This is a genomic window from Acetobacter orleanensis, assembly GCF_001581005.1.
GTDB lineage: Bacteria > Pseudomonadota > Alphaproteobacteria > Acetobacterales > Acetobacteraceae > Acetobacter > Acetobacter orleanensis.
Genome location: NZ_LHZV01000054.1, coordinates 1 through 57,671 on the forward strand (window position 1 = coordinate 1; position 57,671 = coordinate 57,671).

Genomic DNA, 57,671 nt, shown 5'->3' on the forward strand with positions numbered 1-57,671 from the left:
GAAACGCTCATCCGTGACTTTTCAAACAGGCTCTAACGCTTTTGCTAGGCTAGCGAATATTTCTCCTCAAGCAGCCAGAGCAATTGCTCGTAAAGCGTTATCTGGTGCAGCATGGCGTGGAAAAACTTTGTCTGTTGCCGTGACTACTGGAAAAGGAGGAAGTTCCGGGAAAAGATATTTGATCGATAGGACGTCGTTACCTGAAGAGATTAATTCTACCTTAATCGTTGATAATAACTCATTAAAATCACCCTCAATAGACACAAACCATCGCCTTACCCTCGTATTGCGAATTATGGCTTCTGGAAAACGAGGCTCCGCAGAACGAGCCCAATGCATAAGAGAGATTGCAAGAAAATTCCCAAAATCCCACGATAGACAATCTAGCGGAGTATCAGAACGAACGCTTAGAGGGTGGGTCAGCTCTTACGAAAAAGAGGGTCTTTGTGGCTTGCATAGAGGGCATCGCGCTGATCGTGGATCTTCGCGCGTTGTTGCATGGCGTGCATGGGACAGAGCTATGACGGAAGCTGGCGTCTGTCAGGAAGACCAGCAGAAAATCGCCAAGGAATTGGACCGTTTTGTCCGCAGCTATTGGGCTCATGGTGCGTCCAGTGTCTACAAAATTCAGATGCTTATGCAGCCACGTTGTCAGGATATTGCCACTAGGACTGGCATTGCCTCGGATAGCTCCATCCTCAAGCAAATCTGCTGGGTTCCCAAGAACTTTGTGGACAAGAAAGAACGTAAACGCGCGCGCCTGATCCATACAAAAAAGCATGATGCTGGTGGTTATGCCTCTAACGCAGAACCCCGTATCACACGGACGCGTGATGGCCTATTACCTATGGATATGGTGGCAGCAGATGTCCGGCATTGTGACTTCCTGATTTCCCGTCAGGATGGCTCCCATACTACCGCTAAAATGATTGCCTTCCTTGATCTTGCGACCAACCGGATATTTGTTCGCAGCTTCATTTGTCCCAAAGGGGAAGCTATTCGACGGGAGCATGTTCTTGAAACTCTCAGAGACATGTTTGCCGACCCCAACTGGGGCGTTCCCAAAAACCTATATTTTGACAATGGCGGTGAATTCCAGTTGGGAGAAGCAGCAAATGATCTGGCTCGCCTAGCCAGCCTTGTCCGGTCGGCTGGCAAAGATATGGCGATAAAAGTTACCAGTTCTCTCTCAGCAGGAATCGTTCGAAGCCGGGCCTACAACCCACAATCCAAAGTTATTGAAGGCGTCTTCTCGAACTTTACCCGTACCATTGAACCTATGCTTAAAGGCTTCATTGGTGGGCAGAGAATGAACAAAAAGGTGGAAAATCAGGGCAAAGCGCCTGTGCCCATGCCGGGAGACGCTGCCAGCATCCACCGGAATATCCAGCTTGCTGTCGCTTTCTATAACGCAACCCCGCAGCAAAAAGGGGAAATTGCTGGGTATTCACCTGATGGCAGGATGCAGCATTTTGTGGCTGAGGACTGGCGTTCCATCATCCTTGACCCTGGCGAAGTCGAGCTGGCCTTCGGCCCGGAAGAAACGCGTGTCATCAAAACCGGTGGCATCGTCTCTATCAACGGTCGTCGTTATCATCACGATGCCATGGCGCAAATGGTTGGGGAAAAGCAGCGGTTCCGCGTGCCTTTCATGGGTAATGGCACACGCATTATCGGTCTGGATGATAAGGATAATCCTCTTCTCGTTGCTGTGGAAGAAACAGCTTACGCCATGACCGATCGGGCTGGTGCGATAGAGCAATCACGCCGCTCTCGTGCCCTCAAGAAAGATATACACGCTATATCTTCCGATCTCGAACCGATTGATCTTATGGGGGAAATGGCGCGTTTTGTAGACGCTAATCCCGCCCCGAGACCGGTAACACCGGAAGCAGAAATCACAATTTCACCTGTTCTGAAAGAAGCCGCGCGGCAGCCTAAATTGGCAGCCCCAGCCAAACTTTCGGATAATGAAGAATTCCGTCGCACTCAGGCTGAGGCATACAAAAAGCTGAATGCCTCACCGATGCGACGGAGAGCCTAGTCGTCGGGTGTTGCGAGCACCCGACGACCGCCAGCCGGGAGGCTTTTCCCGGCAATTTGACCACAAGGGACACACCTAATGACCAAGGTTATAAGACTACCAAGAGCGAACGAGAACAGCAACAATACCGGCACATTGTGGCCTACCAGTGTGTTGGAAGACATGGAAGGTGTGATGCTCGCCAGCTATCGCACCGGCATGATCGGCTTGCTGACAGCTCCGTCTGGCACAGGAAAAACCACGGCAGCCCGCATGGTGGCGGCGAAACTGAATACTGCGCCTGATGAAGACGAGTGCTCTTATGGGCAGGAAGTCATTTACATCATGATGACACGCGCCACAGACAAGACCCGGCCCGGCCTTGCTCATATTGCAGACGCTTTAGGAATCTACACGTCACGCGGTGACTGTCCGCAGGACATCATGCGGAGCATTGAATTCAAGCTGGAAGGCCAGACCAGTCTGCTCATTCTGGATGAAGCCCAGTTCATGTCTGCCGATCTCCTATCCGCCATTCGGAATATCTGGGATCGGCTAGAAACACGCGGCTGTAATCCGGGCATCGTTCTTGTCGGGACGGAAAGCCTGCATGAGCGTATCTGTGGCAGGCGGCGTTCTGAAGACATGGATGCTCTTTCGGGTCGCCTCGGGCAGAAGATGGTCAATCTTGCGATCAGTGAGGAAGATGTCCGGGCCGTCTGCAAACATCTCAATATCATGGGCGAGAAAGAGTTTGCCTTGCTCTATCGCGTTGGCCGTGAACGAGGCGGCTTACATAATATAAAGCGGGTAGTGGAAATGGCAGAGCAGATTGCAGATGGAAAGCACATCACACTGTCTACCCTGAAAACCTCCATAGCCGTGACGGGAGGTCTGGTCTGATGAGCAAGCCTGATCTTGTGGATATCGAGGGTGAAGCCTGCCGTCTTGAAGCCCTTTTAAGAGGCGTTTTAGAACTGTTTGACGCCAGTTTAGACAGTGTTGACTGGGCAGAAAATTGGCCAAATGCTAGTGAGAGTCTTCGGGAATTTGTTTATACAGCCCATTCCAGAAGCCGTGATCTGACAGCACTCTGTCGCAGGGCTTATGATAATGCGGCGTAAACCCCTTGATCCTGCCAAGGTGCGCCTTGTCCAGGTGGCTCGGAAACGCCTCGGACTGACTGATGATGACTACCGGAATATCCTCATGCGCGTGGGTGGTGTTTCATCATCCCGCGACCTGACAGCGGAAGCATTCCGAGAATTGATGGAGCTTTTTGCAAAACTCGGCTTTCAGAGTGACGCCAATCGTACGAACCTCGGCAGAAGGCCGGGGTTTGCTACCGCCGGACAGGTTGCTGCCATCCGGCGCTTGTGGGCAGAGTATACGGAAGGCACGGGAACAGAAACACAGCTTGGCCACTGGCTGGAACGCACATGGAGGGTTTCCGCCTTACGGTTCCTGCCCGAAAAGGATGCCCGAAGTGCGGTCATTATCCTGAAAAATATGGTGACACGGAAAACGCGCCCCTGAGGCGCGTTTCTACCATCTGAGCCACTCTGGTACCCAAAGCATCTTAAAACGCACACAGCCCCCTTTTAGTGCCTTTTATAATCCTTTTAGGAACACGACATGACCCCGCTACCTGATATTCTTGTCGCCTTGCTTAATTCAGCCGATGAAAATGTCGTTTTGTCTTTTATGGATGCAAACGGTGGCCAGCAAATATCCGTGCCACGCGTTGCTGAGGGTTCAAGTCTAGAAAGCTGTTTTGGAAGAGATTTAGCCTTGGCTCTTGTGAATTTTGCAGGTGGCAGCTCAATTTCCATCCCCCAGTGTCGTCGATGGCGTATCTGGAAACTGGCAGAACTGGGGTATAGCAGAAATGAGATAGCCTTGAGAGTTGGGACGACTTCGCGCTGGGTGAATGCAATCCTTAAAATGGAAAAATCTTCAAAACCTTTGTCTGGGAGTGCGCAGCATAATTCCAGACAAATGGATATCATGGATTTTCTGGGTTCAGAGTTATCCTAAAAATAGATAGAGCACTGATATTTTGCAGTCCTTCAATGATAATTTATGTCAGATTAAAATAAGAAAATAGAAGATTATTCCGCAATTATTTTGCGGAAGGAATTTCTTCCGAATGGGATGTTACTGCAAACTCATACACTTTTCAGTCTTGAAAAACATTGGGCTGAGGCATGAGGATGCAGAGACAAAACGCTACCGATAAACTTAATCCAAGTGCTTTAATTTTTCTGCGGGAAAAATTTGGCGACGAGGTTGCGGTTCGGTTTATTGAACGGTTTTCAGGTCAGGAGTTCTGTATCCATACGTCCTCATCAAGAACGCATTCCCGCAAGGGAGAGGAAATTATAGATGCATTCGGACCAGACATGCTGGATACTATTTTTAAGGAATACAAAAGGGTTCCTTTTATTGTCCCTGTAGCCAGAAAATTCAGATATGAATTTTATGCAAAGCAAGGCTTGGGATCAGCTGCCATTGCGCCCTTAATTGGTGTCAGCGTTCGTCAGTCATATTGTATTGGCAGACAATATAAAAAGCGTCGTGCTGCCAAATTCCAGCAGTGGAAACGGGAGGCGGAACGATGAGGGAAATCTTTTTCGAACTGAACGCAGCCCAAGACAGCGCGCCCGAATGGATACATCTTCTGCCCTCCGGCACCTTCTCGGCCAAGGACGGGCGTGGTCCCTGGACTGTCTCTGACCCCGGCAAACTGATTGAGGCTTCCCTTCCCAAGGGAGGCAGGCCGTTACCGGTCGATTACGATCACGGGTCAGTCGTGCCAAAGGGCAACGGTTCCGCCGCTGGATGGATTACCGAGCTTCAGGCACGCGACAACGGGATATGGGGCAAGGTCGAATGGACGGAGGCAGGGCGTAAGGCTGTCGCCAGTAGGGAATACCGTTTCATCTCCCCTGTTATCGGTTTCGACGGGAATAACAAGCAAGACATCTCGATCATTGATTCAGCCGCGCTAACCAATAATCCGGCCCTGACCCAATTGATCTCATTGACCGACGCGGAACGCAGCGGGGCGGTCGGGACGATCCTGACCCGCATACAGGCCGATATGGACGCCATTGCCGCCCTGACATGCCGCCCACCCGGTGCAGATGGCAATGCCCAGTCCGCCGAGGAAGCCGCTCTGGACGCACGCCTCAAGGAAGCTCTCGGTCTTTCGCCTTCCAACACCTCAAAACAGGGATAACTGGCCATGCAAATCTCGCAAGGCAATTTGCAAATCATCTTCACAAACTTCCAGTCCGCTTTCAACAAGGAACTGGAAAACGCTCAGTCCCATTATAAGGACGTGGCGATGATCGTGCCCAGCAGCACAGCAGTGGAAACCTATGGCTTTCTGAATAACCTGCCGTCTGTGCGGGAGTGGGTCGGCTCGCGTGTCATCCACTCCTTGGGCACCTCGCGGTTCAGTATCGTCAACCGCAACTGGGAACAGACCATCGACATAGACCGGAACGATATTGAGGATGATCGCTATGGTCTGTTCGGACCGGTCATCCGCGATATGGCGCTTTCCGCCTCCTCGCACCCCGACGAACTGATCTTCGGTCTGCTGGGCGATGGCTTTACCCAGAAATGCTATGATGGACAGCCTTTCTTCAGTGCCAATCATGTCGTGGGAACCGGAAAGGCACAGCGCACCGTCAGCAATGTGTTTGGGTCTGGCACCTACGCACCGTGGTTCCTGCTGGATTGCTCCCGTCCGATCCGCCCGCTGATTTTCCAGAGCCGTCGTCCTGTCACCTTCACACAGAAAACCGATCCGCGCTCCGGTGGCGCGTTCTTTGACAACAAGTACTATTACGGCGCGGATGCCCGCTACAACGCTGGTTATGGTATGTGGCAACTGGCTTTTGCCTGCACCGACCCGCTTACGCCCTACAATTACGCGGCGGTGCGAGCGGCCATGATGAGCCAGCGCTCCGAGAATGGCAGGCCGCTGGGTATCCGGCCCACCCATCTTGTGACCTTGCCGGGCAACGAGAACGCAGCCCTGCGTATCCTGCGCTCCCAGACCATTGAGGCTACGTCCAACGAATGGGCTGGCACGGCCATACCGATCATTACCCAATTCCTGCTGTGCGCTAACGGTTCGACGGCAGCCTGGGAAAAAGTAGCGGATTTTGTCAATCCGTCTGAAACCTATGCGGCGGGTAGCGGCACTACGGCTGATGGCAAGCCACCTGCTGCAAGCGGCAAGTAAACGGACGGGAGGATACAAACATGAACGCTATTGCCATAAGGCAACGTCTGGGACTGCCTGAGGACGCACCCGACACCGATCTGACCGGGGCCTTACAGGAGGTGCTGAGCTATCTCACCTCCCTGGACAGACCGGATTGCGGGGTGATGCTCAGTGGCGCGTCTTCTCCCGCCGATGTGCTGGATGCTGTGCTACTTTCCTCTGATGCGCGGCTTGTTGGCTATCGCCAGAATATGATGACAATGCAGCGTGAGACCGAGGCAATGCGTGCCCAGATCGCACGGGCGCATTCACGGGATATCGTGAACATGCAAGCCGAGAAAGGATATGCCATTTCCCGTCCGATCATTGAGACACTGGTCGAACTGCACATGCAAAAGCCTGATGAGGCGCTTGCGATCATGCAGTGCTTGCCCAACCTCAAAATGCGCCTTTCCTTCAAAGGTCAGGTGATGCAGGTACCTGTGCCGGAAGTCACGGACAAATAAATAAGGAATGACGCGCCGGGGGGCCAGCCAGAACCCCCAAACGAACCCGCCCCGAAGGGCGATCCTATGGTCGGCTGAATAACACCGTGTCGCAGCGCGTCTTGAAATCTCTACCACAGATATAGCGAATAATACCATGAATAATGAACAGATTGAAACCAATCTTAGAATAGCATCTTTTCTGGATGCTTTGCCGACCGGCTTATCCTTGCAGCATATCAGCAATAGGGTGCGTTGTGTTTTTGGTGAAAATGCATGGAAGCTTTCACGTATTCAGACTTATCTTGGCAGAAGTGATGAACAACCCACTGCGGGCCGACCTAATGCATTGAGGGCTGATCCAGAGCTTCAGACATATTTCCTGGAGAAACAGCAAACCCACTTTATTGATGAGTTGCTGACCGACGCACAGAAGACGTTTCCTGAAAAAAAACTACCATCACGTTCCGCACTGCATCGCTTCTTGCAGAATTCAAGAACCCTTTAACGGCCTTTTAGCGGCTATTGAAACACCATGTTTTAAAAGCACCTATCCCACGTGGGCTCGGATAATCCCACGAAATGCCACTAAACCACGGTAGAATAATTGTTGCATGGCAGGTTAATTATAGAGATAGCATCGGGGGTATATATGTGCTCCGTAAGGGGCCAGTTCAGCGTCAGATGATGAATTTCTAAACGGGCTCTTAAAGTCATGATAGAGGTCTGACCTAAATAAAATACATCGTAGTCAAAAATATTGTAAAAAATACCATCTCCAAAAATTTGTTGTTGTAAATAAAGAATAGCATTCCTGCGATGGTTCAATCTATGCAGGGTTGAGAGGCTGTCGCGCGTAAGTGATACGGCCCAGAGTGCCCAGTTTCTTGTCTTTTGTCGCATGTTTGCCAATCCAAACGCCAGAATGGGAAACAAAAAAGAGCTTTGCGGTCGCACGAGGTATGCGTCCGCATCGCTCTTTTTCTTGCAGGGGGAAATTTTATCCCTGATAGACTGGTCCTGCGGGAAGGAGTTTGCCCGGATTGAGAATATGGTGTGGGTCCATGGTGTTTTTCAGGGCTCGCATAACGCTGAGGGCCCCGGAACCATGTTCCGTTTCAAGAAAATCCAGCTTGCCCATACCCACGCCGTGCTCGCCGCTGCATGATCCACCAAGGGCAAGAGCTCGGGCGACAATTTTCTTGTCCAACTCCCACGCTTGTGCGTGCCCCTTCGGCGTGTCTTCCGTAATAATCAGGGTATGGAAGTTTCCATCGCCAACATGGCCTAAGAGCGGGGCGCGGAGGCCTGAGGCTTTGATATCCTCATAGACCCCATCAATCAGAGTGCCGAGCCGGGAAATGGGGACAATGCAGTCAGTAGAAATAACACGCGCCTGTGGGGCCAGTGCTTTGGCGGCCCAGAATGCATCATGTCGTGCTTTCCACAGCAGAGACCGTTCTTCCGGACTATTGGCCCATGCAAAACCCAGACCATTATTGGCTTCGACAAGTGCTTCCGTAGCACTTACCTGTTCCTGTACAGCGGCAGGCGCACCGGAGAATTCAAAAAATAACGTGGTTAGCGGGCGATAACCTTCCAGCTTGGAAAATTGGATGGAGGCTTGCATCTGCACAGCGTCCATCAGCTCCACGCGCGTGATGGGAATACCGCACTGAATGATTTCCATGGCGGTCTGCACGGCATCATGCAGATTTTCAAACTGGCAGACTGCAGCAGATAATGTTTCAGGGCGTCCATGTAGTTTTAACTGAACTTCCGTGATGACGCCCAATGTGCCTTCTGACCCGATAAATAGGGATGTCAGATCATACCCGGTGGAAGACTTCCGCACACGGCCGCCTGTGTGAATAATTTCACCAGTTGCCAGAACAACAGTGAGTCCAAGAACGTTTTCTTTCATGGTGCCGTACCGTACTGCGGCAGTACCGGAGGCTCGGGTGGCACACATGCCGCCGAGCGTGGCTTCACCTCCCGGATCCACCGGGAAGAAGAGCCCCGTATCGCGGATCTGGGTATTCAGGCTCTGGCGCGTCAGTCCTGCCTGTATGCGGCAGTCGAGATCCTCTGCATTCACCGCAAGAATGGCGGTCATACGGGAGAGATCAAGACTAATGGCGTGTTCCGGTGGTACCACATGCCCTTCTACTGAAGTGCCTGCACCAAAGGCGACGACCGGCACCCGTTCCGCATGGCAGGCCCGCAGAACGGTCGAGACATCTTGTGTGCTTTCTGCAAAAACTACGGCGTCTGGCAAGCGGGCCGTACTCATCGCCTCGCCATGGCTATGTTCTTCCCGCACGGAAGGCGAGGTGCTGATCTGCGCATCCATTGTGGTGCGTAGTGTGGTCAGAACAGCGTGCAGACGGTCTGCGGCAGAGGCGGAGTTTTCAGGCATCACGAAATATCCAGAAAGGAAAATAGGCTATCACAGTCTGCTTTCATAAAGCAGAATGGCCATTTGGTAAAATTTTCGGCTTTTCTGGACTGATTTGTGTCGCTTGGAAAACTACGTCTTCTGTAACGTTTTCCGGGCTAACCCCTGTTTCAGAAGGGTTTCTGTGGCCTCCACCAGCGCGCGCCCACTGGCTTCATCCCGCGCAGGTGCTGGGAAGCGCGGGGCAAGACGGATCTGGTAGCACATAGGTAATGGGGGGCGGCGCAGGAATGGCCAGCCCTGAGACAGATAGGGTGAATCCGTCTCAATCAATAGAGGCTGCACGGCGGACCGGGTGCGTTGTGCAATGGCGGCAAAGCCGGGCTGAAACGCCCCCTGTTCCGCACCGACGCGGGAGCGCGTGCCTTCGGGGAAAAGGAGAAGCTGGCAGCCTTCTTTCAGGCTTTCCGTTGCGGGAGAAATTAGTTTTAGTAAACTATCATGCCGAACATAGCCTGCGGTGCGCAACGTGCTGCCTAGTGTTGGACGGTCCCAGATGGAGGCCTTGGTAACGCAGATCAACCGGGGCAGAGCTGCCGCCAGAATTAGGCTGTCGAGACGCGAGGGATGATTAGCAACCAGCACAAGCCCTGTCTCATTTCGTAACGGGACAAGCTCTGTCAGGTCGCATTTTAGAATATCCATATGGTCGAGAAAGCGGACAGCACGTCGTGCCACAGTATAAAGCCAGCGTCGTGCTATGCGTCTTCTTCGTGGGCCTTCTGGCAAAAAGCACCGCAGCACGCAGGTTCCCGCGTCCAATGTGAGAAAAATAGCGGCAATTCCCAGCAGGGCAGCGTAAAAGCGCACACAGGCACTTAAAGCAGAGAAGCGGAACATGCAGGTTCGGGCTTTATCCGTCAGAGTGGTCGCCCTCCGGCTGAGGGCTTTTCTGCATACTGGCCCGCTCAGCCTTCTGCCAGCGGAAAATGACAGGCCACGGAATGGCCCGGCTCTATTACGTGCAGGGCTGGTTCTTCCACCCGGCAACGGTCCTGCACAAAAGGGCAGCGTGTGTGAAAGCGGCAGCCAGCCGGACGCGCCACAGGGCTCGGAATATCGCCGCCCAGTGGGGCCGCGCGGGCCGCACCGACCACAGGGCGTGGGACTGCGGCGGTCAGGGCGGCGGAGTAAGGGTGGGCCGGGCTGTGCAGCACCGCGTCTGTTTCCCCCAGTTCCACTACAGCGCCGAGATACATCACGGCCACGCTGGTGGAAATCTGCCGCACGACGGCCAGATCATGCGCAATAAAGACATAGGTCAACCCCAGCCGGGCCTGAAGGTCGGCAAACAGATTGACAATCTGCGCCTGCACGGAAACATCCAGCGCGGAAACAGGTTCATCCGCCACAACCAACCGGGGGGAAAGTGCGAGTGCACGAGCAATGTTGATGCGCTGCCTCTGTCCGCCGGAAAATTCATGCGCGTAACGCTCCAGCGCGCTAACGGGCAGGCTGACCAGATCCATCAATTCATGCAGGCGCGCCGTAATGGTTGCGCGGGAGCGTTTGCGTCCGTCCGGGTCGGGATGCACGCGGAGTGGCTCTGCCAGTAGGTCTCCAATGCGTCGGCGAGGATTGAGGGAGGCGTAGGAATCCTGAAACACCATCTGCATCTGCTGACGGAGCGGACGGAGGGCACGTTCCTTCAGAGCCGTAATGTCCTGCCCTTCAAATAGGATCTCGCCGGAGGACACATCGGTCAGCCGCAGCAGGCACCGGCCGAGTGTGGATTTGCCGCACCCGGACTCTCCCACCAGCCCCAGCACTTCTCCGGGCATGACGGAGAGTGAGATGCCATCAACCGCTTTCAGGGTCTGTCCACGCGGCAGATGATAGGTCTTGCGCACATCCCGCACGTCCAGCAGCGGTCTGGCACTGGCACTGGCACTGGCACTGGCACTGGCACTGGCATCTGGCGTGATGGCCGTGTCTGAGCGGCGGGTCATAGGGGCGGCTCCCCGGCGGAAGATAACATAGGCTGGATGCCCTGATCTGATAGACCGAGGATAATCCCGCCGGGACTGCTCATGGCGGTGTCTGCTTCCAGCAGCCGAGGCAGCAGGAGCGTGCCTTCCGCAGGCAGAACACAGGCTGCGAACTGGGCTGATTGCTGCTGGATATTGGCCGCTGACTGTGCGCCAGTATTCTGTCCCGCCTGTCCCGCCTGTCCCGCCTGTCCTGCTGGCACGAGTGGCACCAGTGGTGGCGGTGCGTCACGGCACGTTTCATGCGCATAGGAACAGCGTGGCGCAAAGGCGCAGCCTGCGGGGCGTTCCAGTGGGGCAGGGGGCGCGCCCGCAATGGCAGGCAGGCGGTGCGGACGTGGGCCGTCCAGTGGTGGGATGGAAGCCAGCAGAGCCGCTGTGTACGGGTGGCCGGGGTGTGCAAACAGGGCATCTGTCGGGCCGGTTTCCGCCACCCGGCCTGAATAGAGCACCAATGTTGTGTCACAGGTTTCCGCCACAACGCCCATGTCATGCGTAATCAGCAGCACGGAGGAGCCGTAGGTGCTGCGCAGGGAGCGGATCAGGTCCAGAATCTGCGCCTGTACGGTGACATCCAGCGCTGTCGTCGGTTCATCGGCAATCAGCAGGGACGGATTGCAGGACAGCGCCATGGCGATCATGGCGCGTTGCCGCAGGCCGCCGGAAAGCTGGTGCGGGTAGCGGTCCGCCGTGCGGGCCGGGTCGGGAACGCCCATGTCCGCCAGTAACTCCACAGTGCGGGCGCGGGCCTGTTTGCGGGACAGGCGTTCATGCGCGCGGATCTGCTCATCAATCTGCCAGCCGATAGTGTAAACCGGCGTAAAAGCCGTCATCGGGTCCTGAAAGATCATGGCGATCTCGCTGCCACGCAGGCGGAGGAGCTGTTTTTGCGCAAGCCCCACCAGTTCCTGCCCCCGGAACAGGGCAGAGCCGGTTATCTGCACGCCGGGGCTGTCAATCAGCCCCATCAGCGCCATGGCGGTTACGGATTTACCGGAGCCGGATTCCCCCACCAGCCCCAGAATATCCCGCTCACCCAACGTGAAGGACACATGCTCCACAATCGGGATCATCCGCCCGCGGGAGGGAAAGCTGACGCACAGATCCCGCACCTCCAGCAGGGGGGCAGGGAGCATAGGGATCGTTTCAGCGGGCATCACGCACCCTCGGGTCCAGAAACAGATAGAGGACATCCACCACCGCGTTGGCCAGCACAACAAACACGGCGGAATACATCACGGTGGCCATAATCAGCGGCAGGTCCAAATTGGTCAGCGCCTGATAGGTCAGCCGCCCCACGCCGGGCAGACCAAACACCACTTCCGTCAGCAGGGCGCCGCCCCCTACAAGCTGCGCGAAATCCAGCCCGAAGAGGGAGACAAAGGTAATCATGGAGGTGCGCAGCCCATGCCGCAGTAGGATACGGGTGGGGGAAAGTCCCTTGGCCCGCGCGGTGCGCATGAAGTCCTCGCCGGACAGGGCAACCAGATCGGCCCGCAGTACCCGGCTGTAAATGCCGATAAACATGACGGCCAGCACGATCCACGGAATGACCAGCGCCTTGAACCAGCCCCACGGGTTTTCTGTCAGCGGCACGTAGCCCAGCCCCGGCACCCATGAGAACAGCCATGTGTCATGATACCGGCTCTGTGTGATGAGGTTGGCAACCTGTCCCAACCAGAATACCGGCATGGAAATCCCAACCAGCCCCAGCATCATCAGGCTTCGGTCTGTCCATGTGCCTTTCAGGGCGGCGGCAAGGGTGCCCATGGCGATGGACAATACAACCCAGATCACCGCCGCGCCGCAGACCAGAGAAACCGTAACCGGAGCCGCACGGGCAATTTCCGGCACGACCAGTTCGCCTCGGTCCACGTAGGATGCAAGGTCCTGCGTGATGAACAGCTTTTTCATCATGGTGGCGTACTGCACGGGCAGCGGGCGGTCGAACCCGTATTCCTGCCGGACTTTTTCCATGGTCTGGGGGGAGGCGTTGCGTCCAGCAATGCGCGCCGTCGGGTCAGCTCCGGGTGTGGCGAAAAAGACCAGAAACACCAGGGCGGAAATGCCGAATAGGACAAACACGGTCTGCCCAAGCCGACGGAGCAGGGCTATCATCATGCGTCAGCCCTCCTCATGAAGACCGCCGGGCGGAATCCCGCACATCCAGCGCATCCCGCAGACCGTCCCCCAGAATGTTCAGCGCCAGCACCACGAGCACAATGGCCAGACCGGGGGCAATAGCGACCATCGGGCGCGTGTAGATCAGCCCCTCGCCGTCCTGAATGATGGTGCCCCATGAGGCGGCCGGAGCCTGCACACCAATGGAGAGGAAGGACAGAGCACTTTCCGCCAGCAAGGAAAGCGCCATGAGCAACGGCCCCAGTACCACCAGCGTAGTGGTCACGTTCGGCAGAATATCAAACAGCACAATGCGCCAGCGGGGCACGCCAAGGCAGCGCGCCGCCGTGACAAATTCGGCTTGCCGCAGCGCCAGCACCCGGCCCCGGATGGGCCGTGCGGCATAAGGCACATAGACCAGCGCGATAATGACAATGGGGATCAGCAGACTATCCGCCTCCACCACAAACGGCCCTAACTTCAGCCCCTGACTGACTGTGACAATGGAGAGCGAAATGGCGAACAGATAGACCGGCACCGCCCACATGATATCCATCAGGCGAGAGAGTATGACATCCACCAGACCGCCGAAAAATCCGGCGGCAATGCCAGCAGCCGCGGCCAGAAGCAGGCAGAGCACCGCCGCACAGGCGGCAATCAGCAGGGAATTCCGGCCGCCGTAGAGGAGACGCGCCGCCACATCCCGTCCCTGACTATCCGCCCCCAGCAGATAGGCCGCATGGCCGGTCGGCCCGATGGGGCTGAGGCCCAGATGCAGCGGGTTATCGTTCGGCTGCATGATATCTACCTCATGCCTGCCCAGCAGGATGCTACCAGCGACATTGGAGGTGAATGGGTCTGTCCGGGCAATATCCCGCGCATAAAGCGGAGCCAGCGCACAACTCAGGGTGATCAGCGCCAGCACGGCAAAAGCCACCATGGCGGCGCGGTTGCGGAGCAGGCCACGCAGGGCCTGTCGCCATGGGCCGGGTGGGGGAGGAGCTTCAGCCGTCATCGGACCTGAAGCTGGGAGAGGAGGATTTCATCATTGAGTGTTACGATGGCGTTACGCGTGCGTTTTGACAACAGGGTGACACGCCTGATCTGCACAAGAGGCACCGCCGGAGCCTGCGCCATCAAGGCGCGATCGACCTCGGCCCAGTCTTTTTCACTCTGTTCCGGGCTGGTCAGGGCTGTTCTGGCGGCCGTGGTCATCAGCGCATCGATCTCTGGATTGCAGAAAGCCGATATGTTGGGAGAATTATCGGAATGAGGATGGAAACTGGCGCAGGCAAACAGGGTTTGCAGAAAGCTGGAGGCGGAGGGGTAATCCGCGTTCCATCCTGTCAGGGCAAGCTGAACATGGTTGTCGCTGTTCTGAATGTAAGGGAACTGCACGGTCTGCGTCAGGCTGCGCACGGTGGCGCTATAGCCAAGGCTGGCCAGTGTGCTGCGAAGTTCCATGGCCATGGCGGCATAGCGTCCTTCCAGCGGGGCCACGATGGTGATTTTCTGCCCTGCTGTATCACTTTCCCGCACTAGTCTGCGGGCTTCCTCAAGGTCCGGAGCCTGCCACTGGGGTAGTGGATGCGCGGGGGAGGCTCCCTTGGTATAGGCGCAGTTGGGCACATAACCCGGCGTGCCCTGTGGCAAGAGTTGGCACAACGGGGCCGAAACGGCGGGACCGCCATGATAGATGACCATAGCATGGCGGTTAATGGCGTAATTCAGAGCCTGCCGTGCCTTGAGGGAATTGAAAGGCGGTAGCCGCACATTCAGGGCGGCGTAATAATAGAGCAGCAGTGTGTAAATCTGTACCTGTCCGGCGTAACGACTACCGACTTCGCCCAGACGGTCCAGCGGTAAATCTTCATACATCCAGTCATACTGGCCATTTTCAATGGCCGTTACTTCGCCTTCCGTGTCCAGCCCGAAGGTGACCTGCATGGTGTCCGGGTATCCGGCAGGTTGTGCGTCATGTGCCCATTCCTGAAAATATGGATTGCGTTCCAGCACCATTCCGGTCGCCGGGTCATAAGACGTCACACGGTAGGGGCCAGTACCCGGAGGGGCGGTGTTGCCGGTATCATGCGGTGGCGTGCTGGCCGGAACAATGGCGGCATGGAACCAAGCCAGACGGTCCAGAAATTCCGCATCCGGTTCCGTCAGATGGAAGGTAATGGTGCGTGTGGCGGCATCTGTCTCTATACCCCCTGCAAGCGTGCAATGCGCCGGATCATGCAGGCAGGCATCCGCCCCGATGATATGACTGTAATAGGGGCCGGCGGTTGGACTGCCAACCTTGAACAGACGCCGGAAAGACGCTGCGACATCCTCCACCCCCACAGTCTGACCATCTGAAAAATGCAGATTGGGGCGGAGCGTAAACCGATAGGTTCGCCCGCCATCTTCCGACTGCGGTACGGTTTCCGCCAGATCGGCAATCACATGCTGTGCTGCGGGGCCGGAAAATTTCGGAAAGGCGAGTAATCCGTCATAAACCGGCGTTTCAAGCTCTTTGATAAGAGATATATAGGAAACCTGAGGGTCCAGCGTGCCGCCTGAATCTTGCGCCGCCAGCCGCAGGGTGCCCCCTTTATGCGGATCAGAGGGGAAGTGGACGGCAGCCTGTGGCAAGAGTGGAGTGGCGCTAGGTTGAGCATGCAAAGCGGAAACTTGGTCTGCCACGGCAAGCAGAGCCGTCAGCACACATCCCGCATGAAAAAACCGTTTCTGCACTCTGTTCTCCACCCTACAGATCTGGGAAGAACTTAAAAGGGTGCAGTGTATGGCACAATGCAGAAACCGAAACGTATTATAAAAGCTGTTTTATCCGAGTAGTCTCGTCAGGCTTTTGGCACCTCTTGCAAGGCTTCAGGCAATACACGGCCAAACAGTTCCAGTTCCGCCGGGGTGGCGGTCCCAACACGGATCCATGTCTGATATTCGGGAGAGTCAAAGACGCGAATATCCACGCCACGTTGCGCTAAAGCTGCCTTCATTTTCTCTGCCGAGCGTAACGTATTGACGTAAACGAACGTACCATGACTTTTCAGAAAAGATAATTCATTTTTCTCACAGATATCATAAATCATGTTTCGGCATGTTTTAAGGTAAGCAATGGCTCCGGTTAGATAGGTTTTGTCTCCAAGGCAAGCGAGGGCTGCCGCATAACCCGCCTGATTGCGAGACGTTGTGGTCAGGCTGTAAAGTTGCTTTACCCGATTGGGCTGGGCCAGAATATAGCCAATCCGGAGCCCGGCCATGCCGTAAACTTTTGAGAATGTGCGCACGACAATCACATCATGTCCAGAATGAACAAGAGATGAGACTGTCATCTGCTCCGCCATAGGCAAAAGTTCAAAATATGCTTCATCCACGACCACAGGAATATTTTTGGAAACATCTTTGCAGAAAGAGAGAAGTTTTCCATGGTCCAGCATGGTGCCGGTCGGATTGTTAGGGTTGCAGAGATATACCATGGCTGTCTGGGGCGTTATGGCGCGACGCAAGGTATCCAGATTGATGGTGTGCTCCGCCAACGGCACATAGCGCACTTCAACACCGCGTCGCTGGGCGTAATTCAGGTGAGTGGTATAGGTTGGCTGCGGGGCCAGAAGGTGCCCGTTTCGGCCGATGTCGGTGGCAAGGAGGGAGAGCGCATCCAGAGAGCCATTTGATAAAGCAATTTTATCTCTCTCAAGATTTTCCTGCCGACCAATTTTGTCACGCAGACTATTATCGTCTTCCACATAATACGGGGCTTCTGGCACGCAGGCGATAATCGCCTTGCGAGCAGCAGGAGAAGGGCCATAGGGATTTTCTGTTACGTTCAGACGTGCGTGGGGTGCTACAAGTGTTTCCTGTGCCGCCAGAATAGGCCTGCTTCGTGCCGTCCATAATGCCGGTGCCAGCATACTGCCCGCCTGTATCAGGAAGCGTCTGTTAAACTGTGGCATGATGATCCTCTATTATAAATTGTTATCCATATTTAATGATTGGTACTAAGTCAGAAAATAGTGGAATAATTTTCCTTTTTTGTGAAGTTAAATAAATATAGAAAATCATGGATATTGAATGTCATAATAGTTTCACTTTCTATGTGAGACGGATCATTGATAACAAGCGCGTGATTTTTCATTTCTTAATATGCTTTGGAACCACGCATGACATTCAGGAAAGCCTTTCTGGTTTCAACCATTTTGACGTTCGGGTGTGTGGCGCAGAACTCGTTCTCCCACGCGGCTTCCGCGAAGCAGAAACAGGAGCAAAAGCCCACCACCGCTGCTCATGCAAAAAAGGCTCCAGCCAAGCGCATAAAGACTGGCGCAGTGCATGGTTCTGAAAAATCGGCTGCTTCCGGCAGTGGTGAAACTCTGATTGTCACTGGCACACATGCTGTTAACCGCAAAGCGCGGCAGAGCACATCACCTATCAGTGTGGTGTCTGCCGCCACGCTGCGCCGGTCCGGACAAATGAATCTGGCGGATGCATTAACCCGCACCTATGCCTCCATCAATGTCAGCGCTATGGGGAACGATGCCGGGGCTCTGACTTCTGCCATCCGTATGCGCGGCCTCAACCCCAATCAGGTTCTGGTGCTGGTAGATGGCAAACGTCGGCATACCACGGCCAATATTTATGCGGATGCCGGTCCGTCCTTCGGGGCTACACCAGTTGATCTTAACATGATCCCCGCAGCCTCTATCGATCATATTGAAGTGCTGGAAGATGGCGCTGCCGCATTGTACGGGTCTGATGCAATTGCCGGGGTTGTCAATATTATTACCCGCAAGACTAATCACGGACTAAATATAAGCGGTCAGACAGGAGCTAACGCTTACAATGGGGATGGCTGGCAGTATCAGACCAGTCTTGATGGCGGTTTGTCCCTTGGTGGTGACGGCTACTTGCATCTGAGCGGGCAGGTTTACCACACAGACCATATGGTTCCTTATACAGAAGACCATCGCCTGATGGGTTTTGCCCCGGCTGGTGCGGGCACAGCCCTTTATAAGGGCCCGGTTTCTGTCCCGAAGAATTCAAATAAGGTTATGAGCACGCCCGAAGAAACGCGCGAAAATCTGAGTATTGCCTTTGGTAAAACACTGACGGAAGGTGTGCAGGGATACGGGTTGATTACTTATGCGCACCGACATGCGGAGTCCTATCAGAACTATCGCACACCCAACACTTTGCCAGAGCTTTATCCCTCTGGATTTTCTCCACTTGAGACGATTGAGGAAAATGACTACGCGGCCACACTTGGCCTGAAAGGGGAAAACTTCCTCGGTTTTGCGTGGGATCTCAGCACGACATATGGTGCGGATGAAGATGCAATCGGCGATAAAAACAGCGCAAATGCTGGCATGTTGAGCAAAAAATGTGTTCCGCGCGCCAGCAATCCCGACAGTACAAGCGCCTATGCCTCTACGGACGGCTGCGGCTGGAGTCCCACAAACACGCGGGCGGAAAGCTACCGCATGGCGCAGTGGACAAATACGATTGACTTCAGAAGAAATTTCAAAACAGGGTTTTCCACACCTACAACTATCGCCTTTGGCGCAGAGCATCGGTTGGAAACCTATCAGATCAAACCCGGTACACCGCCGTCTTATGAGGCTGGGGGTATGGCAGGTTACGTGGGGCTGAGTCCACAGAACGCTGGTAACTGGAGCCGTGATATTTGGGCGGGTTATCTGGATGGGGATTTCCATCCCCTTAAAAACTGGGATGTCGATTTCGCTGGTCGTTTCGAGCATTATACTGACGTCGGCAATACCGAAAACGGCAAGGTTTCCACGCGGTACGACATTACCTCCCGTATTTCCGTGCGTGGGACTATCAGTAACGGTTTCCGTGCGCCGACTCTTGCCGAGCAGCATTTTAGTTCCATTAACGTGGGCGCTACAACCGTCGCAGGTTTGCTTCCCGTAAGTTCCTCGGCTGCACGTCTGCTAGGTGCTGCGCCGCTCAAGCCGGAACGTTCCACCAACGCCAGCGGCGGTCTGGTTGTCGAACCCCTTAAAGGGCTGCATGTGGAAGCAGATGTTTATCAGATCAACATTCGTGACCGTATTATCGCGGGTGGCTCTAGTAACGGTCCCACCGCTATTGCTGCCCTACAGCAGCTTGGGTTTGTGCTTCCTCCCGGTCTGGACCCCAATGCTGTCAGCACATACTATTTTGCTAACGGTGCCAGCACACGGACGCAGGGGTTTGACCTGAAAGCAGATTATCTCCTGCGGATGAATCGCTACGGAAACCTCAATCTTTCCGCCACGTTAGACCTTAACCGTACGCGCCTGAGCCATGTGGGCTCAACCATGGTTAACGGCACGCCTACCTCTCTGCTCACGGCGGCCACAGCTAGTTACATCACCACCGCTTATCCACGCAGCAAGCTGATCCTGAATGCCTACTGGACAGTTGGTAAGTGGGACGTCAACCTGCGCCAGACGCGCTATGGTGAAACGACAACCATGCTGGGTTATCAGGATTGGACACCCTCCAGCGCGATTTGTGAGAATGGCGGAAAAGCTCTCCGTTATTCAAATAGTTGCTTCGCACAGTTCAAAAATACGCCGCGATGGCTGACGGATCTGGAAGTGGGGTACAGTGTTACACCGCACTGGCACTTTGCTGTCGGTGCCAACAATATTTTCAATGTGCGTCCTCGCCGCGTAAACCCGATCAACAATAACTATGGCGGGCGCATGTATGATGCAAACTCCGCTCAGGTTCCTATTACAGGCGGCTATTACTATGGTCGGATTGATGCACATTTCTAAAATACAAACCTGATAGTGTTTGTATGTTATGAAAAACCCCTGCCAGAAACACCCATCTGGCAGGGGTTTTTGGTAGAGCAAAGACGCCGCCTGTTCACTCATAGCGTCCGACAGGCCGGTTAGAACAGGATGTCATTCATGGTGTTAGTTTTTCTTAAGGAGAGATAACCACAGTCACTACGGCTGCTTCATGATTTTTTTCAACGCTTCAGTCATGTCGTCGGCGCTCAGATTTGCGTCAACCGTGCCAACGTAGCGAGTGTCCGGGTTCATCACCACAAAGCGGGGGGACATCTGCATCGCATAAGTCCATTCCGGATCAGGACGTTTTTCAACGGTAGTATGATATTCCTTTGCCAGATCTTCCAGCGGGCCGGGGGCGGCTGTGCCCGCCACAACGCGCGGACTGATGCTCTGGCCATACAGGCGCAGGCGTTCGGCATCATCACGGTCCGGATCAAGGCTGACAAAAATAATAACGGCCTTCCGCTTGCCGGGGTCCACCCTGTCCAGTGCGGCGGACATATTGGTCAGCGCCGGGGTGCAGGCATCTTCCGCGCAATGGGTTGCGCCAAATAGCACCACCATCCAGCGCCCACGGAAGGTCTGATCTGTCATAGTGCCGGTGGTGGAGTCCATCAGGCGGAAGGAACCGCCGACTTCATTGCCATAAGTGTTCAGTGTCGGGCCATAATGCAGGGCAACCCGAGTGCCCACATAGCTTGCCACGCCCGCCACAGCCAGAATGCCTGCGGCAATCACCGCAAATCGTTTTTCCTTCGGGGTCATAACTTAATGTGCCTCTGCCCAGTTTTCGCCAATTCCTGTCTCAACTACCAGCGGCACAGATAGTGTCGCCGCTGCTTCCATCACCGTGCGCACCAGAGCGGCCACGGCGTCTGCTTGCTCCGCATCGGCTTCAAACAGCAATTCGTCATGCACTTGGAGCAGCATCCGGGCGGAAAGCCCGGCCTCCTTCAGCGCATTTGGCAGCTTGACCATGGCACGTTTGATAATATCCGCCGCCCCACCTTGCAGAGGTGCGTTAATGGCCTGTCGTTCCGCATACTGCCTTCGGACGGCGCTTTTTTCATGAATTCCGGGCACATAGCAGCGCCGTCCGAAGGGGGTTAGCACATAGCCAGTCGCACGGGCCTGCTCGCGCATGCGTTCCATGTAATCCCCGATTCCGGGATAGCGGGCAAAATAGGCGTCAATATAAGCTCTGGCTTCTCCTGCGGGAATGCCAAGCTGTCGCCCCAGCCCAAAAGCGGAAATGCCATAAATAATCCCGAAGTTGATGGCTTTGGCCCGGCGGCGTGTCAGGCTGTCCATCTCTTCCAGCTGGATGTTGAACACTTCGGACGCTGTGCGGGCATGAATATCCTGTCCCAACGCAAAAGCCTCACGCAGGGCCGGGATGTTAGCGACGTCAGCCAGCAGACGCAGTTCAATCTGGGAATAATCCGCAGAAATCAGTTTCTTGCCCGGTGGTGCGATAAAGGCCTGCCGGATGCGTCCGCCTTCTTCCGTACGAATGGGGATGTTCTGCAAATTCGGGTCATTAGAGGAAAGCCGCCCGGTGGTGGTAATGGCCATCTGGAAGGATGTATGGACCCGGTCATCCGTTGTGGCCTGACGCAGCAGAGCATCCGTATAAGTGCTTTTCAGTTTGGCAAGTTGCCGCCACGCCAGCACGCGGGCGGGCAGGTCATGCCCTTGGTCAGCCAGTTCCTGCAACACGGAGGAATCTGTGCTCCACGCTCCAGCTTTGCCGCGCTTGCCGCCTTTCAGGCCCATTTCATCAAACAGGATTTCACCAAGCTGACGGGGTGAGCCAACATTGAACTCGCGCCCGGCGGCTTCATGGATTTCCTTTTCCATGACACCCATGCGGCTTGCAAAATCTTCTGATAAACGACCGAGTTCAGCGCGATTGATCGCAATTCCGGCCTTTTCCATGCTGGCCAGAACCGGGGAGAGGGGGCGTTCAAGCTGTTCATACAGTGCCAGCGCCTGATTTGTGCGTAGGGCGGGGTGCAGCACGTACCACAACCGCAACGTGACATCTGCATCTTCCGCCGCATAGGGCGTGGCACGCGCCACCGGCACCTGCGTGAACGGAACGCGGTTGCGTCCGGTGCCGGTCACGCTGTCATAGCTGATGGGTGTATGGCCCAGATGCAGGGTGGAGAGTTCATCCATCCCCTGCCCATGCTGTCCGGCGGATTGCGCGTAGGATATCAGCATGGTGTCATCCACCGGGCCGATGGTCGTAAAATCCAGCCCGGCATGGTCAAACACCAGCAGGTCAAACTTGGCGTTCTGGAAAATTTTGAGAACTGTGGTGTCTGTCAGTAGCGGACGCAGAATATCCAACGCGGCGGCAGCCTGGAGCTGTTCGCCTGCCGGTTCTTCCAGCGTGCCTTCATGCCGCAGGGGAATGTAGCAGGCTTTGCCGGGAGCAGTTGCCAGAGAGATGCCAACCATGTTGGCGGAAAGAGGGTCCAGCCCGTCTGTTTCCGTATCGACTGCGCACAGACCCGCTTCCTGCGCGGCCGTCACCCATATCTGGAGGTCTTCAGCCGTGCGCACGGTATCATACGGACCATAGGGGGTAGCAAGAGAGGCCGCTGCGGCGGCGGACTGACCGGCTTCCGCAGGCGGTGCGTCTGGTCCGGCGGATGGGGCAGCCCCGTTTACGGAGGCATGGGCGGTCGCACGGGCGGAGCGGTGAGCATGTGCGCCGTCTGGGTGCCCAACACCCAGACGGGTCAGCACAGAGCGGAATCCCATGCTTTCCAGCCAGTCCGCTACAACCAGCTTGTCCAACTCCCGTACGCCCAGTTCTTCCACAGGCATGGGCAGCGGCACGTCCCGCGCCAGTTCCACCAGTTTGCGTGAGACCCGTGCGGCCTCAGCATGTTCAATCAGCATATCGCGCCGCTTGGATTTTTTCATCTCCGGGGCAGCGGCGAGAACGGCTTCTAATGTGCCGTATTCATTGACAAGGGCAGACGCGGTTTTGGGGCCGATACCGGGCACACCGGGCACGTTATCGGTGGGGTCTCCCATCAGCGCCTGTACGTCCACCACTTTATCAGGGGTGACACCAAATTTGGCTTCCACTTCCGGCGTGCTGATGGCGGTCTGTTTGATGGGCTCCAGCATACACACGCCGGGGCCGATCAACTGCATCAGGTCCTTATCGGATGAGACAATGGTGCACGTGCCGCCCATTTCCCGCACCGTCGTGGCGTAGGAGGCAATCAGGTCATCCGCTTCCCATCCTGCCAGTTCAATGGCAGGTACATTGAAGGCGCGGGTTGCATCCCTGATCAGCGCAAACTGCGGGCGCAGGTCTTCCGGCGGTTCGGGCCGGTGGGCTTTGTATTGTGGGTAAATTTCCGTCCGGAAAGTTTGTCGGCCAGCGTCAAAAATAACAGCCAGATGCGTTCCCACATGCTCGCGCAAAAGGCGGGCCAGCATGTTTGTAAACCCGTACACGGCGTTAACGGGCACACCGTCCGGGTTGGTCATGGGTGGTAGGGCATGAAAGGCGCGGAAAATAAAGCCGCTGCCATCTACCAGTACCAAGTGGGGCGTATCTTTTGTGGTCATGAAACTCTTGCAGGGCTGGGCCGGAAAAGGGTGAGACGGAGAGTAGGTCTGGGCATATGCGCCCCTTCTCTGTCTGTCTAGCATAGAGGGGCGGGTAAGGGGGCTGCAAGGCAAACGCTCCGCCTGATCTATTTACGGGTTTGAAGTCTGCTGCCGGGCTTTATGAAATATGCAGCGTATGAATAACTTATAGTTTCAAATCAGCGACAAAAGAACGAGCTGGGTCTGTTTACACAACTATATTCGTACGAATATAGAGTGGGATACCGGCCTGTAAAGGCTGGATGAATTTCGGGTTTGTTGAAAAATAGACAGCCTGCCTGTCCGGTCTTTCACAGTTTGATGAGGTGCGTTCTTTTTCTCCAAAAAGGTAATTTTTGAAAATTATCGCAAAAATTTGAAATTTTTATAATCCGTTTTGGACCAGTGTGAGCCAGCGTTCTGGCCGGATATGTCGGAGCGGCAGTATTCAGGGGCGTCTTATGCAAAGAAACCGGATTGGAAACGTTATTTTTCATAGCAGGCACAGAGGCAAACATCCTCTCCCTGTTCTGCAGGAGAAAACAGTAACAGAGGCCTGCTGGCCGATACGCTGGCAGGCACTGTTTGCCCCAGTCATGACTATTTTTGCGGTGCTGTTTTCCACCCAGAATAGCCGGGCACAAACGTCCACGGCGTCCCCCTCCCTAGCAGCCGTGCCCCGAAACACGCCGCGTGTCACGCTAAACCCCGTCACAGCGCAGCCTGTCACGCCCGCGCATGGCAGCACGCCACAGGCGTCTGACGAGGCGGACGCCGAGACTGACCCTCTGGACAAGATTTTTGATGATAAGCGCACACTTGGCACCAGTGGTCTGAGTTCTCTGGAAGGTTCCAGTGGGGGCGGCATTGCAAGCTGGGCGACTATTGGTGGCTACGGCAGCAAGAAGAGTCTCGGCATGGCGTTTCACTACAGCTATGTCAGCCTGACAAATTATACCGACCAGAATGTAGGCGCGATTCTGGGGTTTTATGATCGCGTGGAAATTTCCTATTCTCATAACTTCTTCCGCACCGGCTCTACAGGCAGCAAGTTGGGGATTGGGCATGGCTACCAGTTTGATCTGGATACTGGTGGTATCAAAGTGCGGTTGTTTGGGCATGTTCTGGACAAAACCCTTTTACCGCAGGTGGCTGTGGGGGCCATGTACAAGCATGATGGTGATGCAAAAGTCATTCACGAAGTAGGGTCCAAACATACGGACGGCGCGGATGTTTATATTGCCGCCACCAAGCTGTTTCCCAAACTCGGACTGCTGGTGGATACCACCATGCGCCTGACCAAGGGCAACCAGTGGGGTATCCTTGGTTTTGGTGGCGACCGGAACGACAATTACTATCCGCAGTTTGAAGGATCACTCGGCTATCTACCGTCCTTCATTCCGGGTCTGGTTGTGGGCGTGGAATATCGCACCAAGCCGCGCAACCAGAATTTTACGCCGGAAAGTAACTGGTTCGATGTTTATGCCAGCTATTTTGTTAACAAGCACCTGAATATCACGGCGGCTTATGTCTCTTTGGGCACAATCGCCACCTACCGAAATCAGACAGGTGCTTACGTCTCACTCCAGACGGGGTTTTAAAAGCAGCGTCTCTCCCGGCGACCGGAGATGCTCTCAGGTCCGCCGGAAGGTGAATGCGGATGCGGCAAAAGCAGAGGCGGAGGGTTATTGCCCCACCGTGCCTGCAACCAGTCCCGGTGTCAGGATTTGCGGCAGCACGACTTCAGGCCCGGTGGCGGGAACGTAGAGGTAAAACGGCACGCCATCCCGCCCATGCGCTTTCAGAAACGCGCTGATAGCCGGGTCATGATTGGTCCAGTCCCCGCGCAGCACGGTCACGCCATGGGCTGCAAACGCTGCCTGCGTGCTGGGAATATCCAGCGCCACGCGTTCATTGACAAGGCAGGTGATGCACCACGCGGCTGTCATATCCATAAAAACGGGCTTACCTGCGGCATGCAATTCTTTCAGGCGTGCTTCGGAAAACGGTTCCGTGCCTTTCGGCAGGCCGGAGTTCAGGCCACCTCCCGTGGCGGGTGCTGCACTCTGGTGGCGCAGGGCTGGCACCAGCGCGAGCGCGCCCAGTAGCCCCAGCAGAGCCAGCCCATGCAGGGCGGTGCTTGTGCGGGTATGGCCCTGCTGAATCAGCTTGACCTGCGCCACCCCGTAAATCCACGCCGCAAAGCTGAGCAGCACCAGTCCGGTTGCCAGAAACAGCACAACGGATGCTCCGCCTTCCAGTGCTGCCACCCACAGCAGCCACACGCAGGACCCCAACAGCGGGAAGGCCAGAAACTGGCGCAGATACTGCATCCATGCGCCCGGCTTGGGCAGGCGGGCAGCCAGCCCCGGCACGGTGGTCAGCAACAGATACGGGGCGGCAAGACCCAGCCCCATGGCGGCAAAAACAATCAGCCCCATAGCAGGCGGGCCGGACAGTGCTCCGGCAATGGCAACGCCCATAAAGGGTGCCGTGCAGGGGGTTGCCACCACAACGGCCAGAACTCCAGTTACAACATCATGCCAGTGGCCATGCGCGTGGTTGCTGAGGGAACTACCCGCTGTCACCGGCATAAACTCAAATATGCCCAGCAGGTTGAGCGCCATGGCAAAGAGCAGCCACGTTACCAGCGTTACAAACAAGGGTGACTGAAACTGAAAACCCCAGTCCGCCGCAGCACCTGCCATCCGCAGACCCATCATGGCGCCGCCCAGCGCAAGGAATGTCACCATGACACCCAGACTGTAGCAGGCTGCACTCGTCACCTGCGTGCGGCGCTCGGCGTTACCCAGCCGTGCGAGAGAAAGCGCCTTCATCGCCAGAATGGGGAACACGCATGGCATGAGGTTCAGGATCATCCCGCCCAGAAAGGCAAACGCCACCTGCTGTAAAAATCCTGTCTGTGTCAGCGTACTGGTCAGCGAGGGCGTTCCTGCTGCCTCACCAGTGGACGCGGCACCGACTACCGGCTGAGCGATAAGAGATAAGGCGCGCTCGCTTCCCGCAGCATCTTTCAGCACCAGCAGGCCGTTCAGCTTTTGCGTGGCGGCAAAATCCGGCAGGCGTTTGAGGTGCAGGGTCACAGTCCCGTCCTGCACGGCAAAGCCCTGCGGCGCGGCCTGATCGATCAATCCCGGCTGGTCAGGCATAAACCATGCATCCTGCACGGATCGCCCCGAAAGCTCCGCGCCCTTGATGCTCAGCGTCCCATCGGTCGAGACTGTGGTCGTGTAAGGGGAGGGTACGGGGGAGGCCTCTTCCGCCGCAGCAAACAGGGGCGCTTCCGCGGAGGGACGTGCCGGGCCGGGGTGCAGTGTCACTGTCAGGTCAGCGTCTTCCGGCACGCACACATTTTCACACACCAGCCAGCTTGCATGCGCTTTGAGTGTGGTGGGGCCGGAAGACGCGGTGCCTGATTGGTGCAGGGTCAGCACCATCGGCAGTACAACGTCCCCCGTATAGGCATAGGACATCAGGGACGCATCCGGAATGCGATGCGGGGTAGGCCATTGGATGTTTGTAGTTTTCCCGCTCAGAGCGCCCTCGGCAGTCACGGTCACATCCGGCGCCTCGCCAGCGTCACCGGGGTTACGCCAGTATGTGTGCCAGCCATTCTGGAGCTTCAGACGCAGCGCGACATGCAGCGGGGCTCGCCCGTCCGTTGTGTCTGTATCGGTAATCAGGGTCGCGACACTGTGTCCCGTGGTGGAAACCGGCGCACTCTCCGCAGCGTTCGCAGGCTGCCACCCACCCACGAGATCAGCCCCGCTCAGGGCCGCCCCGGCCGCAAACAGCAGAGCCAACCCCCATAGACTACGCGCCACCCGCCGCGTCAGCTTGCGCGAAGTAGGCGAGGGCAGGGTGCTGGAGACAACAGGAAGAGAAGAAAGAAGGGACATAGAGGATCTCAGACAAAAAGGGCAAAAAGGCTGCGCGAGGGTGTGTATCATAGCATGGCCTGCTCAAGCGGCAGAAGAAACCTGTGGAGCGCGGTCAGGTCGGCGGTCAGAATAGACTTGTCAGAATTTGTCTCCGGGGCTGCGTCAGAATATTATGCACGGCAGAAAAACGTGGCCAGCACGCTGGCACACACAGGGGTGGGCCAAAACAGATGGGCTTTTTCAAAACGTTACTCCGGCGGAAAGCCACTGTGCCGGCCAAGGCCTCTGCCTGCGTCTCTGTAGACGCTTCTCGCAGTGCGTCTGGGAATGCTGGAGCCGTCAGCCTGAAAGACATCGCAGCAAGCGTAACCGTTCTGGAAACTGTTCCGGCTGTACCAGTCAGTCTGGTCAATGGGGGTAAACTCGGAGCGGATGAAACCTCCGTTTTTAAAGGCTGGGTGTCTGATCCCGCGACCTTTCATCTGTATGACTTGCGGGACGTCGTGCTGGACCGTTCTCTGATGGTGTTCCTCAAGGACGGAAAGCCCGTGCTCGAAACGGCTTACGTGCAAGACCCCGCCGCCGTCGCCGCGCTGGAAGTCCGACCGCAGGACCTCATAACCGTGCCGGATGACACCTCTCCCGCCGCTATCTGCTGTGACCATTGGGACAGCAATTATTACCACTGGCTTTCTCACACGCTGCCCACCCTGCATGCCCTGCGCATCACTAAGCATCAGAACGCACGCCTTATGTTGCCCCCCCATATGCGCGCTTGGCAGGCTGATACATTGGCCCTGTCCGGGTTTGATGTCACACAGGGTTTGCCACTCGAAAACGGCAAACAATATGCGTTCAGCCGCGTGCTTTATGCGGACTATGTGCGCGGTGCGGGCGATTTCTCGGTCTCGCCGTTGTCTCGCGCGGCCTATGAATCTCTTGCCGCAACGCAGCCCTCTACTGGCCCTAGAGACCTGCGTATTTTTATTGAACGCGGTCCGGCTAGCAATCGTAGAATCCCGAATGAAGCGGAATTGACAGCGGCTTTGCAGGCACGGGGTTTCCTGTGTGTCAGGGCGGAAAACTTTTCGGCGGCAGAGCAGATCCAGCTTTTCAAACGGGCCAGACTGGTGGTGGGTCAACTTGGGTCTGGCATGGCCAATTGTGTGTGGTGCCAGCCGGGGACTGTGATGTTTGAACTTGTAGCCGAACATCACCAGAATCCCTGCAATCTGCTTATGGGCATGCAGGCTGGGCTACTCTACTGGGGTAAGCTGATGCCCACCGGCCAGCAGACGGATGACCACATAGCGCAATCTGAAAAACCTCTTGATATCGCTTCTGTTCTACGGGAACTTGATCAGATAGAACCGTATCTCCCGCCTGTCTGATCCGCTCGTTCAGGAGCGTTTGGCCCACTCCGCCAGCATGTCCACCACGGCCTGACCAGACATACGGCGGGCGTCTCCAAGCGCCAGCGTTTCATCCGCATTCAGCACTTTGCCTTCAGGAGTTACAATCAACGCAACCGGAATAGCTTTGATGGTAATGCCAAACTTCTTGGCAATATCCATGTTTTTGTTAAAATGATCGACATTGACGGACACAACAGAAAATGTCTGTTCAATCCAAGGGCTGACGGAAGGATGCGTGAGCACACCGGCCAGCACACGGCAGTCCGGGCACCAGTTGGCACCAAAATCAATCAGAACTTTTCGGCCCGTTTTGCGGGCCTCGGCAAAGGCGGCATCCACCGCAGCCTGCGCACCTTCGGGTTCTGCATAAGGATGGGCGACGGCGGTGATCGGGGCGGACCCAATCTGCGGCACAGGCAGCGTTGCCGCGCCAGACGCAGTGCTTTGCGCTGCGGCGGGCTGTGTCACACCCGCAGCAGAGGCAGTCAGAACTGTTGCAAGCAGCAGGGTGCGGAAAAAAGCGGTGGAACGCATGCAGACTAATCCTTGCTAGAGGTCAGGCGACTTCCCGGCCAGAAGACGCGCCCCAAGGCGCGTGCCTGCTTGCCGAATGCTTGAAGGATTATCTATTGGGACGGCAGAACAAATGTCAATCAGATACGTGTAAAAATAATTCCACAAAAAATAACGTTAATAAAGAATGCGCCTCAACGGATGCCTCAGTGCCCATCCGCGTCCGCCGCACCGGGCTGCAAAACAAACAGGCGCGAGCAGTAAGGGCACACAGTCTGATGCCCCCCAATGGCCAGCCAGACTTTAGGGTGACCTAGCGCCCCCAGCCCGCCATCACACGTGACTTTACGGTGGTCGACAACAATTGTTTCAACATGCCCGAGCCGGGGGCGAGGAATAGGGTTGGCGGCTTGAAGAAGCATAAAAGCGCATCCTTGTGTTGGCTGTGGGCGCTAGGTCCGCAAAGCACGTCATGCGGGCAGGCGGGAGCAGCCCCGACTGGCGCAGGTCTTTGAGGAATGATAGCGGGTTGAAATGCGCTTTTCCATGCTTTCCTCCATCCCATCCGCGTGAGCCAGATGCTTTGGTCTTTGTCCCGCAGGCCTTTGTCAGGCGCGCTCAGAACGATACGCACCGCATTTTCCGCCGCATGCGGGCTGCTAGCACTTTCCGCGTGCACCACCACCATGCCGCCTGTGCCCACGCCACCGGCCCGCTTCGCGCAACTCGGGCGGCTCGTGCCACCGCAGCGGTTCTTCACGTTGTCCGATGGAGCAAAAATTCCGGCCCGTGTCTGGCAGCCCGCGGGGCAACCGCGCGCCATTATTCTGGCGCTGCACGGATTTAATGACAGCCGGGATGCGTGGGAGGCTCAGGCTCCTTCTTTCAGTGCCCAACAGATTATGGTGGTGGCCCCCGACCAGCGCGGTTTTGGGCAGGCCCCTCAACGGGGTAGCTGGGCAGGCACCGCACGGATGGTGAAGGATGTGCGGGAGGAAGTGGCGCAACTTCAGCAGGCCTACCCGCAGACGCCACTTTATCTTGCCGGTGAAAGTATGGGCGGTGCCATCCTGATGCTGCTTATGGCGCAACCGGATGCCCCGCATGTGGCGGGTACGCTCCTGCTTGCTCCTGCTGTGTGGAACTTTGGCTGGGCGACCGGCCTGCCCCTGAGGGTTCTGGCGCATCTGTTTCCCAACACTCTTGTCACTGGGCGGGAACTGCCCGTGCATGTGGTGGCGAGTGATAATATAATGGCGCTTGCCCGCCTGTATTATGACCCGCTAACCCTGCGCGCCACGCGCCTTCAAGCGCTTCAGGGTCTTGTCGAGTTAATGAAGCAGGCCGCAAAGGCGGCTCCCTCTCTGCACGGGCCAGTCCTGTGCGTGTATGGGGACCATGACCAACTTGTACCTCCCACCGCCATGGTGCCTGTGTGGCAGGCCATGCCCGCAACGGTACGGCGTGATCTCATTCCAGGCGGCCACCATCTGCTATTGCGGGACAGGCAGGGAGCACGTGTGCAGCAGGATATGCTGAACTGGATAAACACACCGCAAACATGGTTACCCTCTGGCGGAGACAGCGCCGCAGCAGCATGGTTGGCAACCGGGGTTGGAGCAGAAAGTGCTGAAAAACAGGATGTTCCCCTGCCAGTTTTGCCTGCGATGCTTGAGCAGTTCGTCTTGGGCAGATCACAATGAAATATTGTCTGAGCCCATTTATAAAAAAATCACTTCAATAAATATAATAAACAGAAACAAACTGGAAAAATCTTTGAGAAAGCGGATGATAGGGCTTATGTTTTTTAGAGTATTCTCAAAAGAAACCTTAACTTACCTTCTCCTTTTAAAAAGACAACTCCAAGAAAGAAAAAGCTGACTATGCTGCGGTTTAAGGAGGGCGTAGCATCGAGCTCACCTTATGAGAGCTGTACATGAAGAAGCCGCAATCGACTACGTGAGAACGCTCGAATTCTTTCTTGCGACAAAAGAACACTTTATCATTATACTATCAAAACACTCTATCCACCGCTTACTCGGCCTTGTTCGCCATCATGTCCTTCGTCCATCAAGGGTGCTTCATGTTTTTTCGTTCTGTGCTTCTGGCTTGCGCTATTCTTCCTCTCGCCGTTCAGACCAGTCTGGCGCAAACACCAGATGAAGTGAAAACAGCGAATATTTTCAAAAGCCTTCAATCTGATCCTTCACGTCTTGCCCTTTTCCTGCGTCAGTTTCCCAAGGGCGCTGATCTGCATAATCACATGGTGGGGGCCATTTACGCGGAAAGCTATCTGAAATGGGCCGCGCAGGATGGAGCGTGTGTTGCGCTGGAAAGTGGTCAGATTCTATCACATGGCTGCACGGGGCATACTAAAGGTGAACTTCCAGCAGCGGACCTCTCTACAAACCCGGACGCGGAAAACAGCATGATTGATGCACTTTCCATGCGCGATTTTGTCCCGACCGCGACTGATCGTTCTGGTCACGACCACTTCTTTGCAACCTTCAACCGCTTTTTCGCGGCTACGCAAAAACACGCTGGAGATAGTCTGGCAGAGGTCAAAGACCGTGCAGCTCTGGATCATGTGCAGTATGTCGAACTGATGATTTCGCCCGGTCTGGGGAGCCTGATCGGGGCAGGGATGAAGCATCCGCTGAACGGCGAGGATTATACACAGGCCATGCAGGCACTTAAACCAATGCTGCCGGAACTGGTAGGCATTATCCGGCGTGAAACGGATGCAATGGAGCAGCAGGCCCAGAATGTTCTGCACTGCGGAACGCCTCAGGCCCATGCTGGCTGTGGTGTGAAAGTCCGATATTTATACCAGACTATTCGTACATTTCAGCCATCAGTCGTCTTCGCGCAGCTTTATGCCGGGTATGATGTGGTGCGGACGGACGCACGCTTTGTCGGCGTCAACATCGTCGCCCCAGAAGATAACGAGATCGCCATGCGTGATTATGACCAGCATATGCGCATGTTTCAGGCGCTCAATGCGGTCTACCCGGAGGTTAAACTCAGCCTGCATGCGGGTGAACTCACGCCCGGCCTTGTCCCGCCAGAGGGGTTGACCCATCATATCCGCTCTGCGGTAGAAATCGCACAGGCACGGCGCATCGGGCATGGTATTGATATTGTATGGGAACAGGACGCTACTGGTCTGCTGACAGAAATGGCGCAGAAAAAAATCATGGTTGAAATCAACCTGACCAGTAATGATGTAATTCTGAATGTAAAAGGAAAATCACATCCGTTCGCACTTTACAGACGCGCGGGAGTGCCAGTTGCCCTCTCGACGGATGATGAAGGCGTGTCCCGAGGTGACCTCACGCAAGAATATCTGCGCGCAGCAACAACATGGCCGCTGACCTATCAAGATATGAAAAATTTGTCACGTAATGGTCTGACCTACTCCTTCATTCCGGGGGCAAGCCTCTGGAATGATGGACATCTCGTAACGGCCTGTCAGGATATGAAAAGCCAAGCCTGTCAGAATTTTGCTGCTCAAAGTGAAAAAGCTCGTGTTCAAATTGAACTTGAAAAGAACTTTAATAAGTTTGAAGGAAAAATCTCTTCTAATTCAGGAATAAATGCATCGCCTTTTTTGTAAAATAAAAATGTTATAAGAGATTTTTTCTATTTTTCATGAAGGGTTGTGTCTATTAATCTCATTTTTATTCTCTATTTATTGGATGTGTATTGAAGGCATAAAAGTGTGCGGTCAGTATTTCTCGTTTTTCAAGAGGTTGTGAGTGCCTTCAGACTGCTATCTGGTTCTGTCATATTTCTTTAACAAACAAAAAAATATGGAACTGTTACATAGCCGCCTTGTTTTATGCGGAGCGGGAAAATGCTGGCGGATCAGGAGCGAGGCTATTGGCTCGCAAAGCATATCGTTCCCAACGAGCACCTGATAAGAACGTGGCTCACGCGTTTTTCTGATATTGAAGCAGATGATATTATTCAGGAAGGATATGTCATCATTTCTGAAGCAGATGTCGGTAAAATTTTTAATCCGATTGGGTATTTCCATACAATTTGTCGTAATCTTGTTTTAAGGCACTACAGAAAAGCTCAGGTTGTCAGTGTTACGGCGATCGCAGACATTTTAAATGATACGCTGGTTGACCAAACGCCATCAATCGAAGACACGATTGATGCAAGAGCAGAGTTACGGTTTCTTGATCAGATTATTCAGGAACTTCCCGATACATGCCGCAAGGTATTTATTTACAGGAAAATAAAAGACTACCCGCAAAAAGAATGTGCCAGAAAATTAGGAATTTCTGAAAATAGCGTTGAAAAACAATTAGCTCGTGCTTTAACGCTTATTGCCAGATCCTACGGACAGCGGGATAGTGACCAACGTAAGAAGGTAGGGCTGGTTCGTGGCAACAGAAAATTCTCCTGATCATGTTGCCGCGCAATGGATGGTCCGAATTGATCGCAACGCACTGACGCAGCAAGAGCAGCAGGCTCTCACAACGTGGGTTGATGCCGATATCCGGCATAAAGGAGCTTTTTTAAGGGCTCAGGCTATCTGGCAAGCAACAAACAAAGCCAAAGCCTTGCAGACGCCTTATTTCGCTCGGCCTGTATCTATACCTGTGTATCAAGCAACGCGCTTACCGTCGCGTCGGCTTTTCTTTGGCTCTGCTGTTGCCGCGGCCTCTTTCAGTCTGCTTGTTATTGCGAGCAAAACGGGTGAGGCCAGCACGCAGTACACAACACAGAAAAATATCCTTCATTGCCGTCAGGCACCGGGAAGAGAGCTTATTCTTGACTGCTATACTCAGGTTGATCAGTACCCAGAATTCACCAGAATGGTTTATGGCCGGTGCTTGGTGGCAGGAGCGCAGCGGACTGTAAAAACGAGCAGGCTAAGGTTCGTCATACATGGAAGTTTGCTCCTGTATAAAGACGGAAATTATGAAAGCGGTATTGTGCTTGAAGGGCATGCCTCCGTGAAAGGGCAGCGAAATTCCGAATATAAAATCTTATCAGCCGGAGAGCAGATTACACGTAACCAGACGGGACAAATTCATTTCAGTTATCTGGATACAGAAACACTTACTCGTTTGAGTGCATGGACTAAGGGGCAGGTTTCTCTGGATACGCAGACAATCTCTGAGGCATCTGATATTTTTAACCGTTACAACCAAAAGCAGCTTGTACCCTCTTTTCGACTGGCCGATTACCGGCTATCGGGCATGTTTGATTTGAAAAGGCCTGATGTATTCGCACTTGCTGTTAAAGCTGTTCTGGGTGGAGAAATACGTGAGGACGGACAACATATTTATATAGAATAAAGTGATGTGAAATTTGAATAATAATTAGAAAAGATTACGTTTATAATAAAAGGCATAACCATCGGCTTGTGTGTAAAATGGAGGGTTTTAAACACCTCTTGGTTTTACGGTGTGTCGTCCAGTTAAACGGGATGCTGGCTGAAGCGAACTGGACGGCTGCGAGGAAGGCAGATTCCAGTTTATCATAGCGGGCTGTGATGGCGCGGAACTGTTTGGGTTGGAGTGATCGAAGAACAGTTGATTGATGCGCATGGGCATTAATCCTCTCCAAAAACAGAAAGTGGCGTATATTATAGACGATATTGGCCAGACCGATCCTCATGGTGGCTCGAGTGGTGCCTACGGTTCGGACAACGAGCCCCGTCTGCGTTCTGATCAGCAAAGATATGTTCAACACGTGATCGGATAACTGATTTTGCAGCATTCGACTACTCGATATGGCGGGGCATAGGGTTGAGATGTGGCTTTCCCCTGTGGACCTTCGAGACAAAGCCCTGCTTTTCCATGATGTCTTCGTTGGCTTTTGAGCGATAGACTGTGCCTGCCCAAACCGTTGAGGTAGTATGATTTTTATCCAGGAAACTCTCCCGCAGCATGGCGAGATCTGTCATGAGCATACCTCCATTTTCCTGTCGCTTGGCCTTGGTAAACTTCAACGTCCAGCGCACATGAAGGTCTTTGCGAGACAGCTTTTCTGGTCTGTCCTACCAGTCTTGTGGGATGCGTCCTTGCCGAATATCTGCCTTCTCAGCGCTTGTGTTGCGCTGCTTGGGAACTACCCACCAATGTCGCGCCCAGAACATGGCCTGACATTGACAGATAACCCGTTGCGCAGGGTCGCGTCAAACTGGTCAAATAACCTTTCAATTGTACCCGCATGGGCCAGATGTTTTTGACATAGTCAAATTATTTTAGCATCGGACAAATTGTTCAGCGTTTGGATCGTCAGGATCTTGAACATTAGAGCGTTTTCCATGCTGAATGAATCATTAGGGATTCCCAAAGTGGTTGTGATCTGATTCAAGATGAGAGCCGGAATGGAGGCTGGTTGTGGATGTCATCACGCACATTGTCTCTGGATCTTCGCGAACGTGTTGTCGCTGCTGTATTGGATGGTCTGTCGCGTCGTCAGGCGGCTGCACGGTTTGGCGTCAGTCCTGCGAGTGCGGTTCGCTGGTGCGCTCTTTCTGCCACGACCGGCAGCGCTGCCGCCAGACCGCGTGGCGGGGATCGTCTGTCTCACCGGATCGAGGCGCAGGCGGGGCGTATCCATGCGCTGATTGCCGGGAAAGATGACCTGACCTTGGCGAGAATCCGTGCCCATCTGGCTGATGACGGACATCACTTTGCCATTGGCACACTCTGGCGTTTTTCGCCCGTCATAAGCTTACATGGAAAAAAGACCGCTCACGCGGCGGAACAGGAGCGGCCGGACATCCTGACACGACGTCAGGACTGTTCGATACCCAGCCCGATCTGCGGCCATGCGACATTATCATCATGGATAATCTCAGCTCTCACAAAGGCCCCGGCGTGCAGGCCGCCATCGAAGCGGCAGGAGCGACCGTGCGCTATCTCCTCCCCTACAGCCCGGACTGCAATCCAATCGAGAAGGCCTTCTCCAAACTCAAAGCCTAACTCCGTGAAGCCGCAGAACGCACACGCGGCGCCCTGTGGGACAGGATCGGTACACTGATCAATTCGGTCTCACCAGAAAAATTCTAAAACTTCTTTACAGTTTCTGGATATGAGCCAGATTGAGAGGAAAATGCTCTAATCTCAAGCCAGAAACCGCGACAAATTTTACAAGAGGTGCGTTAATAAAGCCGACAAGCTGGCTGAACTTCAGCTTTGACTATTATTACATCAAAAAATCGAATTATATTGCAGCCAATCCGGTTAGCACGACGGATGTCGCGGAAGCCTATCTTGCCAATCAACCGCTTCCTGCAGGGGTGAGTGTAACGCCAGATATTCCGGATACTCAAAACCCGAATGCTCCTGTGCGTCCTGCTTTGATTAACTTGGGCTACATCAACACGAATAAAGTTGAAACAGACGGCGTCGATTTTTCGGTGAGTGCAAACCATCGTTTACCGGGGCGCTGCATGACGTGCGCTGGATCAGCACGGAGCGTGCAACTTATGTAAGGCGCTTTAACCTCGCTACTCCAGATGGTCAGGTGCAACATTATGCGGGTACCATTGGTCCTTATCGTGCGGTTTCCGCTTCAGGAACACCACGCTGGCGCGCCAACTGGTCCAACACATTTATTTATAAAGATCTGTCCGTTACACCCACGGTATAGTATACAAGTGGTTACAAAGCTTTGGCGGAGGATCAGACAGGTCCGGGCACCCGCAAGGATTGCACAAGCTTTGCCGCCATCCAGCGATCTTATACGCCCAGCCAGTGCCATGTTAGAAGCTTCTGGGATGTGGGCCTAAATGTGAACTATCGTATTAACGAACATTGGAACGTTTACGCCAGTGTTTACAATCTGCTTGGCTTTAAATCGCCCTATGACTTCGCAACATATGGCTCTTATCTTTATAACTCAGCGTGGTCTCAGAAAGGGATCGTGCTGCGGTCATTCCACTTTGGTGTCAATACTCGTTTCTAAAAGCCGCAACATCTTGAGCAGGAGTCAGTTTTAATAAAAATTCCGTCTTCTCTTCCTTCACGCTTTGACGATGTGGAAACAGTAAGAAAATGTCAGGCTGGGCTAACAGCCCGCCGCATAAAGAAAAGGGGGATACAAGATCCCCCTTTTTTATTACCGCATAATAAATTGCTGTACCGCTACCATCAGCCCAAGGCAGATGGTCAAGAACAGGCTATGTTTGAAAGTGCGGGCCAGCACGACACCTTCCTGCCCTTTGAGTGCTGTGACAGAAACGCCGGTGGTGATGTTCTGCGGGGAAATCATTTTTCCCATCACACCGCCCGCAGAGTTAGCAGACGCAAACACGACAGGGTCCAGTGAAAGCTGATGGGCTGCAGCGACCTGCAGGTTGCCGAACAGCGCGTTGCCGGATGTGTCGCTGCCGGTCAGGAAGACGGCAATCCAGCCAAGGAATACGGACACGAAGGGGAACAGAACGCCCGTGGAGGCTACGGCGTAACCCAGCGTGTAGGTCATACCGGAATAGTTCATCAGGAAGGCTAGACCAATGGTCAGTGCAACAGTCACCACAGCCAGCCAACCCTGCCGTGCGGTTGTAACCAGTGCCGCCCAGATTTTACGGGGGGCAAGGCGGGTAAACAGAGCCGTCAGCAAGGCGGAAGTCAGAATAGCGGTGCCGGTACCCAGCGGCTCAAAGTTCCATACGGCAGCATAGGACTTCTGATACAGGGAGATGAATACTTGATGGTCTAGTCCCGGCCATTTGATGGGGGTCGCACCAATTTTGGCAATATGGAGGGAATCCCACACGATCACCACTAGCACGACTGTGATCCACGGAATCCAGCCCTGCCAGTGCGGGCCATGCCAGTCACCTTCCTTGCGTGCAGGCTGCTGTAGAAAGTGTGCGTCAATAGCGTAGGCGGGGTCCGTCACAGGTTTCCAGACTTTCAAAAAGAGAATGGTCGCCAGAAGAGAGACGCAGGAAGAGAGAACGTTGGTCAGGCTGTAGGTAATCCAGCTTGAAGCCACAACTAGTGTCAGCGCGAAGCTGCCGCTGGATACCACCAGTACCGGCCAGATTTGCCGGAGTGTGGACCAGCCTGCATACAGCACCATAACGTAAAACGGGATAAAGAACGCAAAAGGCGCAATCTGGTGGCCAATGGTCGCCCCCAGCGTATCAGCAGGCAGGCCCGTGATGGACGCCAGAACGGTGATCGGGATACCAAGCCCACCAAAGGCTACCGGAGCGGAGTTGAAAATCAGCACATAGGTCAGGGCTTCCAGTGCGGGGAAGCCGAGCATAATCAGTAGGGCGCTGGTAATAGCGACCGGGGTGCCAAAGCCTGCCACGCCTTCCAGTGCGGCGCTGAAGCAGAAGCCCAGAACAACCAGCATAATCCGTCGGTCATTGGGCAGATGGGTAATAATCCACTGGCGGAAGGCATCAAACCGTCCGCTTTCCTTGGCGATGTTGAAGAGAAATAGCGCGGTCAGCGCAATCCACATCACAGGCAGGAAAGAGAAAATAACGCCGTTACTGATACTGGCGACGGCCAGAGAGACTGGCAGCCCCCACACGAAAAGAGCCATAATCACGCCTACAGTCAGACCACCAAGCGTGGCCTGCCATGCGGGTCTTCTCAGCACACCCATCAGGATTAGCGTGGTGAGAATAGGGGTGGCGGCGAGAAGAAAAGAAAGAACCAGCGAGTGACCTGCGGGCACGAGAGGCTGTATAAACATGATCGTCTCTTTAGACAGGATTGATCCCTAAAACGGGTAGGTCTTATGCGTAACGTGCAACCCTATCAGATGCTGACTCACGTTTCAGTGTAAACTGTGAAGGACCTATCTTTCAGGGGGGTATGAAGGCGGAGAAGAGCCATTTTCATCAAAATGACATAATAGTAATCTTAACGTCCTTCTCCCTGTTGCTCGGGGTAGACAGACAGTTTTCCCGATTGAGACGGACGTAAAACAGGCGCGCGGCATAGGCAGGACAGGACCGGGGCGCGCATGGATAAGGGGCAGATTGTGCGGACTCGAACACTGAAAGCACATTCATTTTGCGTGTTGGCAACAGCACTCGGACTTGGCACTGGTGGTTTTCTGCCCGCGGCGGCCGGATCCTATCATGCTGTGTATGACCCTAATGCCGCGTATGATCCGGACGCTATTTACGATATGGGCACCGTGCAGACCACGCATCCGGCCTATCGTGCTCCCGGTCCGGCGGAAGACCCGTGGGGGCCATATATCCGTCAGGCGGCAACGCGTTTTTCCATTCCTGACACATGGATCCGGGCTGTTATGCAGCAGGAATCCGGTGGTAAACAGTATCTTAATGGCGGTCTGACAACATCCGGCGCCGGGGCGATGGGGTTAATGCAACTTATGCCTGCAACCTATGCGGATATGCAGAGCCAGTACGGTCTGGGTGGGGATCCTTACAATCCGAAAGACAATATTCAGGCGGGAGCGGCCTATATCCGCCTGATGTATGATCGCTACGGCGCACCGGGCTTTCTGGCGGCCTATAATGCCGGGCCAGACCGGGTTGATGATTATTTGAACAATGGCCGTCATCTACCGGATGAAACTGTAAACTATGTCGCGGCCATTACCCCGCATCTGGGTGGCGGGGTGGCTGTGCGTGGCAAATGGGCTCCCGTGCCGATCCGCAGCAGCACGACGCAACTGGCGTCTTCTGATGCCTTTTATGCCAAAGCCGATCTCTCCCGCACGGCGGATGGTTGCCTGAGAGACCCTGATGCCGCGTATGATCCATCCGCTCCTTGCTTGATGGACCGCGATATTCCGCACCCTGACCCTGTGCCAGACGTGGCCCGTGCCACACAGATGGCGTCTGGATCGTCTTCCGACGCACCTACCGCGCCCGTTCAGACAACATCGGCAACCCCAGTTATGTCGCCCGCCCTGATTACGCAGGCCCCCATTACGCAGGCCAGCCTGCCGCCAGTCCGTGTTCAGCAAGCGTCCTTTTCGACAGCTCCGGCTGCGCGCGTGCAAAGCGCGGTTTACACAGCACCGGTTTCCTCTTCACCGCATGTGTTAAGGTTGCCTACCACCTACGTCTCGTCTGGTGGTGGGAGGCGGGCTCCGGTACTGTCTTCTGCTGCTGCAACGCGGCCCGTGCCGGTAGGGCGTGTCGGGAAAGGGAGCACCGTTCAAGTGGGTGCGTTTGCGTCTTATGCGGAGGCACGCCATGCCGCGGAAAGCGTGACGCGTCTTCTTGCGTCCCGCTCCATGCAGACAACGCCGACGGTGCAATCTATTTCAGTTTCCGGAAAAGCGATGTATCGGGCGCAGCTTGTCGCGAGTGGGGGCTCAGCGGCATCTGGCGTGTGTCAGGTTCTGCATGCCCGTTCCATGCCGTGTATTCCTGTACGCAACAGCTAACAGGCATACACGGCCTTATGGGGCTATAAGGTTTTATTTCGCCAGATCATCTGGGTTGTTTTTGTGGTAAGAGGCTGTCAGCGCAGCGAGAGTTTCCGTATTGGGTTCTCCAAGCGGCATCTGGTAAAGCGTTTTACCGTAACGGCGGGATAGAAGCCCCCACACAGCCTTGCCATCTTCAGAAAACACAATATCCAACTGATGATCACCGCAATCATGCGGTTTACATAAATGCCCGACCAGATAGCTTTTGCCATCCAGCTTTAGCGTTTCAGCCGGGACAGATACTGCCGTTGCTTTAGCAACCCAGTCGGGCAGCTTTGTCATGCTCTGATAAGCATGGCGGTATTTTACTGTGTTGGCCAGATCCGCCGTGGTCTGTGTGCTTTGAGCAAAAGCCGGTGTTGCAAGGCAAAAAGCGAGTGCCAGAAGAGGAAATTTTTTCATTTTTTATTGCTCCTGTTCAAAAAGCCGGAAAAGAATGGCCGTGCCAGTATAAACCCGTTAGACTTAAACACAGAGTCTAAAATACAGATGTATAAAACCTGATGAACACATATACGGGATTAATGGATTTTCTGAACGCGCTGAATCAGCGTGCAAAACGTACGTTTGATGCTGTGCGTTCTGGGCCATGTTGGCAGGTACGGTCAGACGTGACCATTCCTGCTCTTCGTTATGCTGCTTTGCTGATGCTGGTGAAAGATGAAGCTGATATTATCGGGTTGAATTTGCGACACCATTATCGGTTAGGTTTTCGTCGTTTCTTTATTCTTGATAACAACAGTTCGGATGGCACAGCGCGGGAAATTGAGCTTTTTAGGAAAGATGCGCCTCAGGCAGATATTTTTTATGCGCAGGACTATCAGCAAGCCTATTATCAGGCTGCAAAAATGCAGGCTCTCCAACAGTTTGTAGAAATCTATCTGCGGCACGATGCCAATCCACCAGACTGGATATTTTTTGTCGATGCGGATGAATTTATTACCTGCTGCCATACCGGACCCAAGCCGGAAGAAGATTTTTCCAGAATGCTGGCAGACCCAGAGGCAAGGCTCCTCATGTTCCATTGGGCGCAGGCGGCCTTGGTAACAAGCGCGCCGCCTTATCGGCTGACGGAGTTCGGTCCCACTCTGGCGGAAACGGAGTGCGTCGTCTGGCCTAAAATGCGGGAGGAAGTCACGAAAGTGGCGCTCCGGACCGGATGCGGGCTGACAACGGGGCAGGGTAATCATTTTGTAGAGCAGGCGGAGAAAGTGCTGGACCATACCCGCCTGATGATGGATGCCGGGTTCTGCATAGTGCATTTTCCGCAGCGCTCCATAGAGCAAATTAAGAGAAAACTTCTGAACGGCATGAATGCTTTGCAAACAAGTGCCTTACCGTCAGAAATGGGTAAGCACTGGCGCGAGCAGTATGCTCAGTATCAGCAAGAAGGCACCGGTGCGTTGCGCTCTTTGCTCATGCGCCATCTGGCGCTGTGTCTGGTTTCGGATAAGGATATTTAAGCCACTCCGTCACAGCGTTGCCTAAAAGACTGCATGTAGAGCATCTGGCAGAATGTGAAAGCTGCCAGAAATTCTGATTGAGGCAAAGCGATGTGGCACTCTGCACTGCATCCTGAAAAGACTCAAGCAGAGTGCTAGATTTTCAGAGAATGTGTCAGAAGACGAAAAGAAAACTGCTTTATCATTGTAAGGCAGAATATCGTTGGCTTTTAAGCCCATTATTCCCAGAAGACATCCGAGAATTTAAAATGCTTCAAATTTAAAAAGGGAAGTGGTGCACCCGAAGAGACTCGAACTCCTAACCCCCAGATTCGTAGTCTGGTGCTCTATCCAGTTGAGCTACGGGTGCGCCTTGACGCGGTGTTTAGCCGAGGGAGCGGGGGGTGGCAACCCCCAAAATTCACATGAGGTGATTTTTTTAATCATTCCCCATAAAATTCTTCCAAGCCCGACCTTCGGGGCGCTTGAGGGTTACATGCGCACGACATTCTGGGGTGCCGTAAACACCTTCAAACGTATCGCCCACCGGATGGGCTTCAAACACCATGGGGAGTTTTTGGTGGTGCGCGTCATCCAGAATGAGCTGTGCATGGTAATGTTGTGTCTTCTTATCCGGAATGCCACGCAGCACCAGAGCGCCCATTTCCGGCGTGAAGGTCATACGTTTAGGCAGAATCTGCATGAGGGAGACGGTATGCACCGGGCAGTTATGGCCTTTTTCGGCAACCAGCGTGCCAATCCAGTCTCCATACGGGTCATCTGCCGCAGGGCCTGCCGCGCCGCAGAACAGGGCCAGAAGAGCCACACCGACGACAGGCAGAACACGCAGCCGCTGATGCAGGCGCTTGCCGGGCAGAAGAGAGAGAAGTGGCATGAATACGCTCCTGTCTAAAAGAATATCTGGCGTCGGATGACCCAGCCTTAGGGTCTCACCTGCGCCACACCTTGAGAAAATGATGTCGTGGAGAGTCTTATTATAGGGTGACGTCCGCGTTGCACCGTTTTATATGCGCTCTTTAGCATATAGCCGCCCCGTTCCGGCGTTTGCCCGGTGGTGGCTGTTCGTCGTTTAGTAAGCCGCTCAGGCGCTGACCAGAAAGACAGTAGCTCATGCCTGCCGATGCCACCATCCCCGCTTCCTCCACCGCACTGGACGAGTCTCTGCATCAGGACCGTATTCTGATTCTGGATTTTGGCAGTCAGGTGACACAGCTTATCGCCCGCCGCGTGCGGGAAAGCGGTGTCTATTGTGAAATCTGGCCTTTTACCGCCACGGAAGAGCGCATCCGCGCTTTCGCGCCGCGCGGCATTATTCTCTCTGGTGGCCCCTCCAGCGTCACAAACCCGGATTCTCCCCGCGTGCCGGAAGTGGTGTTTGAACTGGCTGTGCCGGTTCTAGGCATCTGCTACGGGCAGCAGGCCATGTGCCTCCAGTTAGGTGGCCGTGTTGAAAGCTCCGAGCACCGCGAATTTGGCCGCGCTTTTGTGGATATTGTGGAAGATTGCGCCCTGTTCCGTGGCGCATGGGCGCGTGGCAATCGTGAGCAAGTCTGGATGAGCCACGGGGACCGCGTGACGGAACTGCCCCCCGGCTTTCGCATCGTAGCCGTGAGTGAAGGCGCGCCGTTCGCAGTGATCGCGGATGAAGGTCGCCGCCTGTATGGTGTGCAGTTCCATCCGGAAGTGGTGCATACGCCGCATGGGGCCGCGCTGCTGCGGAACTTTACCCATAATGTGGCAGGCTGCTCCGGCACATGGACCATGGCGGGCTTCCGGGACATGGAAATTGCCCGCATCCGTGAGCAGGTCGGCACAGGTAAGGTGATTTGTGGTCTGTCCGGCGGGGTCGATTCCTCTGTGGCGGCAGTTCTTATCCATGAAGCGATTGGCGATCAGCTCACCTGCATTTTCGTCGATCACGGCATGATGCGCGCGGGTGAAGCTGAGGAAGTGATTGAAACCTTCCGCGGCCGCTTCAACATCCGCCTTGTGCATCGGGATGCATCCGAGATGTTCCTGCGGGAACTGGATGGCGTGACGGACCCGGAAATCAAACGCAAGACCATTGGCCGCCTGTTTGTGGAAGTGTTTGAGGAAGAAGCCACCAAGCTGGGCGGCGCACAGTTCCTTGCGCAGGGCACGCTGTATCCAGATGTGATTGAGAGTGTCAGCTTTACTGGCGGTCCGTCCGTTACCATCAAATCCCACCACAATGTCGGCGGTCTGCCGGAACGCATGAACATGCAGTTGGTTGAACCGCTGCGGGAACTGTTCAAGGATGAAGTGCGGGATCTGGGGCGTGAACTGGATATTCCGGAAGTCATCGTCGGGCGGCATCCGTTCCCCGGACCGGGTCTGGCCATCCGTATTCCCGGCAATATCACGCGGGAAAAACTGGACCTGCTGCGCAAGGTGGACAGCGTCTATCTGGAAGAAATCCGTGCCGCTGGCCTGTATGATGCCATCTGGCAGGCTTTTGCCGTGCTGCTCCCGGTCCGCACCGTCGGCGTGATGGGGGATGGCCGCACGTATGATCAGGCCTGCGCCCTGCGCGCCGTGACCAGCACCGACGGCATGACGGCGGATGTTTACCCGTTTGACATGGGCTTCCTCAACCGCGTGGCAGGCCGCATCGTCAACGAAGTCCGCGGTATCAACCGCGTGACCTATGACATCACCTCCAAACCACCGGGCACGATTGAGTGGGAGTAAGGCGATCTGCCATTGAACTGTTGAAAAATTCAGTTCAATGGCACCCGTTGCAGCAGACTGGAGACATCGGTTTATAATCCGGTCTGGTGCCGATCTGACTTTATATAAATCCCGTCTTCTCTCATGTTCTGTGGAACCCGTTCTGATGCCGGGTAATGACTGGAAACTCCGCCTGCTTTGCATCAGTTCTCTGGAAAAGAGGATGTGAGCTTGTCAGCTTTCCAATGTGAGAGAGGATAGTGTAATCAGGACAGCGCAGGCGCTGATATTGGCCTGCAAAGATTAGCTGAGCAGTGGGTGGAACAGGTTACAGAACGTGTTCGACTGGAAGAAGAACGGGGTATTTTCGCGTTTCTTCCAGCCCGATAAAGAAAAAATTCAAAACCCTGCGCACGCAGCACTGATTGTAATCCCGACAGAGTCCTGCTGAAACCGTGTCTTGTAACGGTTTCGGACGGTTTCAAGCCGGGAGGTGAGGTCTTGCGTGGGTTCGGTCAGCACCATGACCAGTCTGGACGGTTCCTGCGTCAGGCGGTTAGTTGTCGTATCTTTCCACTGGCCCTGTGCGGAGAGGATGGAAAGTCCGGTGGAAAAGGTGGGTGTCAGCGTGGTATTGACAAACTCTCGCCATTCAGCAGCAGAAATAGGCTTTCCATGGGGCCGGGTCTGACCAAACAATAGTGTAATCTTCAGCATTGGGTGGGTCTGGAAAGCGGAACAGAAGGCGCGGAACTGCGCCGCACCTGTTCCCTGTTCTGAAATGTTTGAACCCGTTTCCAGGTTAGTTGTAAGCGGCGGCGTGCCTGTTACAGCCGGGGCGCGGGTGCTGGATGTCCCGACAATGCTCTCGGAGCCCGAAGCGACAAGACCGCTCTCGCATCCGCTGAGAAGAACGACCATTCCAGCTAGCGTACTCCACCGGGAGAATGTGCGTGAAGAAAGCGGGGGGAAGCGGACCGACATGATGACGACCTCTTGTTTTCCGGTTACTGATCCAGCCAGGGAGCAACCGGCAGATTTTTACCCCGGAGGAAGGTTGGGTTGAACAGTTTGGATTCATAGCGCGCGCCACCATCGCACAGGATGGTCACAATGCGGTGCCCCGGTCCGAGCTTGCGGGCTGTGCGGATGGCGGAGGCCACGTTAATGCCGGAAGACCCGCCAACAGACAGACCTTCATCAATCAGCAGGCTGTAGATAATGTCCAGCGCTTCCGGGTCCGGGATGCGCTCGGCGTCATCAATTGGTGCGCCTTCAAGGTTGGCGGTCACGCGGGACTGGCCAATGCCCTCGGTAATGGACGAGCCAGAAATCGAGAGATCATTCTCCTTCACCCAACCATACAGGCCAGAGCCTTCCGGGTCGGCCAGCACAATGCGCGGGGCTTTGACGCCCGCGTTGCTGGCCGCGTCATGCAGACCCATGGCCGTGCCCGCGAGTGTGCCGCCTGTGCCGCAGGCGCAGGTAAAGGCATCAATCTTGCCCTCCATCTGCTGCCAGATTTCCGGTGCCGTGGTGTTGCGGTGGCCCTCACGGTTGGCGAGATTATCAAACTGGTTGGCCCAGACATATCCGCCTTCTTCCGCCAGACGGCGGGAGACATGCACGTAATTGCCTTCATCCCGATAGGGTTTGGCGGGCACCAGTCGCAGATCCGCGCCAATCATGCGCAGGAAGCCGATTTTTTCCTGACTTTGCGTCTCCGGCATCACAATAATGCATTTATAGCCGCGCGCATTCGCCACCAGCGTCAGCCCGATGCCGGTGTTGCCTGCCGTGCCTTCCACCAGTGTGCCGCCGGGCCTCAGCACACCCCGGCGTTCGGCATCTTCAATAATGGCAAGGGCCGCACGGTCTTTGACAGAGCCGCCGGGGTTCATGAATTCGGCTTTGCCGTAAATGTCGCAGCCGGTGGCGTCAGAGGCCTTGCGTAGGCGGATAAGAGGCGTGCCGCCAACCGCGCCCGGCATGTCGGCGGACAGGGTGTGCCAGCCGGGGCGGGCAGAGGCATTTGCGCTGTCAGTCATCTGGTTGCACCTTCTCGCTTCATTCAACTGGCTCGGACCTGCCACATCTGAAATGAAGTCTGTCGTATTCAGAGCCGGATAACAAGATAGTCTGTAAGGGGGAGTTTCAAAAGTTCAGGGTTGAGGGCAAACAGCACATTTTTGCGACGAAACCGCCCCCAGATCTCTGGATACTGCTCTTACTGCCCTGCGTCCGGTTCGGCTTCCGCATCATAAAGCACTTCCAGAATGGCACACCACGGATAGCGTGAGTCATAGCTCTGGCCGCTGGAGTCAGAGATATGGCCGGTGGCGTCTGTTGGCACATGGGTCAGTGCGACCGCATCATCAATATTGCCGCCAATAATACTCAACTGGCGGCCAAAAGGCTGGCCGTTCTGGTTGGTGGCAACCACATAGCCGCAATGTGCTGGAAAGCCATAGGAGGTCGGCAGGCTGGAAAAGCGCACGGATGTCTTGGCGCGGCCACGTCCAACGCAGATCAGATCACCCTGCTTGGGCACATAGGAGGCCGGGTCCTGCGCATGTAGAATGGGAGACTGCCCGGAGGCGGCGGCATTAATATAAGTGGAGTGGTTGGGAGAATAGGGGAAGCGGCTATTCGCTCCGGCCACACGCATGACGTAAGAGATAAAGGCGGCGGACCACGCATAATCTCCATCATGTACAAAATTGGTCAGACGGCCACTGGCATCATGTTTGCCGGTAAAGGTGGATTCCGTCACCTCGGGGTCCATGCCAATCCACCAATATTCGCCCACGCGCTGCCACAGGCCGGGTGCGCGTTCGGGTTTGACAGAGGCAATTTGCGGTTCGGGGCGCAACTCGGGGTCATCATCATTCACCGGGCTGCCAAACAGCCGCCATTCCCGCATGGCAATGGCGACAACATCCTGCCGGTTGAAGGGCTCGTAATTACGGGTTGCAAAGTCCGGCACATGGCCGGAAGCACTGTAACCGTAGCTTCCGGTGCTGGCCGCGGTGGTTGGGGTGGGCTGTGCCCCCGGAACCTGCACGGGCTGCGTCGCACAGGCCGCCAGACATAACGGGGCCAGCAGAGCAACTGAGAGCTTGCGTGACAATCTCGGTCTCCATCCAGACAAATCCCTCCGGGGTGCCCGGAGCGTCAGGAGCCCTTGCCGTCAAGAGCTCTCTTGTCCTGCATAAGCTGCCCGGCGGCGGTGGAAAAGAGGGGGACGCTTTTTTCACGCCCCCTGCATCCTTTTTGCCGCGGACGGCGCGTCAGGAGGCGGGGTCTACCGTCAGGTCCGCTGTCTGGCCATTGACGCAGCGCACTGCATCCGCCGGAGCAAGCCCGACCACCAGACCCCGGCCGCCGCCATTGATATACATGATGTCCTGCGTCTGGGCGCTCTGTTCAAACACCACCGGCACCTGCGTGCGGGAGCCGAACGGGCTGATGCCGCCAACCTGAAAGCCAGTCAGCTCTTCGGCCTTTTCCGCATTCAGCATCCGGGCGTTTTTGCCACCAAACAAAGCGGCAACTTTTTTCAGGTTCATTTTCTGATGGACAGGAATGACCGCGCAGACCACCTGCTTTTTATCAATCTCGACCATCAGGGTTTTGAAGACCTTTTCGTTATCAATCCCGATCCCTGCTGCGGCATGCAGGCCGATTTTGCCGGGGTCCGACACATACTCATAATCATGCATGGTATAGGCAACGCCATGGGCCTCCAGAAAATGCGTCGTCGGCGTTTCTATTGTCTGGGACATGCTCTTATCCTTTCAGAAGGCCGTCATGGCGGGAGCTGTTCTGCGGTGTAGAGCGTTTATCAGGGGCGGGCTGGCAGGCGTCAAGAAAAGCGGTGCGCATAGGCCTATGCGTAAAAAAGCAGCACCAGCCGGGAAGGCTAAGGCTGCTTTGAAGAGGGCACACATAAAGCGTGGCGCTGATAGTCAGCGCCACGCTTGAAAGGCGGTTCCTGTTTTTACTGTTCGGGAAAAAGCGTATGCAGGCCAGCTTCTGTCGCGGGGCAGCAGCCACGTTCCGTAATCAGCCCTGTTACAAGGCGTGCCGGGGTGACATCAAACGCCGGGTTGGCAGCGGGGCTTCTATCGGGCGTAATTTGTACACGGGTCAGCGCGCCGTTGGCATCACGACCCGCGACATGGGTGATCTCGGACGCTGCCCGTTCCTCAATAGGAATTTCTGTGACACCATTGGCAACTGTCCAGTCAATGGTGGTGGAGGGCAGGGCCACCCAGAACGGCACGTTATTATCCTGCGCGGCCAAGGCTTTTAGATACGTACCAATTTTATTGGCCACATCTCCGGTGCGGGTCACGCGGTCTGTTCCGACAATAACCAGATCAACCAGCCCATGCTGCATCAGGTGTCCGCCTGCATTATCAGCAATAACGGTATGGGGAACGCCGTGGCTGCCCAGTTCCCACGCCGTTAGAGCCGCCCCCTGATTCCGTGGGCGGGTTTCATCAACCCAGACATGCACGTTCAGCCCTTCATCATGCGCCATATAGATGGGGGCGAGGGCGGTGCCCCAGTCCACGGTAGCAATCCAGCCTGCGTTGCAATGGGTCAGCAGGTTAATTTGTGTGCCAGCGGGACGGCTTTTGGCAAGGGCGCGAATAAGCTCCAGCCCGTGGCGGCCAATTGCTTCGTTCTGCGCTGCGTCTTCATCACAAATCCGGCCAGCCTCGGCATAGGCCGCGGCAACACGATCCTGCGGCGCAACGGGACGCAGCGCCTTCAGCATACGTTCAATCGCCCAGCGCAGGTTTATGGCGGTAGGACGTGTGGCGGCCAGCATGGCAGCGTTCTGCTCCATGGCAGTATCTCCTGCATCTTGCCGGAGCGCCAATGCCAGACCATACGCCGCAACAGCGCCAATCAGCGGTGCGCCGCGCACCTGCATCGTGCTGATAGCATGGGCCACGTCCTGCTGGGTGGTCAGGCGCAGGATATCGAGCGAGAAGGGGAGGCGGGTCTGGTCAAAAATATGGACAGACCAGCCATCTTTCTCATTCACCCAGACGCTGCGATACGGCGTGCCATTGATCTTCATAAAACCTGTTCCTGTCGGGATTGGGGATATGCGCTGATAATAGCGGAGAGTTCACGGTATCACCACTCTTGCGCATACCAAGTGCACTAAAAAGAGGGCGGGGTGCTGCGCGGTATGAGGTGGTCCCTCCGAGGGAGCATCCTTAAAACGCCGTATATTCTTTTCGGTTCTAAAGTATTTTTTGCATTTTCTGTGGTTTTTGTTATGAATGGCAGAAGTTTCAGGTCATCGGGGCGCCTTTTCAGGAGCCTTTCCTGAGAAGGTGAAAATAACGGTTCTATAATCCTGTTTGTATTTCTTGAAGTTTTTCGAATGGGATTAAAAGTGGAGTTTAGAATGAGCGAAACCAAAAAGCGCCGCGCAACGGCCAAGACATCTGTATCCGCCGTCCGCACAGCCCCGGCGACCACGCACCGCACGCGTAAGACCCCTGCAAAAAACGCGGTGGTTGAAGAAGAGATTGCGCCGAAAGCCGCTGCTCGTAAGCCGCGCAAAGCCGCTGCGGCACCGGTGGCCGACGTTGTAAAGCCAGCCCGCGCCACCAAGGCCGCAAAAGCTGAGGCTGCTCCGAAGAAAAAAGCAGCCGTAGAAAAGGTGCCGGCTAAAACAGCCGCTAAGTCAGCCACACGCACCACAGGCAAAGCCACAACGGAAGCCAAACCGGCAACCCGCACGCCACGCCGCAAGGTTGTAGAAACTGCGGTGGAAGCACCGGCTCCTGCGCGCCGTGGTCGTCGTCCGGCTGCCGCTGCTGCGGAAGTTGCTGCGCCAGTCAAAGCTCCGCGTAAAACGGCCTCCAAGTCTGTTGCTGCTAAAGCCACACCGGCCAGCAAGGCTGCTGCGGTTCCGGCCAAAGCCCGCACCCCGCGCGCTAAAGCTGCTCCTGCAGAAAAGAAAGTGCGCCTTTCCGCTGTGGAAAAACTGCGTATTGTGCAGGATACCCGCCGCCAGAAGCGTTATGATCGTCTGGCAGCAGAAGCTTCGGAAGCAGCCGCAAAGCCGGCTGCAACGCGTGGCCGTAAGGCAGCTAAAACGCCCCGCAGCAAGAAATAAGCTTTTTCTGTCTGGTCTTTGCGGACAAAGGCCAGACCGATTTGCTCTATCAGCCGGAGGAGACTGCCAGTGCAGTTGTCCTTCGGCTGTTTTTGTTTTTGGTATGTAGAAAAATACGACTGTTTGTGGTTTTTTTCTGGTTTAGACCTATTCGGCTCAAGTAGCTCATTTCTGCCATTCAGATCAGGCTAGATGGGAGAGATAATCTTTTTCCCGGATAAACGATTTTTTCATAGTATGTTTTTGTTTTGTTCTGAAGCCACCTTTAAAATCCATGCAGAATTAATGAATTTTTTACAGTCTTTTTATCGTGTCTTAAGTCAAGGAACGTAGGTTTCTGTTTACCTAATTTTTCTTTTCTTGTTTATAAAAAATAGTGATTTCAGAAATTGGTTGTATTAAGCCCCCTGAGTAAGAGTGTGGCCTCGCATTTGCATGACTGACACCCTAATGTAAACTATAGTTAATCAGATCTTCATATCATCACGATAAATCTGTCCCCGAAACGATAGGTTCAGAGATGACAGCAAAAGTTTTTATAGCAACGCCCTGTTTCGGTGGTCTTGTTACACAGGTTTATATGCAGTCTGTGTTAGGCTGCCTCTCTACGGCGCAGGATCATAATCTGGCGTTTTCTCTGTGCATGATGGGGAATGACGCGGTGGTCTGCCGTGGGCGGAATACATTACTTGATAAGTTCATGAATTATAGTGACGCCACCCATATTCTGTTTGTGGATAATGATATCGGGTTTGAGCCGGACGCCCCGGCGCGTCTGGTGGCCGCGGGTAAGGATGTGGTGGCAGGCCTGTATCCTCTTAAGGAACGCTACTGGGATGGCCTGACAACTGCGCAGATCATGCGTGGAGAAACACCTGCAACGGCCTCCCTGCGTTATACGGGGGAGACGGAAAAACTGCATGAAACGCCCGCTGCTGGCGGCACACTTATTACAACTGCCTTCTCTGGCGCAGGATTTATGCTGATAACGCGGGAGGCTATTCAACGCATGTCAGCGTTTTATCCAGAAACCCGCTATAATCGAATTGAAGTGCCTACGCAGTCTCTGGATGCTGCGCTGGGGCGTCCTGCCGAGCATCCGGATGATGGTGGCGGTGCCCCGCATGCGCTGTTTGATTGCACGATAGATGAAGAAACCGGCGCGTATATGAGTGAGGATTTCACGTTCTGCAAACGCTGGCGCGCTATGGGGGGTGAAGTCTGGCTGGATACGTCTTTGGTGTTATCCCACAGCGGAATGGCGCAGTTTTCAGGTAATCCGGCTTTACGCCTTGGCATTGCCCTGCCTGATGCGGCGCTCTTTCGGCAGATGCAGTCGTAAACAGGCAGGGGGTAGGCCGGTTTTTGTGGTATAGGGTCAGCTTGCCGTGTCTGGCAGTCGGTCGCCAGCGAGTGCTGCGGCGGCACGCAGTTCGCCCACCTGCGCACCGTTCCAGTTTTTGAGTGGACGCCGCATGAAGTGGTTCAGGACAGGAGCCTCTTCATCTCCAAAGCGGGCAATCAGTGCTGCTGCTGCCGTTTCTGCCGCCCGTATGCCGCCATCCCGACATTTAATGGCAATGCCCAGACCTTTTTCCGGCAGAGCCGCAATCATCACGCCTTCCGCGCCCATTTTAGTCAGCACACGCGGGGCGAGATCATGCATGACCAGCGTATCGAACTGGTCTGTTCCCGCAATCATGAACGGTGCGGAGGTCATGGCAGCCCGTAGGCGTTGAGCAGCAAGGGCGCGCTCCGCACTCAGGCCCGTGCCGGTCGCAAACCGCGCATAGCCTAAGGCGAGGGCTGTTAGCGGTATGGCCCATGTCGGAATGGCGCAGCCATCTATGCCTCGGTTGGCGTCTGAGTGTGGGGCACCTGTTACCTCGGCCAGCGTACGCGCCATGGTCTGCATAAGGGGGTGGTCAGGCTGGCTATAGTTGGCTGGGTCCTGCCCGGTGCCGCAGGCAAGGCAGATAAATCCTGCATGTTTGCCGGAGCAGCAGTTATGCAAGGCACTGGCCTGCTCGCCCGTTGCAGCCAGTGCGCGGGTGGCGCGGGCGTCCAGAGGCCAGTGTGCGCCACATTCCAGCACACCATAATCCCATCCCGTGCGGGCCAGCATGTCCGCAGCTACAGCAACATGGTCCGGTTCGCCTTGATGTGAGGCACAGGCCAGCGCAAGCGCTTCAGGCGGCAGGGCATATTTGTCCGCCGCTCCTTCTGTCAGTAGGGGGAGTGCTAGCAGGGCTTTAACAGTAGAGCGCGGATAGAGGGGTGTCGTGATGTCCCCCGTAGAAAACACGGTTTTTCCAGAGGCATCCACCACAACAGCCGCGCCATAATGGCGGGACTCGACCCGGCCTCCGCGTGTCACTTCGGCCAGAAGTGTGTCGCTGTGCGTGTTTTCTGTCATGGTCGCCTGTCAATCCTGTTCTTGTTTGCTTCCGCTTAGCAGATAACATGGGGCGGAAAATTCTGCGCTGTGGTCGGGGTCCGGTTCCAGCCATGCTGCGACCATTGTGCGGCGCACCCGTAGCACCACTGGGGGCGCGGCGAAATGTCCCGCTGGCTCTTCTGTCATTTTTGCCAGCCAGTGCACTACGCCGCCGCGTTCTGTCAGGAGGGACGGATGGGTTTTGCGCAGGGGTAACCCATGGTCTAGAAACTGGCTGGCCGTGTCTGGCTCTGTCACCAGATAAAGCCAGCTATCTGGCGCGGCCTGTGGTGAAAAGCTGGACGCAGGTGCTGTGGAGATGCGGAGTTCGTCAGCCTCAAACTGCGTGCGGGGAGGCCGGGGGCGCGGCGGCAGAGGTCTGGCAAACAGATTCCCCTGCAATGGGTTTTCAGGCTTTCGCGCAACCTTGCGGGGCACGTCCGTTGTTTGGCTTTTTGGTAACGTCGCCGCGCCGGCTTGCCTGATGGTGTGTTCGGTCTCCGGCTCTGATACGGGTAAACACGAAGGCTGGATAGCCGTTTTGCGGGAAACCTTGCCGGATTTCCGGCGGCGCTGTGTCGTAGCGTTCTTCTGCCCATCGCCGGGCAGCGCACCCAGCAGGTCAGACTGCACAGGTGAACGGCCCGGTTTTTCGGTCATGAAGGAGAAGAAGTGGCCTGTTTGCGGGGGGCGTTGCTGGCAGGGCGTTCTTTGGCCGCACAGGTGGCGCATAGGCCGATGACCTCAATGGAGGCACTCTGCATGGCAAATTTCTGCTCCCGGCAGATGCTACGCAGCGTTGTCAGCACACTGGACTCCGCAATTTCCGTCACGCTCTTGCAGGATTTGCAGATAAGGAACTGCGCTGTGTGCAGGCAGGTCTCATGGTCGTGGTTGTGGCAATGGTCCGGGTTATGCGCGTGCGCGTCATGCAGCAGATGGGTGCAGGGCACAAAGGCGGATAGCCGCTCAATCCGGTGGATCAAGCCGTGTTCAAGCAGAAAATCCAGCGCACGGTACACCGTGGGTGGGGCCGGGCGACGGTCAGGCGTTTTGATTTTTTCCAGAAGATCATACGCGCCAACCGGGGTTTTTGCGTCCAGAATCAGGCCTAGAATTTCGCGGCGCTGCTGTGTTAGGCGCGCGCCCTGCTCGGTGCAGAGGGCATCAGCCCGGTCAAGCTGGGCTCTTGTCGCGGGGGAAAATTCTGTGGGGGTCATGCGGGCAGTACAGTGTGCGCGGCAGAAATCATGGTCCATCTCCAGTCCGGCCTAGGGAGCTGGGCTATCTTACCTATGGCGGAGGGTGAACGCAAAACAGACCAGCTCTTCCAGTGCTGGTCAAACGTGTCATGTTATAATATCACGTTCGGACGGGGCGGCATGTGGTGGCATAGACAGCGTCGTTCTCCGGCCTATGTTCTGATGACCCAGCCGATCGACAAGGATCAGCCTGATGCGTTTTTCTGCTTCTGTTCTTTCCGGCCTGCTGCTTGCCAGCGTGTGGCATGGTGCTGCTTTGGCGGCGGAAACGCCTGTGGTTGTTGCTGCGGAAAATACGTGGGGTGATCTGGCTGCGCAGGTGGCGGAACCGGATATGCACGTTACCGCCATTTTGAATACGCCAACTCTTGACCCGCACTTATATGAACCCACTCCGGCGGCAGCCCGGCTTGTGGCGCAGGCCAGCCTGCTGGTAGCGAACGGAGGAGGGTATGATGCGTGGCTGGACAAGCTGGCGCAGGCGCGGGGTGGTCAGGCTGTTCCCATGATTAAGGCCGACGGCTGGACCGGCTGGCACACGGGCGATAACGCGCATCTTGCTTATAATCTGCCTGCGGTTGCGTCCTTTGTAAGCCGCTTTGTGGCGGCCTGTCAGGCGGTAGACCCGGAGCATGCCAGCGCGTATGACGCACGAGGCAAAACTGTTCTGGCGGCTGTCCAGAATGTGCTGGAGCATATGGACACCTTGCGGGAAAAAGTGCGTGGCGAGCCTGTGGCGGCCACGGAGCCAGTTTTCACCCCGCTGGCCGAAGGTCTTGGGTTGGTGATGAAAGAACAGGCCTTTCAGGTGGCCGTTATGAATGACGTGGAGCCTCCGGCCTCCGCCGTGGCGCAGTTTGATGCGGATATCCGCCAGCATGCCGTGCGGTTTGTGGCCTATAATGCGCAGGCGGACCGCCCTTCCGTGCAAAGGTTGATTGCTCAGGCGCAGGCGGCTGGCGTGCCGGTGCTGCCCGTTCACGAGTTGATGCCCCCCGGTACGCACTGGCAGGACTGGATGCATACTACGCTGACGCAGGTTGCTCAGGCGTTGGGCCAGACTGCTCCATGACTGCTGCGGACTCTACGCCCCCCGAGTGTGTGCCAAGCCCTCACGCGGCTCGCACGTCTCATCCCGCCGCGTCCGACCTGCGGCGCGGCGCGGATAGCATCTGCCTGAAAGAGGTCACACTGGCGCGTGGTGGCCGCATTGTGTTGAGTGAAATCAGTCTGGCTATCCCGCAAGGCAGTTTTGTTGGCGTTCTGGGGGCTAATGGTGCGGGGAAAACCACGCTGTTTCATGCCCTGCTCGGGTTGGAACCGACCATGCGGGGTAGTTTGTCCATCAATGGTCAGCCCGTACGGCGTGGGAACCGTTCCGTGGGATACATGCCGCAAATGCGCAAGCTGACGGGTGGTCAGTTTACGGGCTGGAGCATGGTGGCTTCCGCCTTGCACGGGCAACGCTGGGGATTGCCGTGGTATGGCCGCGCGGCGCGTGCGGCGGTGGAGGCCGCGTTGGCAGCGGTCGATGCGCAAAGTCTGGCGCACAGGCCAGTAGGAACTTTGTCCGGCGGAGAACGCCAGCGCTTGCTTCTGGCGCAGACGTTGCTGGATAACCCCTCCGTTCTGCTATTGGATGAACCGCTGGCCAGTCTGGACCCGGCCCGCATGCGCGAGACGGTGGCGCGGATTCATGCCCTTGCACGGGCTCGCGGCATGACGGTGCTGATGTCCGCGCATGACATCAATCCTCTGCTCGGTCTGATGGACCATGTGCTGTATCTGGCGCGGGGCAGGGCGTTGCTCGGCACGGTGGAGCAGGTGATTACCACCGAGGCGCTCACTGCTCTGTATGGCGCGCCGGTTGATGTGGTGCGGGCTGGAGGGCGCGTGTTCGTAGTGGCGGAAGGCGGCGGGTCCGTCTTGCAGGAGCATGACTGCGGAGGGTGTGGCGTGCATGCTTGAGTATGACTTTATGCGCACGGCGTTTTTGGCCGCGCTGCTGGTAGCTCTCGTGTGTGGGCCGGTCGGCTGGTTTCTGGTGCTACGCGGGCAGACTTTTGCCAGCCACGCGCTGTCTCATGTGGGGTTTGCGGGGGCCACAGGGGCGCTCATGCTCGGGTTGTCTCCTTTTACCGGGCTGGCTGGCGGCGCGCTGGTTGCGGGCATGGTGATGGGGCTGGCGGGAGACCGAGTGGCCGGGCGGGATGTGATGATCGGCCTTGTGCTATCCGTCGCCATGGGTGTGGGTGCATTGTTCCTGCACCTGCTTACACGGTCGGCCAGCGCGGCGACGGCTCTTCTGTTCGGGGATATTTTAGGCATCAGCCCCGGTATGCTGGGCTGGCTAGCGCTGTTGTCCCTAGGGTGTCTGGTGGGGTTGGGCCTTATGGCGCGGCCGTTGCTGTTTGCCACGCTTCAGCCGGAAATGGCGGAGGCCAAAGGTGCGCGCCTTCGGGTGCTGGACGTGCTTTTTCTGGGGCTTGTGGCTCTTGCTACAGCGGAATGTGCGCAGATAACCGGGGTTTTGCTGGTGTTCACCCTGATGGTGGCTCCCGCAGCGACGGTGCTGCGGCTGAGCCTTCCCCCTCTGGTCGGGCTTGCCGCCGCTGCCGGGCTTGCGCTGGCGGAAGCGTGGGGCGGGCTTACTTTGTCATGGTATACAGATTGCCCGACG

At 55.5% G+C, this 57,671-nt stretch carries 50 protein-coding genes, 1 tRNA gene and 3 pseudogenes (1 of these 54 running past the window's edge); 27 read left to right on the plus strand and 27 right to left on the minus strand.

Annotated elements, in window-relative coordinates; all coding sequences use genetic code 11:
* The 10 genes from AD949_RS04440 to AD949_RS04480 form a co-directional block, all read left to right on the plus strand.
* The coding region (locus AD949_RS04440; RefSeq protein WP_248845777.1) for a Mu transposase C-terminal domain-containing protein at window positions 1-2,044 on the plus strand (2,044 nt) is incomplete at its 5' end.
* Between the two features lie 78 nt (window positions 2,045-2,122).
* The gene (locus AD949_RS04445) at window positions 2,123-2,926 is read left to right on the plus strand and encodes an AAA family ATPase (RefSeq protein WP_048835695.1); all 804 of its coding nucleotides are present in this window, start codon (window positions 2,123-2,125) and stop codon (window positions 2,924-2,926) included.
* Entirely contained in the window at window positions 2,926-3,147 is a 222-nt protein-coding gene (locus tag AD949_RS04450; RefSeq protein WP_048835694.1) for a hypothetical protein, read from the plus strand. Before AD949_RS04445 ends, AD949_RS04450 begins: the two co-directional genes overlap by 1 nt.
* Window positions 3,137-3,559, plus strand: coding sequence for a regulatory protein GemA (locus tag AD949_RS04455; protein ID WP_244463353.1), 423 nt, complete (start codon window positions 3,137-3,139; stop codon window positions 3,557-3,559). The genes AD949_RS04450 and AD949_RS04455 overlap by 11 nt, the downstream gene beginning before the upstream one ends.
* Before the next feature lie 99 nt (window positions 3,560-3,658).
* Window positions 3,659-4,060 carry a hypothetical protein gene (locus AD949_RS14045; RefSeq protein WP_141325363.1) on the plus strand — a complete coding sequence of 134 codons (402 nt, stop codon included), beginning with the start codon at window positions 3,659-3,661 and terminating at the stop codon, window positions 4,058-4,060.
* Between the two features lie 176 nt (window positions 4,061-4,236).
* On the plus strand, window positions 4,237-4,644 hold the full coding sequence (locus AD949_RS04460; protein ID WP_141325365.1) for a hypothetical protein: 408 nt from the start codon (window positions 4,237-4,239) through the stop codon (window positions 4,642-4,644).
* The gene (locus tag AD949_RS04465; protein WP_052944552.1) at window positions 4,641-5,264 is read left to right on the plus strand and encodes a phage protease; all 624 of its coding nucleotides are present in this window, start codon (window positions 4,641-4,643) and stop codon (window positions 5,262-5,264) included. The genes AD949_RS04460 and AD949_RS04465 overlap by 4 nt, the downstream gene beginning before the upstream one ends.
* Window positions 5,265-5,270: 6 nt before the next feature.
* Window positions 5,271-6,281, plus strand: coding sequence for a Mu-like prophage major head subunit gpT family protein (locus tag AD949_RS04470; protein ID WP_174766764.1), 1,011 nt, complete (start codon window positions 5,271-5,273; stop codon window positions 6,279-6,281).
* A gap of 20 nt (window positions 6,282-6,301) precedes the next feature.
* A complete protein-coding gene (locus AD949_RS04475; protein ID WP_048835691.1) occupies window positions 6,302-6,769 on the plus strand; it encodes a hypothetical protein in 468 nt (155 codons plus the stop codon).
* A 136-nt stretch (window positions 6,770-6,905) separates the two neighbouring features.
* Window positions 6,906-7,256 carry a hypothetical protein gene (locus tag AD949_RS04480; protein ID WP_048835690.1) on the plus strand — a complete coding sequence of 117 codons (351 nt, stop codon included), beginning with the start codon at window positions 6,906-6,908 and terminating at the stop codon, window positions 7,254-7,256.
* A 492-nt stretch (window positions 7,257-7,748) separates the two neighbouring features.
* On the opposite strand, the gene AD949_RS04485 is transcribed toward AD949_RS04480, so the two are convergent.
* The 8 genes from AD949_RS04485 to AD949_RS04520 form a co-directional block, all read right to left on the minus strand.
* The gene (locus tag AD949_RS04485) at window positions 7,749-9,167 is read right to left on the minus strand and encodes an FAD-binding oxidoreductase (protein ID WP_048835689.1); all 1,419 of its coding nucleotides are present in this window, start codon (window positions 9,165-9,167) and stop codon (window positions 7,749-7,751) included.
* Window positions 9,168-9,278: 111 nt separating this feature from the next.
* Complete coding sequence (locus AD949_RS04490) at window positions 9,279-10,046, minus strand: lysophospholipid acyltransferase family protein (RefSeq protein WP_048835688.1); 768 nt, start codon at window positions 10,044-10,046, stop codon at window positions 9,279-9,281.
* 68 nt (window positions 10,047-10,114) lie between these two features.
* On the minus strand, window positions 10,115-11,155 hold the full coding sequence (locus AD949_RS04495; RefSeq protein WP_082064692.1) for an ABC transporter ATP-binding protein: 1,041 nt from the start codon (window positions 11,153-11,155) through the stop codon (window positions 10,115-10,117).
* Window positions 11,152-12,330, minus strand: a complete 1,179-nt coding sequence (locus AD949_RS04500) for an ABC transporter ATP-binding protein (protein WP_174766766.1) — start codon at window positions 12,328-12,330, stop codon at window positions 11,152-11,154. Before AD949_RS04500 ends, AD949_RS04495 begins: the two co-directional genes overlap by 4 nt.
* Before the next feature lie 10 nt (window positions 12,331-12,340).
* Complete coding sequence (locus tag AD949_RS04505; RefSeq protein ID WP_082064690.1) at window positions 12,341-13,315, minus strand: ABC transporter permease; 975 nt, start codon at window positions 13,313-13,315, stop codon at window positions 12,341-12,343.
* A 13-nt stretch (window positions 13,316-13,328) separates the two neighbouring features.
* Entirely contained in the window at window positions 13,329-14,330 is a 1,002-nt protein-coding gene (locus AD949_RS04510) for an ABC transporter permease (RefSeq protein WP_048835687.1), read from the minus strand.
* The gene (locus AD949_RS04515) at window positions 14,327-16,054 is read right to left on the minus strand and encodes an ABC transporter substrate-binding protein (RefSeq protein ID WP_244463352.1); all 1,728 of its coding nucleotides are present in this window, start codon (window positions 16,052-16,054) and stop codon (window positions 14,327-14,329) included. Before AD949_RS04515 ends, AD949_RS04510 begins: the two co-directional genes overlap by 4 nt.
* A gap of 107 nt (window positions 16,055-16,161) precedes the next feature.
* A complete protein-coding gene (locus AD949_RS04520) occupies window positions 16,162-17,274 on the minus strand; it encodes a pyridoxal phosphate-dependent aminotransferase (protein WP_082064689.1) in 1,113 nt (370 codons plus the stop codon).
* A gap of 207 nt (window positions 17,275-17,481) precedes the next feature.
* On the opposite strand from AD949_RS04520, the gene AD949_RS04525 reads away from it, so the two are divergent.
* Window positions 17,482-20,106: a TonB-dependent receptor plug domain-containing protein gene (locus AD949_RS04525; RefSeq protein WP_048835700.1), complete on the plus strand. Its 2,625-nt coding sequence runs from the start codon at window positions 17,482-17,484 to the stop codon at window positions 20,104-20,106.
* A gap of 177 nt (window positions 20,107-20,283) precedes the next feature.
* Here the strand turns inward: AD949_RS04525 and AD949_RS04530 are convergent, their stop codons facing one another.
* Entirely contained in the window at window positions 20,284-20,895 is a 612-nt protein-coding gene (locus AD949_RS04530) for an SCO family protein (protein WP_048835685.1), read from the minus strand.
* 3 nt (window positions 20,896-20,898) lie between these two features.
* Window positions 20,899-23,727 carry a DNA polymerase I gene (gene polA, locus AD949_RS04535; RefSeq protein ID WP_048835684.1) on the minus strand — a complete coding sequence of 943 codons (2,829 nt, stop codon included), beginning with the start codon at window positions 23,725-23,727 and terminating at the stop codon, window positions 20,899-20,901.
* Window positions 23,728-24,344: 617 nt separating this feature from the next.
* Here polA and AD949_RS04540 point away from each other — a divergent pair.
* The gene (locus AD949_RS04540) at window positions 24,345-25,349 is read left to right on the plus strand and encodes a DUF3034 family protein (RefSeq protein ID WP_082064693.1); all 1,005 of its coding nucleotides are present in this window, start codon (window positions 24,345-24,347) and stop codon (window positions 25,347-25,349) included.
* A gap of 84 nt (window positions 25,350-25,433) precedes the next feature.
* Here the strand turns inward: AD949_RS04540 and AD949_RS04545 are convergent, their stop codons facing one another.
* A complete protein-coding gene (locus tag AD949_RS04545; protein WP_082064688.1) occupies window positions 25,434-27,668 on the minus strand; it encodes a protein-disulfide reductase DsbD family protein in 2,235 nt (744 codons plus the stop codon).
* Between the two features lie 251 nt (window positions 27,669-27,919).
* Here AD949_RS04545 and AD949_RS04550 point away from each other — a divergent pair, with 251 nt between their 5' ends.
* Entirely contained in the window at window positions 27,920-29,041 is a 1,122-nt protein-coding gene (locus AD949_RS04550) for a glycosyltransferase family 61 protein (protein ID WP_158319951.1), read from the plus strand.
* Between the two features lie 9 nt (window positions 29,042-29,050).
* Here AD949_RS04550 and AD949_RS04555 read toward each other — a convergent pair whose 3' ends face one another.
* A complete protein-coding gene (locus tag AD949_RS04555; protein ID WP_052944551.1) occupies window positions 29,051-29,599 on the minus strand; it encodes a thioredoxin family protein in 549 nt (182 codons plus the stop codon).
* A gap of 185 nt (window positions 29,600-29,784) precedes the next feature.
* On the minus strand, window positions 29,785-30,000 hold the full coding sequence (locus AD949_RS04560; RefSeq protein ID WP_048835682.1) for a zinc-finger domain-containing protein: 216 nt from the start codon (window positions 29,998-30,000) through the stop codon (window positions 29,785-29,787).
* A 156-nt stretch (window positions 30,001-30,156) separates the two neighbouring features.
* Here AD949_RS04560 and AD949_RS04565 point away from each other — a divergent pair, with 156 nt between their 5' ends.
* The 4 genes from AD949_RS04565 to AD949_RS04580 all read left to right on the plus strand — a co-directional run bounded on the left by AD949_RS04565 (window position 30,157) and on the right by AD949_RS04580 (window position 34,893).
* On the plus strand, window positions 30,157-31,281 hold the full coding sequence (locus AD949_RS04565; protein WP_082064687.1) for an alpha/beta fold hydrolase: 1,125 nt from the start codon (window positions 30,157-30,159) through the stop codon (window positions 31,279-31,281).
* A 380-nt stretch (window positions 31,282-31,661) separates the two neighbouring features.
* The gene (locus AD949_RS04570) at window positions 31,662-33,194 is read left to right on the plus strand and encodes an adenosine deaminase family protein (protein WP_048835680.1); all 1,533 of its coding nucleotides are present in this window, start codon (window positions 31,662-31,664) and stop codon (window positions 33,192-33,194) included.
* 240 nt (window positions 33,195-33,434) lie between these two features.
* Window positions 33,435-33,995, plus strand: a complete 561-nt coding sequence (locus tag AD949_RS04575) for an RNA polymerase sigma factor (protein ID WP_158319950.1) — start codon at window positions 33,435-33,437, stop codon at window positions 33,993-33,995.
* Entirely contained in the window at window positions 33,973-34,893 is a 921-nt protein-coding gene (locus AD949_RS04580) for a DUF4880 domain-containing protein (protein ID WP_048835678.1), read from the plus strand. The genes AD949_RS04575 and AD949_RS04580 overlap by 23 nt, the downstream gene beginning before the upstream one ends.
* Before the next feature lie 247 nt (window positions 34,894-35,140).
* Here the strand turns inward: AD949_RS04580 and AD949_RS14775 are convergent.
* A pseudogene (locus AD949_RS14775) lies at window positions 35,141-35,486 on the minus strand (IS5/IS1182 family transposase); the annotation flags it as partial.
* Between the two features lie 3 nt (window positions 35,487-35,489).
* A pseudogene (locus AD949_RS14780) lies at window positions 35,490-35,857 on the minus strand (IS5/IS1182 family transposase); the annotation flags it as partial.
* A gap of 90 nt (window positions 35,858-35,947) precedes the next feature.
* Here AD949_RS14780 and AD949_RS13700 point away from each other — a divergent pair.
* Window positions 35,948-36,618 (plus strand): annotated as a pseudogene (locus tag AD949_RS13700) (transposase).
* Window positions 36,619-36,650: 32 nt separating this feature from the next.
* The gene (locus AD949_RS14505) at window positions 36,651-37,043 is read left to right on the plus strand and encodes a TonB-dependent receptor domain-containing protein (protein WP_244463329.1); all 393 of its coding nucleotides are present in this window, start codon (window positions 36,651-36,653) and stop codon (window positions 37,041-37,043) included.
* 626 nt (window positions 37,044-37,669) lie between these two features.
* Here AD949_RS14505 and AD949_RS04600 read toward each other — a convergent pair.
* Complete coding sequence (locus tag AD949_RS04600) at window positions 37,670-39,268, minus strand: L-lactate permease (protein WP_048835578.1); 1,599 nt, start codon at window positions 39,266-39,268, stop codon at window positions 37,670-37,672.
* A 273-nt stretch (window positions 39,269-39,541) separates the two neighbouring features.
* Here AD949_RS04600 and AD949_RS04605 point away from each other — a divergent pair, with 273 nt between their 5' ends.
* Window positions 39,542-40,945, plus strand: a complete 1,404-nt coding sequence (locus AD949_RS04605) for a lytic transglycosylase domain-containing protein (RefSeq protein WP_082064668.1) — start codon at window positions 39,542-39,544, stop codon at window positions 40,943-40,945.
* 33 nt (window positions 40,946-40,978) lie between these two features.
* Here AD949_RS04605 and AD949_RS04610 read toward each other — a convergent pair whose 3' ends face one another.
* Window positions 40,979-41,392 carry an Ivy family c-type lysozyme inhibitor gene (locus AD949_RS04610; protein ID WP_048835577.1) on the minus strand — a complete coding sequence of 138 codons (414 nt, stop codon included), beginning with the start codon at window positions 41,390-41,392 and terminating at the stop codon, window positions 40,979-40,981.
* A gap of 101 nt (window positions 41,393-41,493) precedes the next feature.
* Here AD949_RS04610 and AD949_RS04615 point away from each other — a divergent pair, with 101 nt between their 5' ends.
* Window positions 41,494-42,453: a glycosyltransferase family 2 protein gene (locus AD949_RS04615; RefSeq protein ID WP_082064667.1), complete on the plus strand. Its 960-nt coding sequence runs from the start codon at window positions 41,494-41,496 to the stop codon at window positions 42,451-42,453.
* A 272-nt stretch (window positions 42,454-42,725) separates the two neighbouring features.
* On the opposite strand, the gene AD949_RS04620 is transcribed toward AD949_RS04615, so the two are convergent.
* Together AD949_RS04620 and AD949_RS04625 are read right to left on the minus strand one after the other, a co-directional pair.
* Window positions 42,726-42,802: transfer RNA gene (locus tag AD949_RS04620), tRNA-Arg, on the minus strand.
* Window positions 42,803-42,871: 69 nt separating this feature from the next.
* Window positions 42,872-43,327 (minus strand): hypothetical protein, encoded by a 456-nt coding sequence (locus AD949_RS04625; RefSeq protein ID WP_244463328.1) that lies wholly within the window; start codon window positions 43,325-43,327, stop codon window positions 42,872-42,874.
* A gap of 236 nt (window positions 43,328-43,563) precedes the next feature.
* Here AD949_RS04625 and guaA point away from each other — a divergent pair, with 236 nt between their 5' ends.
* A complete protein-coding gene (gene guaA / locus AD949_RS04630; protein WP_048835575.1) occupies window positions 43,564-45,165 on the plus strand; it encodes a glutamine-hydrolyzing GMP synthase in 1,602 nt (533 codons plus the stop codon).
* A gap of 378 nt (window positions 45,166-45,543) precedes the next feature.
* On the opposite strand, the gene AD949_RS04635 is transcribed toward guaA, so the two are convergent.
* The 5 genes from AD949_RS04635 to mtnA form a co-directional block, all read right to left on the minus strand.
* Window positions 45,544-46,065: a DUF3574 domain-containing protein gene (locus AD949_RS04635; RefSeq protein WP_048835574.1), complete on the minus strand. Its 522-nt coding sequence runs from the start codon at window positions 46,063-46,065 to the stop codon at window positions 45,544-45,546.
* A gap of 86 nt (window positions 46,066-46,151) precedes the next feature.
* A complete protein-coding gene (locus AD949_RS04640) occupies window positions 46,152-47,192 on the minus strand; it encodes a cysteine synthase A (protein ID WP_048835573.1) in 1,041 nt (346 codons plus the stop codon).
* 179 nt (window positions 47,193-47,371) lie between these two features.
* The gene (locus AD949_RS04645; RefSeq protein WP_048835572.1) at window positions 47,372-48,274 is read right to left on the minus strand and encodes a DUF2272 domain-containing protein; all 903 of its coding nucleotides are present in this window, start codon (window positions 48,272-48,274) and stop codon (window positions 47,372-47,374) included.
* A gap of 160 nt (window positions 48,275-48,434) precedes the next feature.
* Complete coding sequence (gene ybaK / locus AD949_RS04650) at window positions 48,435-48,929, minus strand: Cys-tRNA(Pro) deacylase (RefSeq protein ID WP_048835571.1); 495 nt, start codon at window positions 48,927-48,929, stop codon at window positions 48,435-48,437.
* Window positions 48,930-49,144: 215 nt separating this feature from the next.
* Window positions 49,145-50,239, minus strand: a complete 1,095-nt coding sequence (mtnA, locus tag AD949_RS04660) for an S-methyl-5-thioribose-1-phosphate isomerase (RefSeq protein ID WP_048835569.1) — start codon at window positions 50,237-50,239, stop codon at window positions 49,145-49,147.
* 336 nt (window positions 50,240-50,575) lie between these two features.
* Here mtnA and AD949_RS04665 point away from each other — a divergent pair, with 336 nt between their 5' ends.
* Window positions 50,576-51,292, plus strand: coding sequence for a hypothetical protein (locus AD949_RS04665; protein WP_048835568.1), 717 nt, complete (start codon window positions 50,576-50,578; stop codon window positions 51,290-51,292).
* Between the two features lie 520 nt (window positions 51,293-51,812).
* Window positions 51,813-52,634 carry a hypothetical protein gene (locus AD949_RS04670; protein WP_048835567.1) on the plus strand — a complete coding sequence of 274 codons (822 nt, stop codon included), beginning with the start codon at window positions 51,813-51,815 and terminating at the stop codon, window positions 52,632-52,634.
* 36 nt (window positions 52,635-52,670) lie between these two features.
* On the opposite strand, the gene AD949_RS04675 is transcribed toward AD949_RS04670, so the two are convergent.
* The 3 genes from AD949_RS04675 to AD949_RS04685 are packed head-to-tail and all read right to left on the minus strand — an operon-like array spanning window position 52,671 to window position 54,988.
* Window positions 52,671-53,708, minus strand: coding sequence for an asparaginase (locus tag AD949_RS04675; RefSeq protein ID WP_048835566.1), 1,038 nt, complete (start codon window positions 53,706-53,708; stop codon window positions 52,671-52,673).
* 9 nt (window positions 53,709-53,717) lie between these two features.
* Window positions 53,718-54,389 (minus strand): hypothetical protein, encoded by a 672-nt coding sequence (locus AD949_RS04680; RefSeq protein ID WP_048835565.1) that lies wholly within the window; start codon window positions 54,387-54,389, stop codon window positions 53,718-53,720.
* Entirely contained in the window at window positions 54,386-54,988 is a 603-nt protein-coding gene (locus tag AD949_RS04685; RefSeq protein WP_082064665.1) for a Fur family transcriptional regulator, read from the minus strand. Before AD949_RS04685 ends, AD949_RS04680 begins: the two co-directional genes overlap by 4 nt.
* A 196-nt stretch (window positions 54,989-55,184) precedes the next feature.
* Between AD949_RS04685 and AD949_RS04690 the strand changes: the two genes are divergently transcribed.
* The 3 genes in view from AD949_RS04690 to AD949_RS04700 are tightly spaced (each overlapping or abutting the next) and all read left to right on the plus strand, a layout consistent with a single transcriptional unit that may run on beyond the window.
* Window positions 55,185-56,063: a metal ABC transporter solute-binding protein, Zn/Mn family gene (locus tag AD949_RS04690; RefSeq protein WP_048835564.1), complete on the plus strand. Its 879-nt coding sequence runs from the start codon at window positions 55,185-55,187 to the stop codon at window positions 56,061-56,063.
* Window positions 56,060-56,959: a metal ABC transporter ATP-binding protein gene (locus tag AD949_RS04695; RefSeq protein WP_082064664.1), complete on the plus strand. Its 900-nt coding sequence runs from the start codon at window positions 56,060-56,062 to the stop codon at window positions 56,957-56,959. The genes AD949_RS04690 and AD949_RS04695 overlap by 4 nt, the downstream gene beginning before the upstream one ends.
* A protein-coding gene (locus AD949_RS04700) for a metal ABC transporter permease (RefSeq protein ID WP_048835563.1) crosses the window boundary here: on the plus strand, window positions 56,952-57,671 show its 5' portion. Its footprint extends 72 nt past the window's final position; the window shows 720 of its 792 coding nt (coding positions 1-720); it begins with the start codon at window positions 56,952-56,954; the stop codon falls past the right edge of the window. Before AD949_RS04695 ends, AD949_RS04700 begins: the two co-directional genes overlap by 8 nt.

Excerpts from the sequence above, each read along its gene's own strand:
- AD949_RS04445 (WP_048835695.1), top strand. The coding sequence starts at position 2,123 with ATGACCAAGGTTATAAGACTACCAAGAGCGAACGAGAACAGCAACAAT.
- AD949_RS04450 (WP_048835694.1), top strand. The coding sequence starts at position 2,926 with ATGAGCAAGCCTGATCTTGTGGATATCGAGGGTGAAGCCTGCCGTCTT.
- AD949_RS04455 (WP_244463353.1), top strand. The coding sequence starts at position 3,137 with ATGCGGCGTAAACCCCTTGATCCTGCCAAGGTGCGCCTTGTCCAGGTG.
- AD949_RS14045 (WP_141325363.1), top strand. The coding sequence starts at position 3,659 with ATGACCCCGCTACCTGATATTCTTGTCGCCTTGCTTAATTCAGCCGAT.
- AD949_RS04460 (WP_141325365.1), top strand. The coding sequence starts at position 4,237 with ATGCAGAGACAAAACGCTACCGATAAACTTAATCCAAGTGCTTTAATT.
- AD949_RS04465 (WP_052944552.1), top strand. The coding sequence starts at position 4,641 with ATGAGGGAAATCTTTTTCGAACTGAACGCAGCCCAAGACAGCGCGCCC.
- AD949_RS04470 (WP_174766764.1), top strand. The coding sequence starts at position 5,271 with ATGCAAATCTCGCAAGGCAATTTGCAAATCATCTTCACAAACTTCCAG.
- AD949_RS04475 (WP_048835691.1), top strand. The coding sequence starts at position 6,302 with ATGAACGCTATTGCCATAAGGCAACGTCTGGGACTGCCTGAGGACGCA.
- AD949_RS04480 (WP_048835690.1), top strand. The coding sequence starts at position 6,906 with ATGAATAATGAACAGATTGAAACCAATCTTAGAATAGCATCTTTTCTG.
- AD949_RS04485 (WP_048835689.1), bottom strand. The coding sequence starts at position 9,167 with ATGCCTGAAAACTCCGCCTCTGCCGCAGACCGTCTGCACGCTGTTCTG.
- AD949_RS04490 (WP_048835688.1), bottom strand. The coding sequence starts at position 10,046 with ATGTTCCGCTTCTCTGCTTTAAGTGCCTGTGTGCGCTTTTACGCTGCC.
- AD949_RS04495 (WP_082064692.1), bottom strand. The coding sequence starts at position 11,155 with ATGACCCGCCGCTCAGACACGGCCATCACGCCAGATGCCAGTGCCAGT.
- AD949_RS04500 (WP_174766766.1), bottom strand. The coding sequence starts at position 12,330 with ATGCTCCCTGCCCCCCTGCTGGAGGTGCGGGATCTGTGCGTCAGCTTT.
- AD949_RS04505 (WP_082064690.1), bottom strand. The coding sequence starts at position 13,315 with ATGATGATAGCCCTGCTCCGTCGGCTTGGGCAGACCGTGTTTGTCCTA.
- AD949_RS04510 (WP_048835687.1), bottom strand. The coding sequence starts at position 14,330 with ATGACGGCTGAAGCTCCTCCCCCACCCGGCCCATGGCGACAGGCCCTG.
- AD949_RS04520 (WP_082064689.1), bottom strand. The coding sequence starts at position 17,274 with ATGCCACAGTTTAACAGACGCTTCCTGATACAGGCGGGCAGTATGCTG.
- AD949_RS04525 (WP_048835700.1), top strand. The coding sequence starts at position 17,482 with ATGACATTCAGGAAAGCCTTTCTGGTTTCAACCATTTTGACGTTCGGG.
- AD949_RS04530 (WP_048835685.1), bottom strand. The coding sequence starts at position 20,895 with ATGACCCCGAAGGAAAAACGATTTGCGGTGATTGCCGCAGGCATTCTG.
- polA (WP_048835684.1), bottom strand. The coding sequence starts at position 23,727 with ATGACCACAAAAGATACGCCCCACTTGGTACTGGTAGATGGCAGCGGC.
- AD949_RS04540 (WP_082064693.1), top strand. The coding sequence starts at position 24,345 with ATGACTATTTTTGCGGTGCTGTTTTCCACCCAGAATAGCCGGGCACAA.
- AD949_RS04545 (WP_082064688.1), bottom strand. The coding sequence starts at position 27,668 with ATGTCCCTTCTTTCTTCTCTTCCTGTTGTCTCCAGCACCCTGCCCTCG.
- AD949_RS04555 (WP_052944551.1), bottom strand. The coding sequence starts at position 29,599 with ATGCGTTCCACCGCTTTTTTCCGCACCCTGCTGCTTGCAACAGTTCTG.
- AD949_RS04560 (WP_048835682.1), bottom strand. The coding sequence starts at position 30,000 with ATGCTTCTTCAAGCCGCCAACCCTATTCCTCGCCCCCGGCTCGGGCAT.
- AD949_RS04565 (WP_082064687.1), top strand. The coding sequence starts at position 30,157 with ATGCTTTGGTCTTTGTCCCGCAGGCCTTTGTCAGGCGCGCTCAGAACG.
- AD949_RS04570 (WP_048835680.1), top strand. The coding sequence starts at position 31,662 with ATGTTTTTTCGTTCTGTGCTTCTGGCTTGCGCTATTCTTCCTCTCGCC.
- AD949_RS04575 (WP_158319950.1), top strand. The coding sequence starts at position 33,435 with ATGCTGGCGGATCAGGAGCGAGGCTATTGGCTCGCAAAGCATATCGTT.
- AD949_RS04600 (WP_048835578.1), bottom strand. The coding sequence starts at position 39,268 with ATGTTTATACAGCCTCTCGTGCCCGCAGGTCACTCGCTGGTTCTTTCT.
- AD949_RS04605 (WP_082064668.1), top strand. The coding sequence starts at position 39,542 with ATGGATAAGGGGCAGATTGTGCGGACTCGAACACTGAAAGCACATTCA.
- AD949_RS04610 (WP_048835577.1), bottom strand. The coding sequence starts at position 41,392 with ATGAAAAAATTTCCTCTTCTGGCACTCGCTTTTTGCCTTGCAACACCG.
- AD949_RS04615 (WP_082064667.1), top strand. The coding sequence starts at position 41,494 with ATGAACACATATACGGGATTAATGGATTTTCTGAACGCGCTGAATCAG.
- AD949_RS04625 (WP_244463328.1), bottom strand. The coding sequence starts at position 43,327 with ATGCCACTTCTCTCTCTTCTGCCCGGCAAGCGCCTGCATCAGCGGCTG.
- guaA (WP_048835575.1), top strand. The coding sequence starts at position 43,564 with ATGCCTGCCGATGCCACCATCCCCGCTTCCTCCACCGCACTGGACGAG.
- AD949_RS04635 (WP_048835574.1), bottom strand. The coding sequence starts at position 46,065 with ATGGTCGTTCTTCTCAGCGGATGCGAGAGCGGTCTTGTCGCTTCGGGC.
- AD949_RS04640 (WP_048835573.1), bottom strand. The coding sequence starts at position 47,192 with ATGACTGACAGCGCAAATGCCTCTGCCCGCCCCGGCTGGCACACCCTG.
- ybaK (WP_048835571.1), bottom strand. The coding sequence starts at position 48,929 with ATGTCCCAGACAATAGAAACGCCGACGACGCATTTTCTGGAGGCCCAT.
- mtnA (WP_048835569.1), bottom strand. The coding sequence starts at position 50,239 with ATGAAGATCAATGGCACGCCGTATCGCAGCGTCTGGGTGAATGAGAAA.
- AD949_RS04665 (WP_048835568.1), top strand. The coding sequence starts at position 50,576 with ATGAGCGAAACCAAAAAGCGCCGCGCAACGGCCAAGACATCTGTATCC.
- AD949_RS04670 (WP_048835567.1), top strand. The coding sequence starts at position 51,813 with ATGACAGCAAAAGTTTTTATAGCAACGCCCTGTTTCGGTGGTCTTGTT.
- AD949_RS04675 (WP_048835566.1), bottom strand. The coding sequence starts at position 53,708 with ATGACAGAAAACACGCACAGCGACACACTTCTGGCCGAAGTGACACGC.
- AD949_RS04680 (WP_048835565.1), bottom strand. The coding sequence starts at position 54,389 with ATGACCGAAAAACCGGGCCGTTCACCTGTGCAGTCTGACCTGCTGGGT.
- AD949_RS04685 (WP_082064665.1), bottom strand. The coding sequence starts at position 54,988 with ATGGACCATGATTTCTGCCGCGCACACTGTACTGCCCGCATGACCCCC.
- AD949_RS04690 (WP_048835564.1), top strand. The coding sequence starts at position 55,185 with ATGCGTTTTTCTGCTTCTGTTCTTTCCGGCCTGCTGCTTGCCAGCGTG.
- AD949_RS04695 (WP_082064664.1), top strand. The coding sequence starts at position 56,060 with ATGACTGCTGCGGACTCTACGCCCCCCGAGTGTGTGCCAAGCCCTCAC.